The organism is Streptomyces sp. TM32, from assembly GCF_004122755.1.
Classification (GTDB): Bacteria; Actinomycetota; Actinomycetes; order Streptomycetales; family Streptomycetaceae; genus Streptomyces; species Streptomyces sioyaensis.
Window position 1 is genome coordinate 1 of the sequence record NZ_SDIG01000024.1, and the last position, 56,140, is coordinate 56,140.

Below are 56,140 nucleotides of genomic sequence, written 5' to 3' on the forward strand. Positions count from 1 at the left end.
GGGGAGGCCTGAGGGGCGGGGGGAGAGCCGCGCGGCCCTGGCGCCGTGCGGCGCGCCGGCTGCTGGGCCCGGCGCCTCCCGCGACCGGCGCTTCCCACGGCTGGCGCCGTACGCGGCGGCATCGCGTTGTCAGTGGCTCGTGCGAGCATGGCTGTGGATTGAGGAAGGACCACGGCGGGGGAGCCGATGAGACTGGTGTGGGCCGGTGCCAAGGGGCAGTTGACGGTGTGTGGGCGGGCGGTGCGATCGGTGCCGTCGCGGGTGGCCCGAGTGGTCCGAGTGGCCCGGGCGGTTGGTGGACGGGCCATCAGGTCAGGACGTTCTCGCTCAGTCCTCGGCCGGAGGGATCTCGCCCGAGCCACGGGCGATCAGACGGGTGGGGATCTCCGTACGGCGCGGCGGGTCCTCGATGCCGTCGAGGCGGCGGAAGAGCAGACCGGCGGCCGTCCGGCCCATGTGCGCCGGGTCCTGGGCGACGACCGTGATCGCGGGCCGGACGAGATCGGCCAGCTCGAAGTCGTCGAAGCCCACCAGCGCGACCGGGCGCGGGCGTTCACCGAGGACGCGTACGGCGGTGACGGTGACCCGGTTGTTGCCCGCGAAGAGCGCGGTCACCGGCTCCGGGGCATCCAGCATCGTGGTGGCGGCGGCGCGTACGCGGTCGGGTGCGGTGGAGCCGAGCGACACCCAGGAATCGTCGACGGGCAGTCCGGCCGCGGCCATCGCCGCGCGATAGCCGCGCAGCCGCTCCCGTGCGGTGTGGATCCGCGGCTGGTCGCCGATGAAGCCGATCCGGCGGTGACCGTGCGCGATGAGATGGGCCACCGCGTCCTGGGCGCCCCCGAAGTTGTCGGAGAGCACGGTATCCGCGTCGATCCGGCCTGCCGGGCGGTCCACGAACACCGTCGCTATCCCGGCCGTGATCTCCGGCTCCAGATAGCGGTGGTCGTCGGCGGCCGGGATGATGACCAGTCCGTCCACCCGTCGCGCGCACAGCGCCAGCACCAACTCCTGTTCGCGGGACGGGTCCTCGGCGCTGGAGCCATTGATCAGCAGCGCTCCGTGGCGGCGCGCGACTTCCTCGACGGCGCGGTTGAGCGGGCCGTAGAAGGGGTCGGCGAGATCCTCCAGCACCAGACCGATGCTGGCCGTGCGCCCCTTGCGCAGAATCCGGGCGGAGTCGTTGCGGCGAAATCCCAGGGCGGTGATGGCTTCCTGGACGCGTCGCTCGGTGTCCGGGGTCACGCCCGGTTCGCCGTTGACCACGCGGGAGACCGTCTTGAGTCCGACGCCGGCGCGTGCCGCGACATCCTTCATCGTGGGCCGGGTGCCATAGCGGCGGGACGTGCCCCGCGCGGTGTCGGTCACGGTGTGCGGTCCTGTTTCTCTCGGCGTCCAGGTGTGGCGTCGAGCATAGCCTCTAGACAACGTTGTCAATCAACGGAAGACTGGCGTTCTCACGCCGGGCCGATACCCCCGGTTCCCGGGCCCACCAGGAGATTCATCACCGATGCAGACGGACCTCAGCGCAGCGCTGGACATTGGCGGCACCAAGATCGCCGGCGCTCTGGTGGACACTCACGGCAGGCTGATCGTGCGGGCGGCCCGGCCCACCCCCGCCGACAAGGACGGGGCGACCGTGATGCGTGCGGTGGCCGAGGTGGTCGGTGAGCTGGCCGCGGGGCCGGAGTGGGCGCGGGTGGCGGCCGTCGGTATCGGCAGTGCGGGCCCGGTGAACGCGGCCTCCGGCACCGTCAGCCCGGTCAACATCCCCGGCTGGCGCGAGTTCCCGCTCGTCGCGGGGGTGCGGGCGCTCGTCGGGGAGCGTCCGGTCGTGCTGGTCGGTGACGGCGTCGCGATGACCGCGGCCGAGCACTGGCAGGGCGCCGCGCGCGGCCACGCGAACGCGCTGTGCATGGTGGTCTCCACCGGAGTCGGCGGCGGACTCGTGCTCAACGGCCGGCTGCATCCTGGCCCCACGGGGAACGCCGGGCACATCGGACACATCAGCGTCGACCTCGACGGTGACCCCTGTCCGTGCGGGGCGCGCGGCTGTGTGGAGCGGATTGCCAGCGGCCCCAACATCGCCCGCCGGGCGCTGGCCCACGGCTGGCAGCCGGGCCCCGATGGTGACGCCAGCGCGGCCGCCGTCGCGGCCGCCGCGCGTGCCGGGGACCCGGTCGCCCGCCGTTCCTTCGAGCGGGCCGCGCAGGCGCTGGCCGCCGGGATAGCCGCCACCGCCACGCTCGTCGAGATCGATATCGCGGTCATCGGCGGGGGAGTTGCGGGCGCGGGGGAGGTCCTCTTCGCTCCCTTGCGGGCGGCTCTGCGGGACTACGCGACGCTGTCGTTCACCTCGGGGCTGACGGTCGTCCCCGCCCAGATGGGTACGGACGCCGGGGTGGTGGGAGCCGCCGCGGCCGCCGCCCAGCAGTCCCGTCTCGAAGCCTTCGTTGCGGCACCCTGACCAGGCGCTCTGACCAGGCGTGCGGTCCGCATGGCGGGGTGCTGGGTGCATCTCGTCGAGTGGCGTCTGGAAACGGCGCCGGGCGGGCCGTTCGGCCCGCCCGGCAGCAACCCGGCTGTCAGCAGCTGAACTTGGCATCCGCCCAGTCGGCGTGGTCGTAGTCGATCCCGTCACCGCCGTCGGTCGCGACGAGCCGGACGGTCCGCGCTCCGGTGATGTCGGCACTGACCGCTGTGGCCGCGTCCGCGCCGGTCACCGTGGCGGTCCTGGCGACCCGCTTGCCGTCGGCCCACACCTCGAAGCCCACCGAGCCCCGGTCACCGGCCTCGTCGTCGACGCCGACCTGGGCACGGAACGCGGAGCACCGTCCGCCCGTGTAGAAGCTCACCGCGCTGGCGGCATGGGCACCCAGGCCCCGTGCGAAGCCCGTGCCGCCGATGCTGAGCGGTCTGCCGTCCCCCGCCGCACGCTCCCCGACGCTGGCGTTCTTCTCGACCGGGCCCCAGCCGTTGGTGGCGGTGAGCCAGGGCAGTTCGGCGGCGTACGAGGTCCCGGACGGCGGTGGCACCACGACATGAGCCGTGCCGGGCAGTGTCGTGGTGGCCCGTTCGCCGCTCGGTGAGCGATATCCGGCGGTGAGCGGCAGATCGTAGGCGCCGGGCGGGGTGCCGGCCGGCGCGGTGATCTTCCAGCGGGTGGTGAGTGTCTTCCCGCCGGGCAGGGCGCGGGCCGTCGCCGGCGAGGCCGCCTTGAGTTGCCAGCCACCCGGCGCCTTGAGCGTCACCTGGAGGTTCCTGGCGGGGGTGCCGCCCAGATTGCGGACGGTCGAGCGGAGGTCGGCGGCGGTGCCGGCCTCGGCCAGCGGGGTGTGATCGAGACCGGTCTCGACGGCCGGCGGGTAGCCGGCCCAGTGCGGGTCGGCGGAGATCCGGTAGACGACGGTGCCGTGCGCCGGAACGGTCGCGGAGACAGTGCCCGTGGTGTGGGTGTCCCGGTGCCGCCACAGATCACGCAGGCGGTAGCCGGCGGCCCGCGGAAGGCCCGCCTTCGCGGCTGTAGTGGAGATCCGCTGCGGCTCGTCGGTCTCGTTGAACAGCGCCACCGCGCGGTCGCCGCCCGCCAGTTGCCGGACCAGCGTCCAGCGGCCGGACTCGGACGCCAGCACCGTGGCCGGTTTGCCCAGTGCGTCCTGGTCGACGGCGATGATGTCCTTGTTGGCCAGGATCGTGAAGGTCTCCAGGGTGGCTTTGCGCAGGTCGGAGCCGATCAGCAGGGGGGCGGCCATCATCGACCACAGCGAGAAGTGGCTGCGGTACTCGGTGTCCGTCATCCCGCCGTTGCCGACCTCCAGCATGTCCGGGTCGTTCCAGTGCCCGGGGCCGGCGTGCGGTGCGAGCGGCAGATTCTGCTTCGCGATCCCGAGCATGCTCGCCCACGAGTCGCTGATGTCGCCGGTGGTGCGCCACAGATGCCCTACGTCGGACGCCCACTCCCAGGGCTTGTTCTCGCCCCATTCGCAGATGCTGTAGACGATGGGCCGTCCGGTGGCCTTGAGCGCGTCCCGCATGGTGCGGTACCGCTGCTTGGCGTCCACGCCGAGGTTATTGCAGTTGTCGTACTTCAGGTAGTCCACGCCCCAGTCGGCGAACTGCTGGGCATCGGACGTCTCGTGCCCCAGGCCGCCGGGAAATCCGGCCGGGTTGCAGGTTTTGATGCCGGCGCTCGTATAGATGCCGAACTTCAGGCCCTTGGCGTGCACGTAGTCGGCAACTGCCTTGATGCCGTGCGGGAAACGCCGGGGGTCGGGCACGAGCTTGCCCTCCCCGTCGCGGGTGGGCAGCGCCCAGCAGTCGTCGAGATTGACGTACTGGTAGCCGGCAGCCTTGAGGCCCTTGCTGACGAAGAGATCGGCGATGCCCTTGACCATCTCCTCGTTGAACTCCGCCCGGCACTCCGTGGAGTTCCAGTTGTTGAAGCCCATCGGGGGCGTCTTGGCGAGCCCGTCGGGAAGCCGGGGCGCGGGGGTGGTGCCGCTGCTGTGAACGGTGCCGGGGCCCGGGGTGTCGGGCGTACGGGCCGCGGCGGGCAGGGCGGTCACCCCTGCCGTACACAGCAGCGCGGCGGACAGCGCTCCGACGATTCTTCGGTGACCTCGCCGGTGGGTGGTGCGGATATGAACGCGCATGCTTCGCGTCCTCCGTCTTCACGAGAGGTGGGGTGGGGTCGCGACCGGTCGCTGGCGAGTGTTTACGGTAGAGCTTGTTGGAGTCTGTTGGAAGAGGGGCGGTGGGGCTTCCTCTGTCGCCCCAAAGTTCGTGACGTTCCCCGCCGTTCGGGACGAGATCCCGCCACGTGCGTTTGGTTATGTTTGGTTCCGCCCTGCTCGCCTGCTCGCCTCTGGCTCGGCCCCCTGCTTGCCCCGAGCGGACCCGTTCGCTCATCGTCGCCCCCCGCGCCGTTCCCCGGTTCTCCCGCTTTCTCCGCCTCTGCATCCGCCTCCACGCCCGTATCCGTATCCCTGTCCGCGTCCATATAGGTCTCCGCCACCGCCACCGCCTCCGTCTCCGACTCACCGCCTCCGTATCTGCATCCGCACCTGCGTCTGCATCCTGGAGAATTCCCTGCGGGCCCCGCCCCCGAATTCCTGATGGTCGCAAATCAGTGGCGGAGAAGGGCGTGCCCGATGCAGTACCGGCAGGTCACTCTCCCTCCGTACGTCTTCCGTTCACTCGCCGACGCGGCCGAGCAATTCCTTTGGAAGGGCAACAACTTCCGTCCAGGGCAGGGCCTTTCCCTTCAGCGGGGCAAGCTCCGGACCCCTTGGCCCCGAAAATCATGCGCGGCCGGTTCACCACCGATGGCGGATATCACCGGGCACGGCACACCGCGTACCGCGCAGCGGCCACCGCACCGCGCACCGCGTTCTCGACGCATGTGCCGCCCGCGAGCCCTGTATTCCACTCCTCATTCCGCTCCTCCCGCGGCATTTTCTCGCCGGCTCGGCCCTTGAGGCGGGCAAAGTGTGGTGGACCGTGCGGAACCGGCCGCGGGGCGTCCACGGGACGCCGTCATATGCGCGCCGCCTGGGTCGACGGGGCGGGAATCCGGTATGCGGGGGAGGGTTTCGGTTCTGGAGGGGCTGGGGAGCGCTTGTTTGCCGGGGGCTTCGTGGCGGGGATGCGGTGACCGGCATCCTCCGCGCGGTGCATTTCGCGATCGGCTCGTCCACGGGTGCGCGAAGTCTCCCTGGCCGCGCCGTTGGTCGAATGCGCAACGTTCCCGGTCCTGTGCGCGGCCCCTGGCCCGGACTTTCCGTGGCAGGGTGTGCCGGGCAACTCACCTGGGTCTAGGGAAGAGGGGAAACCGTGATCGTCTGGCTGAACGGCACGTTCGGTGCGGGCAAGACCACTGCGGCTCAAGAATTGCTCGACCTGCTTCCCGGAAGCACGCTCTACGACCCCGAACTCCTCGGCAGCGGACTGCGGTTGATGCTGCCGGCCAAGCGGTTCGAGGAGATCGACGACTATCAGGATCTGCCGGCCTGGCGGCGCTTGGTCGTGGACACCGCCGCGGCACTGCTCACCGAAGTGCCGGGCCCGCTGATCACGCCGATGACGCTGCTGCGGCAGGAGTACCGCGACGAGATCTTCGGGGCCCTCGCGGCCCGCCGGATTCCCGTACGGCATGTGCTGCTGCATGCGGAGGAAACGATCCTGCGGGCCCGAATAGCCCACCGTGCGGACGCCGCCGAGGACACCGAGGCCGCCGAGGACACCGAGGCCACCGAAGCCGCCGCGTCGACGCGCCGGTGGAGCCTGCAACACCTGGGCCCGTACGCCGATGCCCTGCCCTGGCTCCAGGGCGACGCCCATGTCGTCGACACCACCCGGCTCACGCCCCGGCAGACCGCCGAGCGGGTCGCCGAGGCCGTACGCACCGGCGCCGGCGCCTGCGACATCGTGCAGACCCCCGAACCGACCGCCGAGACGCTCGCGGCCGGGGTGCTGCTCTTCGACGACCAGGACCGGGTGCTGCTCGTCGACCCGACGTACAAGGCCGGCTGGGAATTCCCCGGCGGCATCGTGGAGCGCGGGGAGGCCCCCGTCCACGCCGGGGTACGGGAGGTCGCCGAGGAGCTCGGCATCGAACTGCCCCGTGCGCCCCGGCTGCTCGTCCTGGACTGGGAAGCCCCCAAACCGCCCGGCTTCGGCGGTATGCGGCTGCTCTACGACGGCGGCACCCTGACCGACGACCGGATCAGCAAGCTGCTGCTGCCCGGCTCCGAACTGCGCGAATGGCGCTTCGTCACCGAGACCGAGGCCGAGAAGATGCTGCCGCCGGTGCGCTGGAACCGGCTGCGCTGGGCGCTGCGCGCCCGCGAACAAGGCTGTCCGCTCCACCTGGAGGCGGGGGTTCCCGTCGGCTGACGTACCCGTCGGGGGATCGGGCGCCGCGCCCCGGCCCGGCCGCGGCGCCCGTCCCGGCGGGCCTCAGGACCTCAGGCGCGGCTCTTCGCGTACTCGCCCAGGAACAGCGCCTCCGCCAGCGAGAGCCGTTCCAGCTCCTGCGGCGAGACGCTCTCGTTGACCGCGTGGATCTGTGCCTCCGGCTCGCTCAGCCCGATCAGCAGGATCTCCGCGTCCGGGTAGAGCCCGGCCAGGGTGTTGCACAGCGGGATCGAGCCGCCCATGCCGGAGGTCTGCATCTCCTCGCCGTCGTACGCCTCCTGGAGCGCCGCCGCCATCGACGCATACGCCGGGCTGCTGGTGTCCGCGCGGAACGCCTGCCCCTGCCCGACCTGCTCGAGCGCGACCCGCGCACCCCACGGAGCGGCACCCTCCAGATGCGCGGCCAGCAGCTTCGTCGCCTCGGCCGCGTCCGTGCCCGGTGGCACCCGCAGGCTCACCAGCGCCCGCGCACCGGCCTGGACGGACGGGGTGGCGCCGACCACCGGCGGGCAGTCGATGCCGAGCACCGTGACGGCCGGCCGCGCCCAGATCCGGTCCGCGACCGTGCCGCTGCCGAGCAGCCCGACCCCGTCCAGGACCTTGGCGTCCTTGCGGAAGTCGGCTTCCGGGTAGGCAAGGCCGTCCCAGGTGGCGTCGGCGGCCAGGCCCTGTACCGTCGTCGAACCGTCCTCGGCGCGCAGCGAGTCCAGGATCCGGATCAGCGCCGCCAGTGCGTCGGGGGCCGCGCCGCCGAACTGGCCGGAGTGCAGATTGCCCTCCAGGGTGTCGACCTGGACCCGGACGAGCGTCATGCCGCGCAGCGTCGCGGTCACCGTCGGCAGCCCGGCCCGGAAGTTACCGGTGTCGCCGATGACGATGGCATCGGCGGCCAGCAGCTCGGGGTGTGCCTCGGCGTAGCGCTCCAGTCCGCCGGTGCCCTGCTCCTCCGAACCCTCCACGATCACCTTGACGTTGACCGGCACCCCGCCGTGCTCCTTCAGCGCGCGCAGCGCCGTCAGATGCATGATCAGGCCGCCCTTGCAGTCGGCGGCCCCGCGGCCGTACCAGCGGCCGTCGCGCTCGGTCAGCTCGAACGGCGGGGAGACCCAGGCGGCCTCGTCCAGCGGAGGCTGCACGTCGTAGTGCGCGTACAGCAGGACCGTCGGGGCACCGGCCGGGCCGGGCAGGTAGCCGTACACGGACTGGGTGCCGTCGGGGGTGTCCAGCAGCGCCACGTCCTGGAAGCCGTCCGCCCGCAGCGCCTCGACGACCCACCGGGCCGCCGCCTCGCACTCGCTCCGGGGGAACTGGGCCGGATCTGCCACCGACTTGAAGGCCACCAGCTCGGCCAGTTCGGTCCTGGCACGCGGCTGCAGCGCGGCGACGGTGTGTGCGAGCGGACTGTCAGTCATGGAACGCTCCTGGTGGGCGCGGCGTTGTGCGTACGGGCCGTCCGGACCTTGTGAGCCGGACGGGCCGGACGTACGGACATCAGTGCCCCCGATCTTCCCACAGGCCCCGCGTACAACAGCGGCCCGTAGGATGCGGGCGGGACGCGCAGCCAGCTATGGAACGGGAGCAGACGCACAGGTGAGCAGCGAGCGGGCAGCGGAGGACAACGAGCAGGTCTGGGACGTCGTGGTGGTGGGCGCGGGGCCTGCGGGCGCCTCGGCCGCGCATGCCGCGGCGTGTACGGGACGCCGGGTGTTGCTGCTGGAGAAAGCGGACCTCCCGCGCTACAAGACCTGTGGCGGCGGCATCATCGGCCCCTCGCGGGATTCCCTGCCGCCCGGCTTCGACCTGCCGTTGCGCGACCGGGTGCATGCGGTGACGTTCTCGCTGAACGGCCGGCTCACCCGCACCCGGCGCTCCAAGAACATGCTGTTCGGGCTGATCAACCGACCCGAGTTCGATGCCCGGCTGGTCGAGTCGGCCCAGGACGCGGGCGCCACGGTCCGCACCGGTGTCACGGTCGCGCGGGTGGAACAGCACGGTGCCGAGGTGCCGGACCGGCGGACCGTCGCGGTGGTGCTGGGCGACGGCGAGGTGGTGCTGGCGCGTGCCGTGGTCGGCGCGGACGGCAGCGCGGGCCGTATAGGGGGGCACGTCGGGGTCAAGGTCGACCAGGTCGACCTGGGCCTGGAGGCGGAGATTCCGGTGCCGGCGCCGGTCGCGGAGGACTGGGCGGGCCGGGTGCTCATCGACTGGGGGCCGATCCCCGGCAGCTACGGCTGGGTGTTCCCCAAGGGCGACACCCTCACCGTGGGCGTCATCTCCGCACGTGGTGAGGGCGCGGCGACCAAGCGCTATCTGGAGGACTTCATCGGCCGGCTGGGCCTGGCCGGTTTCGAACCGAGCATCTCCTCGGGGCATCTGACGCGTTGCCGCGCCGATGACTCGCCGCTGTCCCGCGGCCGGGTGCTGGTGTGCGGGGACGCGGCCGGGCTGCTGGAGCCGTGGACCCGGGAGGGCATCTCCTTCGCCCTGCGGTCCGGGCGGCTCGCGGGGGAGTGGGCGGTACGGGTCTCCGAGGCGCACGACGCGGTGGACGCCCGCCGCCAGGCCCTCAATTACGCCTTCGCCATCAAGGCCGGCCTCGGGGTGGAGATGGGCGTGGGGCGCCGGATGCTCCAGGTCTTCGCCCGCCGCCCCGGCCTGCTGCACGCCGCGATCACGGGCTTCCGTCCCGCCTGGCACGCCTTCGCGAAGATCACCCGTGGGACGACCACGCTGGCCGAGATCGTCCGCACCCGCCCGGTGGCGCGCCGGGCGCTGGAGGCGATGGACCGGGGGTGAGGGGCGGGCCGTGGCCCTGTGGCCGGCGTCGCCGGACGGGGTCGGGCGTACGGCCCTCGTCGCGCTCCTGGCAGCCGGGCGGCCGGACGGCCGGGCGGTGACGGTCCCCCCTGCCGTCCACCTCGTCCTCCCGGCGGTAGGCCGTACTACCTGGAGAGTACGGCCGGCCCCTGCGCCGGGCTGACGCCTGGAGGCCCCGTCGCGGTCTAGCGTGACCGTATGGAGAACGCACGGCCGACGTGGGCGCGGCGCTGCTTCGGGCCGTGGTGGGCGCGGTGGCCGGCGGTCACGCCCGGGGAGGGGTGGGGCCGGCCCGGCACCCGGCTGCCCTGGATCTCGACGCTGGTCGTGGCGGTCGCCGTGACGGTGGGCTCGGGCTTCGCCGGGCACAAACAGCCCGGCCGCGTCCCGGTGGACTCCCTCGCCCGGGCTCTCCTGATCGGCGGCGCGGCGCTGCTGCTCTACCGGCACCGTTACCCGCGCGCCGTCGCCCTCGGCACCGCCGCCGTCACCGCCGTCTACCTTGCGGCGGGCTATCCGTACGGGCCGGTCTTCCTCATCCTCGCGCTCGGCGCGTTCTCGGCAGTGGTCGCCGGGCACCGCACGGTCGCCTGGTGCGCGCTGGGCGGGGTGTGGGTCTCCCATGTGCTGGTCGCCCACTGGCTCTACCGCCTGCTGCCCCCGCACCAGGGGCCCGGCTCCTGGGACCAGGAACTGCTCGCCCTCGTCTGGGTGGTGGCCGTGCTGGCCCTCTCCGAGCTGGTACGGGTGCGCCGGGAACAGTTGGCCAAGGCAGGTGCGGAGCGGGCCGCCGCGGAGCGGCGCCGGGCGGACGAGGAGCGGCTGCGGATCGCCCGGGAGCTGCATGACGTACTCGCCCACAGCATCTCCGTCATCAACGTCCAGGCGGGCGTGGGCCTGGCGCTGCTCGACCAGGACCCGGAGCAGGCGCGGACCGCGCTGACCACCATCAAGGACGCCAGCAAGGAGGCGCTGGGTGAGGTGCGCCAGGTCCTCGGCACCCTGCGCACCCCGGGTGAGGCGCCGCGCTCCCCGGCCCCCGGACTCGACCGGCTGCCCGAACTCACCGAGCAGGCACGGCGCGCCGGTCTCGCCGTGGACATCGGCACCGAGGGCGCCCGGGTCGCCCTGGCGCCCGGGACCGAGCTGGCCGCCTTCCGCATCGTGCAGGAGGCACTCACCAACACCGTCCGGCACTCCGGCTCGCGCACCGCCCGGGTGCTGCTCCGCTACCTCCCCGGGGCGCTGGAGATCCGGGTCGACGACGACGGACCGGCGACCTCCGGTGCGGGCGAGCCGTCCGGTGGCGGCAACGGTCTGATCGGGATGCGGGAGCGGGCGGCAGCCCTGGGGGGCACCGTCGAGGCGGGGCCCCGCCCGGACGGCGGTTTCCGGGTCCGGGCGCGCATCCCGCTGGCCGGGACGCCGGGCGGCGGCCGGGCCGCGGACGCGGATACGGTGACCCCGGCCGCCACCGAGGAGGAGTCGTGATCCGGGTACTGCTCGCCGACGACCAGCTGCTGGTCCGGGCCGGTTTCAAGGCGCTGCTGGACGCCCAGCCCGATATCGGGGTGGTCGCCGAGGCCGCGGACGGAGAGCAGGCGCTGGCCGCCGTCCGCGAACACCGCCCGGACATCGTCCTGATGGACATCCGGATGCCGGTGGTGGACGGTCTGGCCGCCACCCGCCGGATCACCGGGGACCCGCGGCTGGCGGAGGTGAAGGTCGTCATGCTGACCACCTTCGAGCTGGACGAGTACGTCTTCGAGGCGCTCCGCTCCGGGGCCTCCGGCTTCCTGGTCAAGGACACCGAACCGGACGAGCTGCTGCGGGCCGTGCGTGCGGTCGTCGCCGGCGACGCGCTGCTCTCACCCGGTGTCACCCGCCGGCTGATCGCGGAGTTCGCGGCCCGCTCCAAGGAGCCGGCCGCGGCCGGTGCGCTGTCCGAACTGACCGAGCGGGAGCGGGAGGTGATGGCGCTGGTCGGCATCGGCCTCTCCAACGACGAGATCGCCCGCCGGCTGGTCGTCAGCCCGCTCACCGCCAAGACGCATGTCAGCCGCACGATGGTGAAACTGGGCGCCCGTGACCGTGCCCAACTGGTCGTCCTGGCCTATGAGTCGGGGTTGGTGCGGCCCGGCTGGCTGGGCTGACGGCGGGCAAGGGGGCGGCGGCGTTGCCGGCAAGTGCCTCCCTGGTCGGATGCCCCTGCGCCGGACCGCCCCCTTGCCTGAGACGTCCCCGCCCCGGGCCGCCCTCGTGGTCAGATGCCCCTGCTAGATGCCCCCGTGCTCCCGCCACAGTTCGGGCAGCGTCTCGTCGCCGGCGATCGTCAGGGTGTCCCACGGCAGACGGTTCCACAGGGCGAGGTACAGCTCCTCGGCCGGGCCCTCGATCGTGCAGTCCACCGGCTTTCCGGTCTCCGGGCCCTCGGCCTCCGGGGTCGTACGCACCGTGTGCGGCGGGGCGTCGGAGAGCTGGACGGTCCAGTCGGCGCCGGGCACATCCGTCGCGCGCAGCCGCAGCGTGCGGGGGCGGTCCGTACGGATCCTGCTGCGGTCGCGGGAGTGGAAGCCCGTCAGGATTTCCTCGATGCCGTCGGCGGCGAAGGCGGACGGGAGGGGAGTGAGGGAGGCGCCGGCCGCCTGCTGGGCATCGGCGCGGTGCACCGAGGTCTCGTGTGCCTGGCGGCGCGCCCAGAACGCCAGCGGGGACGGGGCGGGCAGAAATGTCCAGGCCGTCAGGTCCTGCGGGGCGGAGTGCAGGGCCAGGACGAGCTGGTGGTGGCCCTCGCGCAGCCAGCCGTCGAGTTCGTCGTCGGCCAGGTCGGGAGCCTCAGGGAAGGAGCCGGGCTGCTCCTTCCCCTGCGTCACGAACTCCGTCGCCCACCGGTGGACCCGCCCTGTGTGGGTGACCAGATCCCGCATCCGCCACTCGGGACAGGCCGGAATCCGGGCATCCGGCCCCGCCTCCTCGGCGGCATTGGCGAGCAGGCTGCCGTCCAGTCGCAGTGTTTCGACGAACTCGGTGATCTCCATGCCCCTGAGTGTGCCAGTCGGCACTGACAACGGACCCGCGCGGGTCCCGGCAGCGGCCGGCCCGCGCACGGTCCACCGGCACCGGAGTCACCGCGCTGACCTGCACCGCGATGGCCGTTGCCGACTCAACTACCCTCCGGACGCAGGGATGGAGTGCCCCCCGACCACGGCACGCGGCACGGGGCAGGGGGTGCCCTCATGCCTGACGCGTCACCGCCATGCCGTCCGGGTCACCGTCATACCTCCCGCGTCACCGGCGTCCGGTGTGATGCGCCCCGCGGGTGGCGTACGCGATGACCGCCGCGACCGCCGCGAGCAGGGCGACCGTGGTGAGCGCGAGGGGCAGGCCGGCCGCTTCGGCGAGGAAGCCGATGGCGGGCGGGCCGAGCAGCATGCCGCCATAGCCGACCGTGGAGGCCACGGCGACCCCGCCCGGCCCGCCGGTCTCGCCCGCCCGGGCGATGGCGATGGGAAAGATGTTGGCCAGCCCCAGGCCCGCGACGGCGAAACCGACACCGGCCGCCCAGACCGTCGGGGCGAGCGCTCCCAGCAGCATGCCCGCGGTCGCCGTCGTCCCGCCCGCGATCAGCGCCCGAGCCGCGCCGAAGCGCTGGACGACCGCGGTTCCGGACAGCCGCCCGAGCGTCATCGCCAGCGCGAAGACGGCATATCCGGCGGCGGCCGCCCCGGGGCCGGCGGCCAGGTCCTGGGTGAGGTGCAGCGCACCCCAGTCGGCCATCGCCCCCTCGCCGTAGGCGGTGCACAGCGCGATCAGGCCGAACACGACGACCAGGCGTCGCCCCCGCCCCTCGTGCCCGCCGCGCGGCCGGCTCTCCTCGGCCGCGGCCCGTTGCACGGGGACGACCGGTGCCGGGTGGGTGCGCAGCGAGCGCCCCGCGACGGCCGTCACCAGCAGTCCGAGCCCGGCGAGGAGCATGAGGTGGACGGTGGCGGACAGGCTGCCCGCGACCAGCCCGCCGAGCCCGGCGCCGAGCATCCCGCCGAGGCTGAAGGCGGCGTGGAAGCTCGGCATCACCGGGCGCCGCAGGGCGCTGATGAGATCGACGGCGGCGCTGTTCATGGCGACGTTGAGCGAACCGTAGGCGGCGCCGAAGACCAGCAGGACCAGGCCCAGCGCGGTGGCCGAGTGGGTCAGCGGCGGCAGCACGATGCTCAGGGCGAGGGCGGCCGCGGAGGCGGTGGTGACGGTGTGGCTGCCGAACCGCCGGCACAGCCGCCCGGTGATCATCATGAAGGCGACCGCGCCGGCCGACACGCCGAGCAGCGCGAGCCCCAGGGCGCCCGCGCCGGCGCCGGTCTGCGCCTTGATGGCCGGGATCCGGACGACCCAGCCGGCGAAGAGGAAGCCGTCCATGGCGAAGAAGGCGGTGACGGCGATGCGGAGACGGGTGAGGTGCGGATCGGCGGGGAGCGGGTCCCGGTGGGTCGTCAGGGCCGCCCGTATTTTGTTTAGTGTCGGCACAAAGCCAGAATAGAGGGGTGACCCAGACTCGGACAACCAGGTTGGAGCGGGGCCGTGGCGCCCTCGGCCCCGCACTGGAGCTCGTACACACCGGACGCGCGCCCACCCGCGCCGTCCTGACCTCCGAACTCGGCGTGACCCGCGCCACCGCGGGGGCGGTGGCCGCCGAGCTCGAAGCGCTCGGCCTGATCACCGTCGACTCCCGGCCGACCGCCTCGGCAGGCTCCCAAGGGCGCCCCTCCCACCGGCTGTTCGTCGCCGAGAACGGACCGGTCGTTCTCGCCGCGCAGATCCATGCCGACGGGTTCCGGGTCGCGCTGGTCGGCCTCGGCGGCCGGATCGTGGCGACCTCGACCGGCTGCGGCGCCATCCCCGCCGACCCGGCGCACGTCCTCGCCGACGCCGTCGGGGCCGGCGCGGAGCTGCTGCGCGAGACCGGCCGGCGCTGCCTGGGTGCCGGGCTCGCGGTCCCCTCCGCGGTCGCCGAACCGGACGGTGAGGCCCTCAACCCGCTGCACCTCGCCTGGCCCGCGGGCGCCCCCGTCCGCGAACTGTTCGTGCGTGCGCTCGCTGACGCAGGCATCCCGGGCGTCACCGACGCGATCGGTTTCACCGGCAACGACGTCAACCTCATGGCGCTCGCCGAACACCGCCACGGCGCCGGCCGGGGCGCCCGCGATCTGCTCTGTGTGGCCTCCGGCCACCGCGGCGTCGGCGGAGCGCTGGTGCTCGACGGCCGTCTGCACAGCGGCAGTTCGGGCCTGGCACTGGAGGTCGGCCATCTGACGGTCAACCCCGAGGGGGCGCCCTGCCACTGCGGCAGCCGCGGCTGTCTGGACGTCGAGGCGGACCCGCTCGCCTTCCTCGGCGCCGCCGGCCGCGAGCCGGGCCCCGAGGTCTCCCTGCTCCAGCAGGCCGCCGACCTGCTGCGGGACGACTACGCCGACCCGGGCGTCCGCGCCGCGGCCGATCTCCTCATCGACCGCCTCGGCCTCGGCATCGCCGGCCTCGTCAACATCCTCAACCCCGACCGCATCGTCCTCGGCGGGCTGCACCGCGATCTGCTGTCGGCCGACCCCGAGCGGCTGCGCGCGGTGGTCGCCGACCGCAGTCTGTGGGGCCGCAGCGGCGGCGTACCGATCCTGCCCTGCAGCCTCGACCACAACAGCCTGGTCGGCGCGGCGGAGCTGGCCTGGCAGCCGGTGCTGGACGATCCGCTGGTCGTCCTTGCACGGTAGGGCCCGGCTCCGGCCGGACGGCCCGGGCTGCGGTCATGTCTACGGGAGCCCTCGGCCCGGGTCCGTCACCCCGGGGCCGGGGCGGGGGTCTGCGACCACGCGGCGGCGAAGGCGCGCGCCGGGTTGGCGGTCAGAAAGTCCGTCACCAGGTCGGCGCGGACCCGTTCCAGCACTTCAGGGGCGTAGTGCACCGCCTGGTGCAGCCCGGTGGCGGCGACGATCCGTACCCCCGACTCCCGTGCCAGATCCGGGAGTTCGGCCGCGCGACGGCCCAGGCCGTACGGCGTCCATTGGATCACCGCCGCGCCGCCGGCCGCACGGAAGGCCCCGAGCTCGGCGGCCGCGGCCCCGGGGTCGTCCAGCTCCTGACCCGGCAACCGGGGGCTGCGCAGGAAGAGATGGTCGTGCGCGTTGCAGACGCCGAGGTCCTCGGGGGCGATGTCGCCGAGGACCGTACGGACGGCGGGAGCGGCCGCCCCGCGCGCGGTGCCCGGGGTCACCACTGCCGCCCCGTGCCCAGCCGCCCGGCCTCCGGGGCGGACAGATGCAGCACCTGGAAGCGCTCGCCCGCGGGCCCGGGGGAGGCGTCCGCCCACAGGGTGAAGTGGACCAGTTCCCAGCGGTGCGGATCGAGGGCCAGCGCCGTGGTGTGCACCCCGTCCGCCGTAGCCAGTTCCTCATGTGTGGCCGCCGCGGTGGCTACGGCGGTGGCCGTGTCGGCGTCGCCGGCGAGGGCTTCGGTCCGCCGGGTGAAGGCCCGGGGGAGGGCGCCGGCGGCCGGGCCGCGCCGGTGGAACAGCCCCTGCCAGTGCCGTACGTCCGGCCGCCCGAAGTCGCGGACCACGCCGCGGAATCCGTCACCGAGCAGGAAGCGGTTCATGGCCTCCGGAGCGGTCCACAGGTAGAACGGCGCGTACTGGTTGACCGGCGAACCGTCGACGCCGCGCGTGCGGATGCCGTACGCCTTGAGGCCGAGCCCGGCGTACTCGTCCAGGAGGTGGCCCCTGGACTTCACCCGGTCCCGGATGATCTGCATGTCGTAGTCGGCGGGCAGGGTGAGGGCGTACTGCATGGCGTGCATACGGACTCCGTAGGGGGCTCAGCCGGCGGTGGGTGTGACCTGCGAAGAGAGCAGCGCCAACACGCCCTGGACGGCGGCGTCGAAGGGGGCGGTGTCGTCGGCGGCGCGGGCCAGCACGTAGCCGCCCTGGACGACGGCCGCGACGGTCGCCGAGCCGGCCACCGGATCCAGTCCTGCGGCGAGTTCGCCCCGGCGCTGCCCCTCGGCGAGGACCTCGGCGATCCGGCCCCGCAGCCAGCCGAACATCTCGTCCAACGGCTGCCGCAGCACGGGGCTGTGCACCACATCGCGGTCCTGGGTCATCCGGCCGATCGGGCAGCCGCGCAGCACCTGCCGCTCGCGCAGCAGGTAGGCCGCGATCCGGTCGTACGCCGTACCGGGGGCGGTCAGGCACTCCTCGGCGGTTTCGGTCATGTCCTGGGCGGTCCGCCGGATCGCGGCGAGGGCGAGGTCGGACTTGCCGGTGAAGTGGTGGTACATGCTGCCCTGGCCGACGTCCGCACGCTCCAGGATCGCCTTCGGGCTGGTGCCCACGTACCCGCGCTCCCACAGGAGTTCCTGGGTGCTGCGGACCAGTCGTTCCCGCGTACCGGGCCGCTCCTGAGGGCCGGGCCGCTTCTGAGTGGTCATGGCCGGACTGTACATACCAGTAGTTACAGAGGGCAAGACCAGGGCGGGAGCAGGGAAGGGTCGGAGCAGGAGCGGGCGGAGGGGAGTGTGCCCGTGCGGCCGGAGCAGGCCGGTGTGCCCCGCGTACTTCCTGCGGCGTACGAGCGAAGCCGCTGGCTGTACGACGACCGGCGGTGCCCGGGGAGCGAGGCTCGAAGGAGGCCGGACGCACCGGTCTCGCGGGGACCGGCAGCACCGGCCCCGTCCCCATCCACCGAGGAGTTGAGGGTGATGTTCACGCTCGCCGCACCCTGGGCCGGCGGCGGCCCGGGCCCCTGGATCCTGTTCGTGCCCGTGCTCTGGGCGATGGTCATCTTCGGTATGGTGACGCTGCTGCGCCGCACCGTGTGGCGGCACGGCGGGCCCCGCGGGAACCTCCGCGGCCCGCAGCTCTCCGCCCGTACCGACGCCCCGTCGCCGATCGCCGTGCTCGGCCGGCGCTTCGCCGCGGGCGAGATCGACGAGGAGGAGTACTGGCGCCGGCTCTCCGTCCTGGAGGAGCACTTCGCCACCGGGCCCAAGGGGGGCGCGGCCTGACCGCCGTCGGCGCCCGGACGGGGCCGGTCCCGCCGTGACCGGGCGCATTCCAGGGGCCGGGTGACCGGCGGGCAGGAGCCGTGCGAGCGGCCGGGCCCGCGGTCCGCCCGTCAGCCGACCTTCGTGCCCCGCAGCCGGGCGCGCGGACCGGCGTCCGCCATGGGCAGGGGCTCCGGGTACGCGCGGTCCGTGCACGCTCCTTCGGGCGCAGTGGTCAGGGCCGGAAGGGTGAACCACACGACCTTGCCGGTGCCGTCCGGCCGCACGCCCCAGCTCTCGCTGAGCGCCGCGATCAGCGCCAGCCCGCGGCCGCAGGTCTCCCAGCTGCCGGCGGCCCGAAGCCGCGGCAGCCGGGGATCCTCGTCATGCACCGAGACCGTCAACTGATCGAGGAGCACCCGGAGTTCCACGGTGCACTGCTTGCTGGGGCGGGCATGCCGGTGGACATTGGCGAGAAGTTCGGTCACTCCGAGCGCCGCCGGGTCTATCAAGGCGTCGAGACGCCAGTGCCGCAGCTGCGCGGAGACAATTCTGCGCACATGTCCGATGCGAGCCGGAACGGCTTGGAGCTCCACCGTGCAGTGCCTGCTGGGCTGCCTGATCACGACCGCGACTCCCTGATGAGGCCGGGCGCCCCTCGTATCGGGCAGGGGCGAAGATCGGATCCAGCGATGCCGACTGCACCACAGCGTCACCGCTGGTGAACCCTCAGTGATACGAGTACAGGGTCATCCAGTCGGTGCGCTCCCGCAACCGCACGTCCCGGCCGGAAGGGGCCGTCAGGTGCGCGGTGGACGCGCCGCTTCCAGTGCCTTGAGGAAGAGCTCCGGTGCGCCGAGGGTGAGTGAGTAGCGATGCCCGTTGAGCGTGGCCAGCGCCCGGTCCCGCGCCGCGAACAGCGGCTTGTGGGCGTGGACGGCCTGGAGTGGAGCGCTGTCGATCTCTCTGCCGTAGCTGGTCAGCAGCGCCAGTCTGCCGTCTTGGATGACGACCTGTCCGGCGCGGGTCAAGGACCGCAGCCACCGCTCGATCCGTACGCCGGTCGCGTTGAACTCGGCCTCCGCCATGCCGGCACCTCCTCGGTGAACGGGCAGTTGCCCTCCACCGCCCCTTGGGGGAAGTCTGCCGGTACGGCGCCCGGTGCACCAGTCTGTCCGGTGCGCAGTGCGCCGGACGGCACCGTCCCAGGGCCTCCTTGGGGTATCTCAAAGTGATGTTTATGCAGGTGAGAAGGGTGTGGCGGGGGTTATAGTCGAAATCGGCCCGCCGTTGTGCGCGGGATTCCCCAGCCCCTTGAGGAGTGCGCCGGTGAGCACCGCACAGGAGCCGCAGAGCCGGCCCGACCACGAGGCCGCGGCCCCGGCCCCGATGCCGACCGTCGATGTCGACCGCACGGATCCGGACTACCGAAGCTGGCTGAAAGAAGCCGTTCGCAAGGTGCAGGCCGACGCCAACCGCACGGCCGACACCCACCTGCTGCGCTTCCCGCTGCCCGAGGCGTGGGGGATCGACCTCTACCTCAAGGACGAGTCGACGCACCCCACCGGCAGCCTCAAGCACCGGCTGGCCCGCTCGCTGTTCCTCTACGGGCTGTGCAACGGCTGGATCCGCCCCGGCCGGCCCGTCATCGAGTCCTCCAGCGGCTCCACGGCCGTGTCCGAGGCGTACTTCGCCTCGCTGATCGGGGTGCCGTTCATCGCGGTGATGCCGGCCACCACCAGCCAGGAGAAGACCCGGCTGATCGAGTTCCACGGCGGCACCTGCCATCTGGTGGACGACCCGCGGACCGTCTACGAGGTCTCCGCCCGGCTCGCCGCCGAATCCGGCGGCCACTACATGGACCAGTTCACCTACGCGGAACGGGCCACGGACTGGCGCGGCAACAACAACATCGCCGAGTCGATCTACCAGCAGCTGCGGCTGGAGCGTTACCCCGAGCCCGCCTGGATCGTGGCCACCGCGGGCACCGGCGGCACCTCCGCGACCATCGCCCGCTACGTCCACTACATGCAGTACGACACCCGCGTCTGCGTCCCCGATCCGGAGAACTCCTGTTTCTTCGACGGCTGGCTCACCGGGGACGCCAAGAGCGACTGCGCCACCGCCTCACGCATCGAGGGCATCGGGCGGCCGCGGATGGAGCCGAGCTTCGTCACCGGCGCGATCGACCGGATGATGAAGGTGCCGGACGCGGCCAGCATCGCCGCCGTACGCGCCCTGGAGACCGCGATAGGCCGCAAGGCGGGCGGCTCGACCGGCACCGGGCTGTGGAGTTCCCTGCGGATCGTCGCGGAGATGGTCGCCGAGGGCCGTACGGGATCCGTCGTCACCCTGCTGTGCGACCCCGGCGACCGTTACCTCGACAAGTACTACTCCGACGCATGGCTGGCCTCCCAGGGCCTGGACATCACGCCCTACGCGCGCACCATCGAGGAATTCCTCGCCACCGGCACCTGGTCCGCCTGAGCCTCTCCGTCGTGCCCGGGTGCGCGGGCGCAGACGCTTCAGGCCCGGGCGAGGCGGCGGTCCAGGGCTCGCGCCGACTCCCGGAAGGCGCGGCCCAGGCCGGGCCTGGCCAGCGTCAGCAGAAGGCGGAACGGTGCCGGGCCGTCCGCCGCGAACGTCCACCGCAGCCGGGTGCCGGCGCCCGCCGGTGTCAGCCGCCAGTCCTCCAGCAGCGCCCACAGGCCGGGGGCGTTGGTGGTGTCGACCCGGTAGGCGTACCGCGCACCGGGCTCGGCCGCCAGGACCGTTTCGGCGAAGCGGGTGCCGCCGGTCAGCCGCACCACCCGGCCCGTGCCGTCCAGCGTCGGCGCCGACCGGGACACCCCCGTGAACCAGCTCGACCAGCCCGCCACATCCTCGGCCAGCGCCGCATAGACCGCCTCCGGCGGGGCGTTGAGCTCCGCGGCGAACACCAGCCGCAGCGGGGCGGCGGCGGTGAAGTCGAGTCCGACGGGGCGGAGTTGGCGTGCCATGGGAGAGCTCCCTGGGAACGGTCGGCGGACCGGGGGCGCCCCGGCGCGGCACACCATAGATGGCGCACCGTCAGATGTCTGCGGCCGCCTGCTGTTCGCCCGCCACCACCAGCTCCGGCGGCAGCTCCGCGAACTCCGCACGCGCCTCGGCCGGCAGCCCGGAGTCGGTCACCAGCACCGCCACCTGATCCAGCGTCGCGAACGAACTCAGGCCGACCGTGCCCCATTTGGTGTGATCGGCGACCACCACCACCCGCCGCGCGGAGCGCACGAAATGCCGGTTGGTCTCCGCCTCCGCCAGATTCGGCGTGGACAGCCCCGCCTCCACCGATATGCCGTGCACGCCCAGGAAGAGCACATCGAAGTGCAGCGACCGGATCGCGGCGTCCGCCACCGGCCCCACCAGGGTGTCCGAGGGGGTACGCACCCCGCCGGTCAGCACCACCGTCGCGGCCCCCGCGCGCGGCCCGCCGCCGCTGGCCGCAGCCCGCTGCGCGGTGTAGAACACATCGGCCACCCGCACCGAATTCGTCACCACCGTCAGATCCGGCACCTCCAGCAGCTGCTGTGCCAGCGCGAACGCGGTGGTGCCGCCCGCCAGCGCGATCGCGCTGCCGGGCGCCGCCATCTCGGCCGCGGCCCGGGCGATGTCCTCCTTGGCGCTCAGCTCCAGCGCCGACTTCGCCTCGAAACCGGGCTCGTGCGCGCTCGGCTCACTGACCGGTACCGCGCCGCCGTGCACCTTCTCCACCATGCCCTGACGGGCCAATGCGTCCAGATCGCGGCGGACCGTCATGTCCGACACCTTCAGCCTGCGGGTGAGTTCATTGACCCGTACCCCGCCGCGCCGCCTGACCTCGTCGAGAATCAGGGCCCGCCGCTGCTCCGCGAGGAGGTTCTGGTTGTCACTCACCCCGGCCCGTCCCTTCCGCCCCGGCTCGCGCTCCCGGGTCTGCGCGCGGGCCGCCGCCCGCGATCACTGATGTCCTCATCCTCGCACGTGGTGCTGACAGTGACGCCGGTTGCCGGTGGGAAGCATGCGGGCGGCCGGTTCCGGTCGAGGGCCCGGCGCGGGTACTGGATGTGCCCCCGGAGGGAAGGGACAATCCTGGGGCGCCACACCGCACGGCGCCGTCCAGACATCGGGGGAGACTGTGGAGACCGCGGAACCGACACCGCACGCCCGGCCAAAGGACCGTGACACCCCGGCAGACGACCCACCGGACCCGGCACCACAGCTCTCCCTGGAGCTGCTGGTGCACGGCGTCGGCGGCACCTCGGCCCAGGAAATGCTCGGTGATCCCCGGGTGCAGCTGATCACCGGCGACGACACCGCGGCCTGCTACCGCCGCACGGACGACGTGGACGCCGAGCAGCGGCCCGGCGACTACCGGGGCGAGCCGGTCCGCGAGGCCTACTGCTGGTGCAACCTCACCTCGGGCAACGGCGCCCGCGCCCTGTGGCTGATCCTGCTGCCCTTCATGGTCGCCAACCTCGCCCACTGGATGCGCCCGGCCGCACCCGCCGAGCACCGCGCCCAGCGGATCTACGACGTGCTGGTGCGCCTCCTCGCCCTCACCCTCACCGTCCTGCTCGCCGCCGCGGCCTGTGAGGTCGCCCTCGACCTCACAGCCTGGCAGTGCGCCGGCACCACCGCCTGCAACGCAGACAAGTCCTGGATGGGCTTTCTCAGCCCCGACAACTCCGGCTGGTGGAGCGCCCCGGGCCGCCGCCTGGCTCTCGCGGCCACGGTGCCGCTGGCCGTGATCGGCTTCCTGTGGTGGCTCTCGCGCCGTACCTGGAGCGCCTACGAATCGGCCTCACCGCCGCCGCGGCAGCCCGGCACCTCCCGGGGCACCCCGGTCGCCGAACGCACCGCGCTCAGCCGTGAAGGCTTCTGGTACGGCCGCCGGGTGGTCGCCCGGCTGCGTGCCGCCCACACCACGGCCGGCGTGCTGACCGTCGCGACCGTGCTGCTCGCCGCCGGAGCGAAGGCCGACGGGCGCGCCGGCAGCACCGCCCTCGCGGTCACCGGCCGGGCCCTGACCGCCCTGGTCGCACTGCTCGCCCTCGCCACCCTGGTGGTCGTCTGGCGCACCGCCCGCAATGAGGCCGCGCCGGACGTCCGGTCCGACCGCCTGGTCGTGCGGGTGCTGCCGTTCGCCGCCCTCGCCGTGCTGGTGCTGATCGCCGTGCACACCGGCTGGGCGCGCCCCGGCGCCCGCAGCCACGGCGCGCTGCCCGGCACCGCCGCCTTCGGCGGGATCGCCGTCTTCCAGGGCCTGCTGGTCCTCGCGCTGGCGCTGACCGCCTGGGTCCTCCAGCGCGCCGCCCGGGACGACGCCCGCACCGCGCTGCGCGGCATGGGCGGGCCGGCCGTCGCCCTGCTGGCCTGCGCGGTCGGCGGGGTGCTGTCCGGGGGAGTGGCCCAGCGCTTCGCGGACTGGCTGGACGGCGACGCCACCCCCGGCCAGGAGCACGCCCCGATTCCCGGGCCGCCGGTCCTGCTGTCCTGGCAGGCCTCGGTCCTGCCCGTCCTCCTGGTGGTCGTCGCCGGCGTCGCGGTGCTCGCCGCCGTCCGGGTGGTGCTCGTCCGCCGCCGGGTGGCCCGGGACGTCCCCGGGCTCTACGACCCGCGCGAGCACCTCGACCGGCGCCGCATCAAGGGCATCGCCGGCGCCATCGCCCGTGCCGGACTCACCGACGCCGCCCCCGTCCTGGTCGCGGCCATCGCGGCGGTCACCCTCGTGCTCGGGGCCGGTGCGGTGGCCGGTGCCTGGCTCACCGACCTGGCGCCGGGCCGCGCCACCGACGGCGCGCCGCCCGTCGTGCACGCCGCCGCCGAGACCGCGGAGTCCCTGGGCTCCTGGCTGATGAGCGCCGGCGTCATACTGCTGATCACCATGGGCCGGCGCGCCTACCGGGACCACGCCGCCCGCCGCACCATCGGCATCCTCTGGGACGTCGGCACCTTCTGGCCGCGTGCTGCCCACCCCTTCGCCCCGCCCTGCTACGCCGAGCGCGCCGTCCCCGACCTCACCTGGCGGATGGCCACCTGGACCGAGCGGTTCGACGGCCGGCTGGTGCTCTCCGGCCACTCCCAGGGCAGCGTGCTGGCGGCCGCCGCCCTCTGGCAGCTGGACCCGGTCACCCGCAGCCGGGTCGCGCTGCTGACCTACGGCAGCCCCCTGGAGCGCCTTTACGGCCGCTGGTTCCCGGCCTTCTTCGGGCCGCCGGCGCTGACCGGACTGCACCGCGAGATGGACGACTGGCGCAATCTGTGGCGCTTCACCGACCCCATCGGCGGTCCGATCCGGCTCACCTGCGAGGACGGCGGGCGGATCGACGAGGGGCCGCTGCGCGACCCGCTCGCCTTCGGCCGCACCCTCTACCACCCGCTGCCCGCCCAGATCCTGGGCCACGGCGACTACCAGGCAGACCCGGTCTTCCGCAGGGTGCGCGGCGAACTCATCGCCCGGCTCGGCCCGGACCTGCCGGGCCAGCGGCCCGCTGACGCAGGCACGGACTCCCTGGCGGATCAGGGGAGTTCGGGCAGATCGTCGGCGTAGAGCAGGGTCAGGTCGTCGGTGCTCGGGTCGGTCAGCTGCGCCACCCGGCCCGCGTGCCGCTCGACCATGGCCTCGAACGTCTGCCGTGCGGTGCGGCCGTTGCCGAAGGACGGCCCCTTGGGCAGCGCCGTGAAGTACTTCAGCAGCGCCTCGCCGGCCCCGTCGGCGAGGTGGTACTCGTGCTCCTCGCCCTGCTGCTCGACGATCCGCAGCAGCTCTTCGGGCGCGTAGTCGCCAAAGGTGATGGTCCGTGAGAAACGGGAGGCCACGCCGGGGTTGACGGCCAGGAAGCGCGCCATCTCGGCGGTGTAGCCCGCCACGATCACCACCACCGAGTCCCGGTGGTCCTCCATCAGCTTCACCAGGGTGTCGATGGCTTCCTTGCCGAAGTCCCGTCCGGAGTCCTCGGGGGAGAGGGCGTACGCCTCATCGATGAACAGCACGCCGCCGCGCGCCCGGTCGAACGCCTCCTGGGTACGGATCGCCGTCGACCCGATGTGCTCGCCCACCAGGTCCACCCGGGACACCTCGACCAGGTGCCCGCGCTCCAACACCCCGAGGGCGGCGAGGATTTCGCCGTACAGGCGGGCCACCGTGGTCTTGCCGGTACCGGGGGAGCCGGTGAAGACGAGGTGGCGGCGGACGGACGCGGCCTTCAGCCCCGCCTCCTGCCGGCGGCGCCCCACCTCGATCATGTTGATCAGGCTGCGCACCTCACGCTTGACGCTTTCCAGGCCCACCAGGGTGTCCAGTTCGCCCAGCACCTCGTCGGAGGGGCGGCTGCTGACGGCCGGGGCCACGGCGGCGGCCGGGGCGGCCGGCGGCGGGGCCTGGGCCGGCACGTTGCCCAGCAGCCCGGCCGTCTGGGTCGCCTGCTGGACCGCGGGCGCCGTCACCGTACCGGCCGCCGGCGCCACGGCACGGCTCTCGTCGCTGGTGCAGTCCTGGACCGTCGGCCCGTCCCCCTGCCCCGCGCCGCCCTCGGCGAACTCGTAGCCGCCGCGCGCGCACCGCTCCGTACGGCACCGCGTCAGGGTCGTACGGCAGCCGTCGATCACATGGAAACCGAAGCCCGAACTCCCGGTGACCCGGCAGCCGTGGAAGGTGCCGCGGCCCTCTGCCGAGACGTAGAACCCGGCCTCGGCGGGGGAACTGACCGTGCAGCCCTCGATGGTGGGGTCCGCGCCCTTGGTGACGATCACGCCGGTCTGCGCACCGTCGATGGTGCAGTGCGCGAGGGTGCCGCCGCTGCCGTGGTCGCGGAACCACGCGCCGGTGGCGGCCTCCCGGATCCGGCAGTCGTCGAGCTGGACGGTGGCGCCGTCGCTGACCGACACCGCGGTGTTGCGGACCTGGGCGAGGTCGCAGTCCACCACATCGGCGCGCGAGCCCCGGTCCAGCACGAACAGCGCGTCCGGCACGTCGTGCACCCGGGTCGAGTCGAGCACGGCGGTGGCGCCGTCGCTGACCCACACCGCCGGATAGTCCCCCGTGCTGTCGTGGATCTCGCACTGGTTGGCGTCCACCCGGGTGCCCGGATCCCATACGGACAGGCCGTTGCGCCCGAAGTGCCGCACCGTGCTGCGGGTCAGTGTCAGTACCGAACGGGACCGCAGATCGACCGCGTTCTCCGGGATGTCGTGGATGTCGCAGTCGGCGAGGGTGAGCACCGCGTCGGTGTCCAGGGTGACCCCGTCGGCGGAGGTGCGGTGCACCGTGCAGTCGGTGAAGTGGCCGGTGGCCCGCGCGGCGATCTGGATCCCCGCGCCCTTGATCTCGTACAGCTCACAGCCGACCGCCTCGACCGCGCTGCCCTCGCCGTTGACCGACAGGCCGGCGCCCGAGGCATGGTGGACCCGGCACTTCTCCAGCCGCGGATGGGCCCCGTCACGCACCGCCACGCCGGCCTGCCCGGCGGCCACCACCTCGCACTCCTCGAAGAGGCCGCCGGCGCCGTCCAGGACGCTGATGCCGACCCCGCCCGGATTGTCGACCGTGCAGCGGCGCACCGTCGGGCGGGCGCCGCCGCGGACCTCGATGCCGGACGCGGACCGGGTCACCACCCGCAGGCCGGACAGCTCCGGGGCGCCGTCCTCCACCAGCAAGGCCGGCGAGGTCGAATCCGTCGCCTCCAGATGCAGGTCGTGGACGGTGGCCGAGGCCCGGACCGTCAGGGCCACCCCGTCGGCCGGGGCGATCCGCACCGCACCGCGCGCACCGTCCGGGCCGCGCAGCGTCACCGCGCGCCCCAGCACCAGATTCTCCCGGTACGTACCGGCCGGGACCGTCAGCACATCACCGTCCCCGGCGGCTTCCAGGGCGGCGGCGAGCGAGCTGTACTCCCCTGTACGGCGCCGCCACCGCGAGGTTCCGGAGTGCGTCACCTGGACCGAGGCCTGTGCCATGGTGCTGTCGTGTCCCCACTTCGTGCGGCTGTTGTCGGCTCGCCGGCATCCGTCCGCGGATGTCCGCTTTTCGGCCTGCGAGGCGCCGGCCGAGAAGCCGGCGCCACCACCGTAGCGCGCCCGGCGAGCGGTAGTTGACACGGTCAGCAGCCTGGTCAGCCGACCCTCAACTACCGGCGTCGGCCCGGCCCCAGTCCTGGCCCGCGCGCTCCCACTCCTGGTCCCAGCGGCGGAAGCGACGCACCATCAGCTGCCAGCCGACCAGCCGCCGCGCACCCTCGATCATCATGCCGACCCCGGCCGCGGTGCCCAGGCCGGCCAGCACCGCATGCGTACCGGCCGTGCTGACGTCCATCGGCCGCGGCATCACCCGGCCCCGGTCGTCCGTCCAGATCCGGAACCGCTCGCCGGGCTCGACGGGCCGTGGCGCGGCGAGTTCCCCGATGCGGGCGCTGCCGTCCGGCGCCGTCCAACTGGCGATGACCCGACGGTGCGCATCGCGCTGCGAAGCGGTTTCCGGATCGGGGTCGAGCGGGGCCCGCGACACCAGATGGTCGACCGTGACCCACACCAGATGCCGCTGCTGGTGCTGTATCCGTACCGTCTCCAGCAGCGCGCCGTGCGCGGACCGGCCGGCGAGCCAGCCCGCGGAGGTCGCGCCGAGGGCGATCAGCAGGGCGGCGGCGAGCGCCACCCAGGCCTCGATCCGGTCGGTGCGGCGCCACAGCGGACTGTGCCGCCAGCGCCATACCCCGCGCATCGCTCGCATGGTTGCCCCCTCTCGGTGTGTCCGTGAATACCTCATCGCGGGTGGTCCACGCGAGAGTTCTGCGAAGAGGGAGCAACTTCGGGACGTACAAAACGTGACATCAAGAGGGATAGGGCCGCCGCTCGTACGTCTGTCTCCCTGCCGGTGGGAGCGGCGCGGGACGGCAGTCGCCGGGGCGGGGAGCCGCCTTCGCCGCCGGCCACGGCGAAGGCGTCCGGGCCCGTCAGTGCGCGGGGCCGCGGCCGTCCAGGTCCGCGTCGGCGAGGGGCAGGGCGAGCGCGGACGGATGGTGCAGCGCGATCTCGGACGGCTGGAGGCGGGTGGCCGTCGTCAGCGGTTCACCGGTGCCGGTGTTGCGGGCGAAGCGCGGGTGGGCGCCGCCGCTGATCTGCAGGCGGATCCGGTGTCCGGCGGCGAAGCGGTGGGCGGTGGCGCTCATGTCCACCGTGACCTCGGCCGGGTCGTCCTCGGTGAGGTGGAGTCGCCGCAGCCCGTCGCAGACGTTGACCGAGCGGCCCCCGTCGTCGACGTCGCAGAGCCGCGCGAAGACATCGGCGTGGCCCGTGTCGGTCGTGACCCGCAGCTCCGCCCGGACCGGCCCGAGGACGTCCAGCGGCTCGGCCAGTGGCGCGGTGGTGAAGGTCAGTACGTCGTCACGGGCCTCCAAAGCGGTGTTGTCCCGGCTTCCGGCCTTGGGGGACAGCAGTGGACCGCCGACCGAGGGGGTCGGGTCGGCCGGGTCGTAGCGGAACGACAGCGGTGCGGAGGTGCCCTCGGGAGCGCGGTCGCGCAGCGTGCCCTCGCTGCCGAGGTACCAGCGTCGGTCCGTGCCGGGCGGGGGCCAGGCGGGGAGGTCGTGCCAGGTCCGCCGGCCGCCCACGTGCACCCGCACCCGCGACTCCCGCAGGCCGGAGGGGTCGTCGCACAGATGGGCCCGCAGCCACGCCAGGCTTGCGGTGAGCGCCTCGGGGTCGCGCAGTGCGGAGTTGTGCGTCCAGGGGCCGATGAGCAGGGAGGCGTCGCAGCCGGCCCGGCCGAGCCGCGCGTACTGCTGCAAGGTCTGGTCGAGCAGCGCGTCGTGCCAGCCGGTGATCAGGGCGGTCGGTACGGTCAGTCGCTCGGCCGCGACGCCCGCGTCCGCCCCGCGCCAGTGCGGGTCCTCGGGGTCGGGGTGCGCCATCGCCTCCTCCAGGTAGGGCACCCGGCCGCCCAGACCGGGTGCGTACACCTCGCCGAGGGGGAGGGTCCGGGTGATCTTTCCCAGGTGGCGCTGCAACCGCAGCGCGGCCCGCACGGACTCCTTGAGGCCCCGGTGCTGCGACAGCCGGCCCATCGTGGAGATCAGCGCGGTCTCCAGGGAGAACGCGCCCCCGGGGTGGAAGAAGGCGTGCTGGTCGTGCAGGCCGACCTGGACCACCATCGCCCGCAGCTCCGGCGGCGGTTCCAGGGCGAGCGCCCACTGGACGTAGCCGAGGTAGCTGGCGCCGATCGTCCCCAACACGCCGGTGAACCACGGCTGTTGACGCAGCCAGTCGACAGTGGCCCGGCCGTCGGCGGCCTCGTGGCGCCACAGGTCGGAGGTGCCGCCGGACCCGCCGGAGCCGCGGCAGCTCTGCAGGACGACATGGAAGCCCTGTTCCGCCAGGTGCACGCCGTACATCGTCGCCCAGGGGAAGCCCCGGCCGTACGGGGAGCGGACCAGGACGGTGGGGAAGTCGCCGTCGGCCAGCGGGAAGTAGTGGTCGGTCAGCAGGGCGCTGCCGTCGGCGGCGGGCACCACGAGGCCGGGCTCGTGGGCGACGTCATGGAGCGCCGGCGGCAGGTTCCCCATGGTGCGCCTCATGGCCCGGAGGCGCAGGGGCAGCTTCTGTGCGGACGAGTTCTTTGCGGACGAGTGGGGTGTCGCCGTCGTCACGGTGCCTCGATTCCTGGAGCGGGTCCGCCGGAATTTCCGTACGGCGTACTAGAATAAGCGATGAGAGGATGGCCGGCGGGAAGACCGGCATGACCGGCAGGAATGACCGGCAGGAGCGAGGAGAGGCCGCCGTGGCCCGAACAAGCGCAGCAGGCCGCAGTGCCGGTGTGGATCCCGAGGCGCTCTGGCCGACGACCGAACGTCCGCGGCGGGGGCGGCCGCCGGCGTACAGCCGCGCCGAGATCACCGCCGAGGCCGTCGCCCTCGCCGACACCGAAGGGCTCGGCGCCGTCACGATGCGCGCGGTCGCGGCCCGGATCGGGGCCGGCACGATGTCCCTCTACAGCTACGTCCCCAACAAGGAGACGCTGCTGGAGTTCATGATCGACCAGGTCAGCGGCGACCACCGGATGCCCCGCGAACCCTCCGGCGACTGGCGTGCGGACCTCCGCCAACTCGCCCGTGAACAGCGCGCGCTCATGCGGCGTCACCCCTGGCTGCCGGCCGCGCTGCCCGCCCGGCAGACGCTCGGCCCCAACGCCCTCACCGTCCTGGAGTACGCGCTGGCCGTCCTCGCCCCCGCCGGCCTGGACGCCCGGGCCCGACTGGAGACCTTCACCCTGCTCACCGGGTTCGTGGCCAGTCACGTGTCGTACGAACTCGCCCAGGAGCAGGCGACCGTGGCCGCCGGCCGCACCTCTCGCGAGCTCCTGGAGGCCCAGGCGCGCCAGCTCCGGTCCGTCGCCACCGGAGGTTCCTACCCCCACCTCGCCGAGGCCCTGACGGCGGCGAGCCAGGCCCCCGGCGACCAGGACGCCTTCGACCGCCTCCTCGACCGCATGATCGACGGGCTGACGGCGGCCGGCTGACGGCCGGGGCGCCCGCGGGTGGCCCGCCCGGTCAGTCGAGTACCTCGAACGGGTCGCCGATACGGATCGTGCCGACCCCGCGCGGTATCAGATTCTGGCCGAAGACCAGCTGGTCGCCGAAGCGGCGGTGACGGGCGAGGGTGCGCAGCGGCTCCTTGCCGCGCTCGGCGGTGCGCTGGTCGGTGGTCGTGACCACGCAGCGTGCGCAGGGCTTGACCACCTGGAAGACGACTTCGCCGATGCGGACCCGCCGCCAGTCGTCCTCCGCCCAGGGAGCAGTGCCGTCCACCACCACATTGGGCCGGAAGCGGTTCATGGGCAGCGGCCCCTCGTCGGCATGGTCGCCCTGCGCGATGAGGGAGTTGAGGGCGTCCAGCGACGAGCTGGTCGTCAGCAGCAGCGGGAAGCCGTCGGCGAAGCTGACCGTGTCACCGGGCGCGCTGAAATCCGGCGCCACCGGGCGGCGCTTCTCCGGGGCGTCGAGATACACCAGCCGGCACTCGACGCCCAGATACCCGCCGAACCACTCGGCCGCTTCCGGTGCCGCGGGCACCGCCTCGACCTCGTCCTTCCAGACCTCGACCGGGAGCGTCTCCCCTGAGGCGGGCACCTCGACCGTCAACGGCTGCCGCCCGGGCGCGGTGAGGCGCAGGGCGCCACCCGGCAGCTCCTGGGCATGCGCCAATGCCAGGGTCGGCTGCTGCCGTTGGGTGAGCTGCCTGCGCCGGGCATCGACCAGCAGCCAGCGCCGGTCCCCGGCGAGCCCCCAGGGCTCCACGACCGCCTCGCCGGGACCGGACCCCGCAATGGACTTGACCGGGTAGAGATGGATCGAACGGAGTGCAGGCTTCGGCATGCCATCCATCCTGCCAGCCGCCTCGGACAGTTGACCGATCGGCCAGGTCAGTACCCCCGCGGATACGGGCGGCCGTAGGGGTCGTCGTACGGCGAGGCGGGCCGCGGCGCCACCGGAGCGGCCGGCCGCATCGCCTCGTACCCCGTGCCCATGGGCGGGCGCTGGGGCTGCTGCTGTGGCGGGGACGGATGGCCGCGGACGCCCGCCTGCTGCGGGATGTACGGTGCCGGCGCCTGCTGCAGCGGGGCGACCGGCTGAGCGGCTGCGCCCGGGTAGCCCTGCAGGGGAGACGGCTGGGAGGGCGCGGCCGGCAGTGCCGGAAGTGCCGGCAGCGCCGGCACATACGACGAGCCCGTGTCGTAAGGGGACGGGTTCACCCGGATCGGGGCGATCTGCGGCGTGCCGCGCTCTGCGACGAGGCTGTCGTAGATCGGAGTGTCCGGGAAGGAAGGCGAAGCGTAGTAGCCGCCGCCGTAGGTAGAGCGGGGGGAGGTCATGCTTCATAAGTTAAGCCCACGATGTGCCGATTGGGGAGTCTGGAAAGGGGGTTGTTTTGCGTGTTCGGAGTGGCTGCGCAGCGCCAATGCGAGTGAACGTGTGGAAATCGGTCGCGATCGCCCGTAGGAATCGTGTAAAGACCCCGCTCCTCGCAGGTGAACAAGGGGCGTTCGGAACGGTTCGGGCCACGTAGGTTGGGGGGTGCCACCACCGACGGGTGCGGCGGACGAGAGGAAGGCGCGGCGATGTCGATGCTCAAGGGCAGCAATGTTCCGGTCCCGGCCGCGGCGGTCCGGGTGGAGCTGGGGTGGCAGGCCGCCCCGGGGACGCCGGACGTGGACGCCTCCGCGCTGCTGCTGGTGTCCGGAAAGGTCCGCGACGACGGCGACTTCGTCTTCTACAACCAGGCCACGCACCGCTCCGGTGCCGTACGCCACGAGGGCAAGCGTCCGGCCGGCGACGCGCTGACCGACAGCCTCACCGTGGAGCTGGCCGCCGTCGAACCCGCCGTGGACACCGTGGTGCTCGCCGCCTCCGCCGACGGCGGCACCTTCGGCAGCGTCCCCGGGCTGCACATCCGGGTGCTGGACGCCGCGGGCGGCGCCGAGCTCGCCCGCTTCGACAGCCGGGACGCCGGCCCGGAGACCGCCTTCGTGCTCGGCGAGCTCTACCGCCGCCAGGGCGCCTGGAAGTTCCGCGCGGTGGGGCAGGGCTACGACACCGGTCTCGCCGGCCTGGCCACCGACTTCGGCATCAGCGTCGAGGAGCCCGCGGCTCCGCAGCCCCTGCCCGCCCCGGCCGTTCCGTCGCCCGACTCTGTCGCGACGCCGCACGCCGCGCCCCCGGCCATGGCGCCCGCGCCCCCCGCGGCGCCGCCTCCCATGCCGCCCGCGCCTCCCGTGCCGACGGGCCAGCCGGTGACATCCGTTCCGCCGCCACCGGGGCAGCCTGCCCCCGCCCCGGTGCCCCCGCCCGTCCGGCTGACCAAGGTGACGCTCACGAAGGCGGCGCCCGCCGTCTCGCTGACCAAGCAGGGAGGCACCTCCGGGGCGATGCGGGTGAACCTCAACTGGAGCAGCGGCACGGCGGGCAAGCGGCTGGGCAAGACCCTCGGCCGCAAGGCCCTGCAGGCCATGGGCGCCCGCGGCGCACTGCTGCCCCCGTCCGGTGAGCTCGACCTGGACCTGTGCGCGCTGTACGAACTCACCGACGGCGCCGCCGGGGTGGTCCATCCGCTCGGCAACAACTTCGGTGCCCTGCACGCCCCGCCGTACATCCAGCTCGACGGCGACGACCGCACCGGCGCCGTCACCACCGGCGAGAACCTGACCATCAACCTCGACCACCAGGCCCGGATCAAGCGCATCCTGATCTTCGTCACCGTCTACGCGGGCGCCCGCAGCTTCGAGGGCCTGAGCGCGACGGTCACCCTCCAGCCTCAGTACGGCGCCCCGGTCGAGTTCTCGCTCGACGCCTGCACGGTGCCCTCCAACGTCTGCGCGCTGGCCCTCATCACGAACACCGGCAGCGAACTCGTCGTCCAGCGCGAGGCCCGCTACCTCGTGCCCGCGCCCGGCGTCAGCCCGCAGCGGACCGTCGACCAGGCCTACGGCTGGGGCCTGGACTGGTCACCGGCCAGGAAGTGACCGGCGCACCGGGGGCGGCGCTCAGGGCTTCGGGTACGTCCGGCCCTTCCATGCCGCGCCGCGCCCCCGGTGGTGCTGCACCGCCGAGTCCACCGTCATCAGCAGATACAGCAGCGCGGTGAAGGGCAGCAGCGGAGCCGTCCACCACGGCTGCCCGTAATGGCGCAGCATCGGCAGATACGTCCCGCACATCACCGCCCAGGCCGCCCCGCCCAGCGCAGCCGTCGCCGCATCGCCACCGGCCGCCCCGGCCACCAGCGCGACGGGCGGTACGAGGTACACCAGCGTCAGGCCGAGCACCGTGCCGAGCAACAGCAGCGGCCGGTGCCGCAGTTGGGCGTACGCGCTGCGCGAGACCATCCGCCACAGATCGGCCGGCTGCGGATACGGCCGCACGCTGGCCACCCGGTCCCCCAGCCCCAGCCAGATCCTCCCGCCAGCCGCCCGGCGGCGTCCCGGGCCGAATCTCCGCCGGATGCCGGCCGCGGGGGCCCCGCCCGTGACGCCGGTGCCCGAGCCGGACCGCTTGACCGCACGGGCCAGCGTCACATCGTCGATCACCGCATGCCGGATCGTCTCCGGGATGCCCGCCCGCTCCGCGGCCTCCCGTCGCAGCAGCACACAGCCGCCGGCCGCCGCCGCGGTCCGCGCCCCGGGGCGGTTGACCCACCGGAAGGGATACAGCTGCCCGAAGAAGTACACGAACGCCGGGACGATCAGCCGCTCCCAGTGCGTCACCACCCGCAGCCGCGCCATCTGTGACACCAGATCCAGCTCCGCCGACCGGGCCGCCGCCACCAACTCCCGCAAACTGTCCGGTTCGTGTGCGATGTCCGCGTCGGTCAGCAGCAGATACTCCGGCTCCACGCGCTCGCGCGCCAGCGCCATGCCGTGCCGCAGCGCCCACAGCTTCCCCGTCCACCCCGGTCCGGGCTCGCCGGGCGAGGACACCGTCAGCGGCAGCCCGCCCCGCGCCGCCGCCAGCTCCCGGGCGCGCGCGCCGGTCCCGTCCGTACTGCCGTCGTCGACCAGGAACACCTCGGCCCGGCCCGGGTACTTCTGCCCGAGCAGCGACGGCAGGCTGTCCGGCAGCACCGCGGCCTCGTCCCGCGCCGGGACCACCACCGCGACCGACGGCCAGCGCTCGGGATCCCGGCGGGCCGGCAGCCGGACGTCCGTCCGCCAGAAGAAGCCCTGCCCCAGCAGCAGCCACACCCAGGCCAGCAGCGACCCGGCACCGATCCACTCCATCGCTCCCACGGCATCGCAGTCTGCCGCACCACACCCCACGCACCGCGGCGATCGGCCCGGAGCCCCCGGCGTGGCGCCCCCGCGAGAACGGCCTGAACGCCATGGGTCGCCCGCGCCGGACAGCCTCCTGTCCCTGCCCGGTATGACAAGACGGACGTCCGGCTGAGTAAAGTGTCCGGGTGAAGATCGCGCTGATGGACTCCGGGAATGGGCTGCTTCCGACGGCCGCCGCCATGCGGCGACTGCGGCCGGACGCGGATCTGGTGCTCTCCTCCGACCCCGACGGAATGCCCTGGGGGCCCCGTACCCCCGACGACGTCGCCGCCCATGCGCTGGCGGTGGCCCGGGCCGCGGCCGCGCACCGGCCCGACGCCCTGATCGTCGCCTGCAACACCGCATCGGTGCACGCCCTGCCGGCCCTCCGTGCCGCGCTCGAACCCGGCATCCCGGTCATCGGCACCGTCCCGGCCATCAAGCCCGCCGCGGCCGGCGGCGGCCCGGTCGCCATCTGGGCCACCCCCGCCACCACCGGCAGCCCCTACCAGCGGGAGCTGATCGACCGGTTCGGGCAGGGCGTGGACGTCACCGGCGTGCCCTGCCCGGGGCTCGCCGACGCGGTCCAGGAGGCCGACGAGGCCGCCATCGACGCCGCCATCGCGGCCGCCGCGCAGCGCACCCCCCGGGACGTACGTGCCGTCGTCCTGGGCTGCACCCACTACGAGCTGGTCGGTGAGCGCATCCGTGCCGCCGTCCAGCAGGCCGGCGCCCCCGCACTCGTGCTGCACGGCTCCGCCGAGGCGGTCGCCGCCCAGGCGCTGCGCCGTATCGGAGCCGAGCCGGCGCCGGCCGCCGCCCCGACCGGCACGCTCGGCGTGATCCTCAGCGGCCGCCCCGCAGCCCTCCCGGCCACGGCGCTCGTCTACGCCGAGGGCCGGCTGCTCGCCCGGAGCCGTACGGACGACGCCGCGGGATCCCCGGCGGCCGACGGGGCCGCCGCCACCGCCCGCCGCTGACGCCGGGCGAGGTCGCGCGCACCGCAACCCGGTCCGCGAACGACGCGTCCGATGCGCTGCCCCTGGGTGCAAAGACGCGTACGCTGCGTCTCATGAGGGACCACCCCCACGAGGGGGCAGCCGCCCCCGACAGCCATGGCCCCACCGACGGCGCAGACGGCCCGGCGCGCCCCGTCGGCGGTTCCCACGCGGAGCTCCCGGAGGTCTGGCACGGCAGCGCCACCAATCGCATCCAGTGGCTGCTGGCCGCGATCGGCGCCGCCTGTCTGGCCCTGGGCATCGAACTCGCCGTCGACAGCAGCTGGACCTCCGGCCGGGCGCCGCTGGTGATGTCGGTGGTCGGCTGTGTCGCGGCCGGCCTGCTGGTGCTCTTCGGCACGCTCGCCTTCGTCCATGTCGCGGTGCGCGTCGACAAGGAGTGCCTGGAAGTGCGGTGCGGCCACATAGGGGTGCCGCGCCGCCGGATCCCCCTCGACACTGTCGTCGGCGCCGACTTCGCACCGCAGGTCACGCCCCGCCACTGGGGCGGCTGGGGTTACCGCTGGCGCCCCGAACAGGGCACGGCCGTGGTGGTCCGCCGCGGTGAGGGCGTGATCCTCCAGCTCGGCGACGGGCGCACGTTCACCATCACCGTCGACGACGCGGAGGTCGCCGTGCGCGTCATCCGTGGCCGGCTCCGTCCGCGCAAGGGGACCCCGGCGGGCGCCTGAGCGCGGCACGGGCGGGCGGATGCGGCAGGTGCACATCACCTCAGGAGCTCTCGGGGGATCTCCCGTAGGGTCGGAGGATGGCAACTCCCGATTTCATCCGTGACCTGCGGACCTCCATCGGCCGGCAGCTGCTGTGGCTGCCCGGGGTCAGCGCGGTGGTCTTTGACGAGCGGGGCCGTGTCCTGCTGGGCAAGCGGGCCGACACCGGTGGCTGGTCGGTGATCGGCGGCATCCCCGAGCCCGGCGAGCAGCCGGCCGAGACCGCGGTGCGCGAGGTCTACGAGGAGACCGCGGTGCGGGTCGTCCCCGAGGCCGTGGTGCTCATCGAGACCATGCCGCCCACCCACTACCCCAACGGGGACGTCTGCCAGTTCATGGACGTGACGCTGCGCTGCCGTGCGATCGGCGGCGAGGCGAGGGTGAACGACGACGAGTCGCTGGAGGTGGGCTGGTTCGCGGTGGACGCCCTCCCGGAACTCAAGGAGTACGCGTTGACCCGCATCAAGCGGGCGCTGGAGGCGGGGCCGACGTGGTTCCAGGGAATGGGGGAGGAGCCGCCGGCGGAGCAGCCCTGAGGACTCGCGGCCGGGCTTGCGCAGGGCACTACAGCTCCTCCGTCGACGGCTCGTCCATCGGGTCGGAGGGTTCCTCGGGGAGGGTGGGCAGTTGCGAGCCGTCCGGGGCGTCCGGCTCGCCGGGCTGCTCGGACGGGCCGCTGTGCCGGCCGGACGGCTCCTCCGTGTGCATCTCCCGCTTGTCCTTGCGGCAGGTCGTGACCCAGGTGCCCGTGGGTCCGCTCTCGTACTGACAGAGCCAGCCCCGTACGGCGAGGGTGCCCCGGTCGTCCTCGGCCTCCCGCGGCGCCCGCACGAAGAACTCGGACATCACCTTGCGGGCCTCCGCGCAGCCCACCGTGCCACCGGCCGCGGCATCCGCGAAGAGCGTGACATCGCCCTCCGGGCCCAGCGCGTCGGCGAGCTCGCCGCAGTCCACGGGCTGTCCGGGGACGGTCGGGGACGCCGAGCCCCGGCCGCCCGGCCCGCTGCCCGTGGCGGACGACGCCCCGGGCGTCGCCTCGCCGGCCTCGTCCCCGCAGCCCGCGGCGGCAAGGGCGAGCAGCACAGTCGGCACGGTGATGAGCCTCCGCATGTCGGACTCCCTCGGACTCCCTTGTGGCGGCGGTGCGCAGACGGCACGCCGCGTCGTACGACGCTAGGGGGCCGCGGGGAACAGGGCGAACCGGGACGGCCGTTCAGGTGACCCGCACGCGTCACGGCGCACGGCCCCGCCCCCATGTCGTGGCCCGGGACACCGACGCGTAGTGGGGCTACAGGACGGACCGCGCCCGCGGGACGGTTCCCACCAGCAGCCGACTCCGGGTGCGCCCCGCCACGACCTGCGGCAGCGTGGTGGCGAAGCTTTCCCCTCCCCGCACGAAGGAGTTCGACATGGGTGGCAAAGGTGCCATGAACAAGATGAAGGGCAAGGCCAAGCAGAAGGCCGGCAAGGCCATGGGCGACGAGCGCCTGAAGGGCGAAGGCCGCGCGGACGAGGCCAAGGGCAGGGCCCAGAGCGCGATGGGCGACGCCCGGGAGAACCTCCAGGGCATGAAGGACTCCCTGAAGGGCAAGGGCCGCTCCTGACGCCCGGCGGGGGCGTGGCGGACCCGCTGCCCCGTCTCCCGGAGGCCGTCCCCGGCCCGCCACGCCCCCGCCGCACATCAGGTTCCACATGGCTCCGTGCACGGTACGGCCGGCGATGCGTGCGACGTCCGTGTCGCCGATGCCGCTTCCTGACGCGCAGTTCGGCTCCTGCGAGGCCGGCTACTGTGCGCTTGCGGTGGGGCGGACCACGATTTCGTTCACGTCGACCTGCGGGGGCTGGGCGAGCGCGTACGCGATGGCGTCCGCGACGGCGGAGGCGGGCAGCGCCACGGCGCGGTAGGTCTTCATCGCCTCCCGGGCTTCCGGATCGGAGATGCTGTCGGCGAGTTCGGACTCCGTTACGCCCGGGGAGACGAGGGTGACGCGGATGTCTCCGGCGGATTCCTGGCGCAGTCCTTCCGAGAGGGCGCGGACAGCGAATTTGGTGGCGCAGTAGACGGCGGCGGTCGGCGAGACCTCGTAGGCGCCCACGGAGGCGAGGTGCACGAAATGGCCGCCGCCCTGTTCCCGCATCACCGGCAGCGCGGCGGCGATCCCGTGCAGGACGCCGCGCAGGTTCACGTCGATCATGCGGTCCCACTCGTCGGTCCGCGTCGCCGCCAGCGGAGACAGCGGCATCACCCCCGCGTTGCTCACCAGGACATCGATCCGGCCGAACTCGGCGTGAGCGACGTCGACGAAGGCCTGCATGTCCGCCCCGTCGGTGACGTCCAGCTGCCGGAAGGCCGCGGTGCCGCCCTCCTTCGTGATCTCTTCGGCCAGTTGCTCCAGGCGATCGGCGCGGCGCGCGCCCAGAAGGACCCGGTGCCCGTCGGCCGCCAGCCGGCGTGCGGTCGCCGCGCCGATACCGCTGCTCGCACCGGTGATCGCGACGACCTTGGTGTGCTGCGTCATGCCTGTTCCTCCCGGTGGAGAACGAGGTGCTCGTGGGGGAGCACGTCGTCCCTGATGTCGCCCGCGGCAGGGAAGCCCGGGTCGTGGATGCAGCCGAGTCTGGGCGGCGGCTGCGGGCACAGCCAGAACGGGCTGTGCCTGGGCACGGCACACCCAGGCATGACCAGGGGGGTGGCCCTTAGCCTGACGGGCATGAGCAACGACCTCGGGGACTTCCTGCGCGCGCACCGTGCCCGCCTGCTGCCGGGCGACGCGGGGCTGACCTCCTACGGCCGACGCCGGGTGGCGGGGCTGCGCCGCGAGGAGGTGGCCGTCCTGGCCGGGATGAACGCCGATTACTACGCCCGTCTGGAACAGGGACGCGAATCCAGCCCTTCTCCGCAGGTCCTCGACGCGATCAGCGGCGCACTGCGCATGGACGAGGAGGCCCGCGACCACCTGTACCGGCTCGCGGACACCATGCCGGCCGGCTTCCGGGCGCAGCCGCAGGAGACAGTCGGCCCGATGTTGCGACAACTCCTGGACGGCTCCGCGCACACCCCGGCGTTCGTCCTCAACCCGGCCCTGGACCTCCTGGCGGCCAACCCCCTGGCCGACGCGCTGTTCTCGCCGTTCGACACCGCGGACAACCTGGCTCGGATGATCTTCCTCGACCCCGCGGGCCGGGACTTCTACGCACACCGGCACCGCGCGGCCGAGGCGACCGTGGCCCACCTGCGCCAGTCCACCGGCCTCGTCCCGCACTATCCTCGCCTGCGCGCGCTCGTACGGACCCTCGCCGCGTCGAGTGAGGAATTCGCCGCGCTCTGGACGGCACAGACCGTCCACGGAAAGAACCACGGCACCAAGGAACTCCGCCACCCCGAGGTCGGACCCCTGTCACTCACCTACCAGTCCTTCGACGTTCGAGGAGCGCACGCCCAGCAGCTCGTGATGTACCACGCAGAGGCAGGAAGCCCCAGTGCCCAGGCGCTCACCCTGCTGGGCACCCTCGATGCCACCCGCCGCCAGGCGCATTCCACGGATCGGTAGCAAGCCGTGGCGCTCCCCGCGACTGCCGCGGCCTCCTTGTGCTTCTGATGCTCGTGCGGACCGTCGCATGCAAGGACGTCAGAACCGGCCACTGCCGCGGTTGAGTTGCTCTCAGGGCGGAAACCGCTGAGCTGCTGTCAGGGCGGAAATTGCGACGGCCGTGACTAGGGAAGGCCGTGGTGGGCACCCGCAGCACTGCGCGAAATACGCGCCACGGGTCCCGTACCCATGTGAGTCGCCACTGAGGAGGCGTCACTATGAGCATGGTGAAGGAGACGGTGAACGTCGACGTCCCGGTCCACACCGCCTACAACCAGTGGACGCAGTTCGAGGAGTTCCCGCAGTTCATGGAAGGCGTCGAGAAAATCACCCAGCTCGACGACCTGCGCAACCGCTGGACCACCAAGATTGGCGGCGTCCGGAGGGAGTTCGACACCGAAATCGTCGACCAGCTTCCCGACGACCGGATTGCCTGGCACACCACCAGCGGCGACACCCGGCAGAAGGGCCTCGTCCGCTTCCAGCGCCTGGACGACACGCACACCCGGGTGGAGCTCGTGATGGATGTCGAGCCCAGTGGCGTGGCGGAGACGACCGCGGACATGACGGGTGTCATCGCCCGGCGGGTCAAGGGCGATATGCAGCGCTTCAAGCACTACATCGAGCACAGGGGAACCGAGAGCGGCGCCTGGCGCGGACGCGTCACGCCCAGCTGACCCCTGCGCCGGCGCTCGGCGCTCCGGCAGCCGCGAGCGGCAGCACGGGTGGCGGCGGTCTGACGCCGCCACCCGTGCTGGCGAGGCATCCGCTGGAGGGGAGCCCGAACGCAGCCGGGCGCCCCGGGCTCTGTCTGCCGATATCGCAAGGGACAGCCATCGCGGGACGTTCCCCTCCCACCTGCCCGTAATGACCATTTACGCCCTAAGGTCACATATCCATTACAACTCCTGGATATTCCGGCCCGGCGGTATGTCACCGCGCCAAGCTCGGCTCTCCAACCGGAACCACCAGGGGGCATCTTGCTCAACACCCACCGTGCGGCACGCCGTATCCGAAGTGCCGTCGCCGCCGCCGCTCTTGCCACTGCGGTCGTCGCACCCGTCACCCTCGGCGCCGGCACCGCGCAGGCCGCCACCGTCCGCTGCGCGCACCACACCACCGGCACCTGTGGCACCCACGTCAGGCACCCCGCAGGCGTCATGGCCAAGTGCAAGGACGGCACCTGGTCCTACAGCCGCCACTTCTCCGGCACCTGCAGCCGCCACCACGGCGTCCGGTACTGGTTCAAGTAGGCCGAACCGGTTCATGTAGGCCGACCCGGGGCCCGTGTGGCCCCGGCATGCCGATGCCCCGTCCGTTCTCACCGGGCGGGGCATCGGGCTGTGCGTAGTGTTCGGCGCAAGGGGCGTGGCGGCGGACCGGACGCCGGCAGCCTGTCGGGTCGACCGCCCCTCAGAACATCGCCCAGAGCAGCCATGCGACCAGAAGGCACACGGCTACCACGAGGATGACCACGGCACCCACACCCGGGCGCACCATCCGCTCCTGCTCCGCACGTTTCTCCGTCAGGAAGGCCGCACGGTCTTCCTCGGTACGGGTACGTACCCAATGCCCGTTGCCGGGGCCGGGGGAGATCATGGCTCCACCGCCTCTCTTCGGTCCGACAGGGCGCCTCCCCGCTCCCCGTCCGCTCACACTCCGGCAGGTCGGCTTCCGGCTGGTCAGCGCCGACCGGGACCGCCCGCCGAACGCCGCTCGCCCGGGGCTCTCAGGCGGTCACCAGATTTTTTCCGCCCGCCACCAATCCGCCCGGGCGGCCGCTCCGAATAACGGCTGATGCCTCGCCGAGGTGTTGCTCCCGCCTCGCCGAGGTGGTGCTTCGAACCCGGACGACGTGCGGTCCCCCCTCCTCCGTGGAGGCCGCCGGAAAAGGAACGAACGTGATAGCCAAGCGCACCAGCCGACTTGCCGTACTCGTTGCTCTGCCCGCCGCACTGGCCCTCACCGCGGGTGCCTCGTCCCAGGCCGTCGCCGAGGGCAACGGCGCGTACCAGATCAACCTGTCGCAGCTGAACAACTCCGGCTCCAAGGGCACGGCGATGCTCAGCCTCAAGGGCCACCAGCTGACCGTGAAGATCGAGTCCGAGGGGCACGTGCCCGGCCAGCCCTCCGCCCAGCACCTCCACGGCTCCACCGACGGCCATGACTTCCACTGCCCGGACCCGAGCGCCGACACCAACGGCGACGGAGTCATCAACAACACCGAAGCCACGGTCGACTACGGCAACATCAACATCTCGCTCACGACCAAGGGGCCCACCGATGCCATGGGCAGTGGCCTCGCCGTCGACCGCATGCCGGTGGCCGACGCGCAGGGGAAGCTGTCCTACGAGCGCACGATCCCCGTCTCCCAGGCGGTGGTCGACCACATCAAGGACCTGCACATCGTGCAGCACGGCATCGACCGCAACAACAACAACAAGTACGACTTCGACGGCGCGGGCAAGAGCGAACTCGATCCCAAGCTCCCCCAGGAGGCCACCGCCCCGACCAACTGCGGTGAGGTCCGGGGCGCCGCGGTGGGATCCATCCCCGTCGGCGGCGTCGAGACCGGCACCGGGCCCGTCGCGGAGAAGGGGACGCCGGCCGCGATGATCGGTGTCGGGGGAGCGGCCGTCGCGGTCGTGACCGGCGCGTTGACCCTCGTACGGCGGCGGCGGAGCGGGCTCTTCGAGGGGCGCGACTCGCGGAGCAACGGGGGTGCCGCGTGAAGCGCCCGGGTCACGACACCGTGGGCACCGCAGGCCGCCGGGGGCGCCGTGCCACCGCAGGTGTGCTCGCCGCGGCAGTGGCGTCCGTGCTCCTTGCCGGGTGCGGGGGGCAGGATGCGCCGCCGGACCGGTCGGCCCCCGCGGAGCAGCAGCCGGCTCAGGGCGGCGGTCAGTCGTCCCAGGACGGGGCGCCCGGGGGAGACGCCGGGGCGAAGGCCGCCGCCGCGATGCCGAAGTCGGCCCCGGAGCGGCTCTCCATCCCCGCGCTCAAGGTCTCCTCGCCGCTGGAGCCGCTGGGCCAGCACAAGAACGGATCCATGCAGACACCCCGGGACCCCGACAAGGCGGGCTGGTACGAGCCGGGGCCGACGCCCGGCTCGCAGGGACCGGCCGTGATCGCGGGGCATGTCACCTGGAACGGCAGGCCGGCGGTGTTCCACGCGCTGTCGAAGATGAAGGCCGGTGACACCATCGACGTCACCCGGCAGGACGGGAGCACGGCGAAGTTCACGGTCGACCGCGTGGCCCAGTACCCGAAGAACAAGTTCCCCACGCTGGAGGTGTACAAGAACCTCGACCACGCCGGCCTCCGCCTGATCACCTGCAGCGGCGAGTACGACCAGGGCAAGCACTACTACCCCGACAACCTGGTGGTGTTCGCCAGCCTCACGGGCCGTGCGTAGCCCCGACCCATGAGGAAACGGCCGACGGTTCGGTCGCCGCTGCCCCCCCGCAGCGGCGACCGAGCAGGTCGGCTCCGCTTCGCAGCCCGCCCCCTCAGAGGGTATGACGCGGCATCAGGACGGTCGTCCCGAGTACCAGTCGATCATGGCTCGGTACTCGGGAGCGGGCGCGTTGTCGGGGGACAGCCAGTCCTCCGGGCCGCGCCGGTGCTCCCAGGCCAGGTGTCGTTCGCCGAGGGCGGCGACGAAATCGGCGGCCAGCTGCCCCGCTTCGTGGAGGTCCTGGTCCGGGGACTGTGAGCTGGCGCCGACGATCTGGCCGCGCACCTCCGCTGAGTGGCCGTACCGGAAACTGCCGGAGCCGAGGCGGTGCGGATCGACGTGCACCGCCTCACCGTTGTTGCGGCCCAGGCGGCGGTGGCAGCCGGCCTTCGCCGCCGCGTTCGGCAGGTACTCGTGGCCGCGGTCGCCGATGACGACCACGCCCAGCACCGCGCTGTCGTTCGGTATCCACGGCCCCGCGGTGGCGTCCATCAGGACGAAGCCCATCATCGGCCGGGGGTAGGCGCCGCGGGGCGCGCGCTCGCCCGCGGTGTGGTTCCGCCAGATGGCAGCCGCCCGCTTGAGTCCCAACTCAAGGAGCAGCGCGTCGAGTTCATCGTCGGTGAGCAGGTACGCGTACGGGTTCCGGCGGTGTGCCACATGGACGTTCAGCCCGTCGGGCGAGACGGTCTCGGCGCCTGTCATGCCTTCTCCTTGTGGACGGACAGGGCCGTGCACCGAGCTTCGCGCGAGGCGAGGGGTGATGCTCGGCGACCGGCCCGCGGGGGTGGCTCGTGGCTCCGATGTCATGACGAACTCGTCACTGTGGGAAAGAGCCGGGGGAGTGGGGGCGTGCGGAGGGAGCCGTCCACGCTGGGTACTTGTGTTCTCCCAGGCATGGCGTGGTGCGGGTGTTGCCCATGGTGCGAGTGCGGGGGCGGAGTGTCATCCGTGCTCAGGGTCACGTTTGGGGGGTGGCCGGAGCGCGCGGGCAGGGGGCGGCAGGGAAGGTCGCTGATAGCGGGGCGCCTTTCCGTGTATCTAAAACCGGAAAAGGTCCTTCCGGTGCTTGATGAAGGCGACCGGACGGCCGAAACCCGGCTCTTCGGTGAGCACTATCCAGCCAAACCCGGATGCGTGGCCAGGGCGGCTCCGGGCGGTCGAGGGCGTTGGGAAGCCGTCGTCCAGGCGTAAAGGGAGAAACCTTGAGCCGGGCCAGTGGATTGGTTTTTTCCAATCGGGCGAATCGCCCATCAGGCACCACAGTTGAGAGAATTACCCATCTCGTTCTCCGGGAATGGGCGCGGGTGGGGGCCGCTTGACTGCCACGAAATCCGTATGCAAAAATTTTCGACGTTGTGAAGATCAACTTGCCAACGGGGGGCCTATTGGGCTGGATGGGGTTCGTTGGGGAATGGCCAAGCCTTCCCGTTGTTGTCAGGTTCTTGGAACATTAAATTCCGTTTTTTGCTCACACTTGCCGGGTGCCCTGTGCCATATGCGTGGCAGGCCCCTGGATTGTTCCGTATTCTTGCCCCTCGATGGGGCTCGCCCACCCTTCGATTGCGGCCGTCCGGCCCCAGTTGATGTCCTCCGTAGTTGATGTCTTCCGTCCATCAAGATCATCGAAATAGTGATGGACGCTGTTCTTCTCATGCGCACGACCCCTGGTCGGGTACGTCGGCACGGCCGGGGGAAGCAACTGCCGAGAAAGGGTCTCGCAATGGCGCTGAGTACTGATCTCGAACGGACGCAGGTATTCCAGCAGGACGGGTTCGCCTTGACCGGAGAGCTGCTCTCCATGGCCGAGGTGGAAACCTACCGAAATATCTATGACCGCCTCTTGAGCGGTGAGATAGAAAGCGGCGACAAGCGCTCCGACCTCGCTTCCCATGTTCCGCGGCGGGAGGGGGTCCGGGAGAACATCACCCAGATCATGTGGCCCTCGGCGCTCTACGCACCGCTGAAGGATCTGCCGCTGCACTCCCGGGCGTTGACGATGGCACGCGAACTGATCGGCGACGATGCCGTGCTGGACTTCGACATGCTGATTCACAAGGCGCCGCACACCGGGGTGGCGACCCCATGGCATCAGGACGCGGCCTACTGGATCGATCTGCCCGATACCCGGGCGGTCTCGATCTGGGTTGCGCTCGACGACGCCACGGTGGACAACGGCTGCATGTGGTACATCCGGGGTTCGCACCAGAAGCCCATTCGCCCCCACCGGCCGACCAGCGACGGCCGCAACATCGAATGCGACTGCTCCGAGGACGAACCGGGCGCGACCGCGGTGCCGTTGTCACTCGGCGAGGGAGTCGCCCATGCCGGCGGTACGCTGCATTACTCCCGCGGCAACATCTCGGACCGGACCCGGCGCGCATGGATCCTCAATTACCGCCCCGCCGACATGATTCGGCTGGAGCGGGAACAGGGCATGGATCACGGCCTTGAGAACAATGAACGCATGGTGCGCAATGCCGATGCCGCAGATGCCGCAGATGCCGCCGATGTCGTCGAGGGAGTCGATGCGTTCGCTTCCGGCGGCTGAGGCGTCGGCTTCCCCGTGCATAAAGCTGTGGCCCCAGTCCACGGTGAGTTCCGACCTCTGTAGGTGAGGGTCGCTCTTCCTTTCCCGTGGTCTTGCAGTTTCCCGGACTGCGACCCGGCGGCCACTTACGCGCTGCTGCGGGTCTGTGTGGTCTCTCCTGCGCCGGTTCGGGAGATCTCCGATGTCGTCGCCGACTGTCGGCCTCTGACTGCTGTCTACGGCCGAGGTCTCAGACTGTTGTCGGCTGCCGGCATCGCTGGCCGGTATCGCTGACGTGGGATCAAGAAAGCCGTCGTTCCGAACTCTGCGACGTCGACAGATCCTCCCCGCTCTCCCTTCCCTTTCCCCCCTTTCGCCGCCCCAGTTACTCTTGCGAGGTAGTGCAATGGATCCCCTGAGCCATCCGTCCGCGTCGAATCCGGCCACCTCGACGGCGCTCACGCACGGGCCGGTCAAGCTGAGTGGTGCGGTGATGGCGCATCCCCGGCGGGCCGAGGCGGCCCGGTTACTCGCGGGCCGGGACGCGCAGGGCCGGGTGGCCGTGGTGCTGGACCCCGACCCCGAGGGGCCCCCGACGGCGCTGCGCACCGCCGATCCGGCGTGGAGCTGCGTGGCACAGGACGCCACGCACCATCTGGTGCTGCAGGACGACGTGGTCCTCGCCGAGGGATTCTTCGCGCATGCGGAGCGCGTCGCGGCGGCGGTGCCGCACGAGGCCGTGGCCTTCTACGCCGGCTGGGAAGGGCGCAACGGTGCCGTGGTGCGCCTGGCGGCCCTGACGGGCGCGCAGTGGGCCTACGCGCTCCAGGAACACGTGCCCTGCCTGGCGTTGCTGCTCCCGGCCCACGTCGCCCGGGGATACGCGCAGTTCGCGGCCGAGCACGGCGCCGGCTGGCCCTACGACGTGGTGATGCAGCGCTACCTCAACGTATGCGGCGTCCCCGTGCGCCTGTCCGTACCGAGCACGGTGGACCACACAGAGGTGCCCAGCATCGCCGGCAACAGCACCCACGGGTGGCGGCGGGCGGCCCACTGCACCAGTGAGGCGGCCGGACCCACGACGTACGACTGCGCCGATTTTCCGGTCGTCCCCTTCTACCAGTACGGCGAGGCCCGGTGCGCGGTCCAATACGGGACGGAGCGGGAGTACGTCGAGACCGAGCGGTACCTCCAGCGCATCGGCCTGCTGGAGCACAGCCATGCGGCCTTCGCCGCGGCCGGGCCGTCTCGGCTGTCCGAGCAGGTGGCGAGGGCGGTGTGGATGACGGGGTTCGCCCTCGGCACCGTCGTGGCCGGCCTCACGACCGAGGCACCGGACCCGTCGGTGGCGCGGGCGGTGATGGAATCGCTGGGACCCGGCGGTCTGTGTGAGGACTTCACCGCCGAGGAGCTGAACGAACTCGTCCCTCCTGTAAGGGACTTGGGACTGGCCGCGTTGGAGGAGGGACGCCGGGCCGGGAGCCGCGGCGCGGGTCCTGCGGCGGAGGCGCCCGCCGCCCGGGTCGCCGTCACCGGGGGCGAGGGCGGCTTCGGCCCGCAACTGGCCCGGCTGCTGGGTGACGTGGGGCGGCACGCCGGGCATTTTCCGCACCCCGTGACCGGCAAGGACCTGGACGGCGTCGCGCACCTGGTGCACCTGGGCTCCCCGGCCACGGCTCCGGGCCGCCTGGCGGACGTGCTGGCGGCCGCGGAGGAGGCAGGGGTGGAGCGGCTCGTCTACGCCGGTTCCGCGGCGGTCTACCGCGGCAGCGGGGAGCAGGTCGTGACGGAGGAGACGTTGACGGGACCGCCGCACGACCCTGTCGCCCTGGCGTGGTGGCGCGAGGAGGAGCAGTGCCGCCAGTGGGGCGAGCGGAGCGGAATCCCGGTGCAGGTCCTGCGGCCGGCCCAGCCGGTGGGGCCGCACGCCCCCACCGACACCACGCCCGCGCAGTGGATCCATCGGGTGTGGACGCGTAAGCCGCTGTACCTGTGCCCGCAGCGGCAGCACCAGGTCGTGGACTACCGGGACTTGGCGGGCGCGGTCGGCGCCGTCCTGGCGGCACGGCCGCAGCACCCGGTGTTCCACGTCGCCTCAGGGACGTACGAAGAGGAGGAGCTGGCCGAGCTGATCTCGGTCGTGGCCCGCCGCACCCCCTGGGAACGGCTCTCCGACCCCGGGGCCCGGCAGCCGGTCATGGCGACGGATCTGATCGGCACCGCGCTGCACTGGCAGGGCTCGGCCTCGCTGTTCGACGGTATGCGGGCGCTGGCCCAGTGGCTCGCCTGCGACACCCACGGCACGGCCACCGGCGGCCCGCGGCGGGCTGACGGCGATGGCTGAGCAGGCGCCGGCCCGGGCCGAGGCCGCGGCGGACGGGCTGTTCTCCCGGACGTACGCGGCCGCCACGGCCAGCTTCGCCGGGGTGATGTTCCTGACCGGGTTCGCCGCGCTGGCGGTGGTGCCCACCCTGCCGGTGGCCGCACAGGACCTGGACGGGGTGTCGCTCTATCCGATGGTGGCGGGCTGCTTCGTGGCCGCGAGCCTGCTCGGTGGGGTGCTCGGCGGCGGCTGGGCGGACCGGGCGGGGGCGCGCCGCCCGCTGGCCGCGGGCCTGGTCCTGGCGGTGGTCACCCTGCTGGTCTCGGCCACCAGCACCTCCATCTGGCAGCTGGCGGCCGGGCGTTTCCTGGACGGGGTGGCGGGCGGGATGGTCGCGGTGTCGATCAACACCGCCATCGGCCAGGCCTACCCGGACCGCCTGCGGCCCCGCGCCCTGGCGCTGATGAGCACCTGCTGGATCGTCCCGTCGCTCGCCGGCCCTCCGCTGGCGGGACTGGTGGCCGCCTGGTGGTCCTGGCGCGCGGTGTTCTTCGGCCTGGCCGCGCTGACCCTGCTGCCGGCGCCGGCCGTCGTGGCGATGCTGCGCAGCCGCTCCGGGCAGGCCGCGCCCGAGCCGCCGGACGCGCGGACGCCGCGCCCCGCCCTGCTCGTCGCGGCGGCGGTGAGCGGAGGCGCGGCGCTGGCGCAGTACGGCATTTCGGGCTGGGACCTGCGCCATCTGGTGTGCACGGCGGCGGGGCTCGCCCTGCTCGCGGTGTTCGCCACCCGGCTGCTGCCGCCGGGCACCTGGCGTGCGGCGCGCGGCCTGCCCGCCACGGTGCTGCTGCGCGGGCTGGCGTCAGGTGTGTACTTCACCCTGGAGGCCTTCGTTCCGCTGTTGCTCGACACGGTCCGGCGGGTGCCCGCCGCGGTGACCGGCCTGGCCTTCACGGGCGCGGCCATCGCCTGGGCCGGTGCCTCGTGGGTGCAGGGCCGCCTGCACGAGCGCTGCCCCCGCCACCGCCTGGTCGCGGCCGGTGCGCTGCTGCTGGCGGCGGCGGTCGCGCTCGCCACGGCCGGCACGCTGCCCGCGCTGCCCGCCCTCACCGCCGCCTCGGCCATGCTCCTCGCCGCCGTCGGTATGGGCCTGCTCGTCCCCTCGCTCACCCTCCTCTCCCTCTCGCACAGCCCGCCCGGCCGGCAGGGCTACGCCAGCAGCGCGATGCAGACCACCCAGAACCTGGGCCAGATCACGGTCATGGGCCTGGCCTCCGCGCTGTTCCACGCCGGACTGGGCGCGGGCGCCACCGGTCTGGCCGGCTATGTCGCCGCCTTCGGGCTGCTGCTCGTGCCGAGCGTGCTGGCTGCCCTGCTCGCCGCCCGTGCCCGCACGGTGTGAGCCGAGCGCCCTCCCCGTAGACCTGCTTCTCCGTCGATAAGCATCAGAAAGGGACAACCGTGCGCAGTGACTTGGTCGTCATCGGCCTGGGGTACGTCGGACTGCCGCTCGCGCTGGAGGCGTGCAGATCCGGGCTCACCGTCACCGGCCTGGACCGTGACGCGGAAACGGTGGCGCGGCTCACCGCGGGCACCTCCCACATCGGTGACGTCGCCGACGACGAGGTCGCCGCCATGCGCGCGGCCGGCTTCACCGCCACGGCCGACGAGGGGGTGCTCGCGGACGCCGCCGCGGTGGTGGTGTGCGTGCCGACCCCGCTGAGCGCCCACAGCGGCCCCGATCTGGCGATGGTCGAGGCCGCCTGCGCCGCGGTGAGCCGGCAGTTACGGCCCGGCACGCTGGTGGTCCTGGAGTCGACCACCTACCCGGGCACCACCGACGAAGTGGTGCGCCCGATCCTGGAGCGCTCGGGGCTGCGGGCGGGGACCGACTTCCACCTGGCCTTCTCCCCGGAACGCGTCGATCCGGGCAACAAGCACTTCGGGATCAAGAACACCCCGAAGATCGTCGGGGGGTACACCCCGGACTGCACGGCCGCCGCCTGCGCCCTCTACGGCAAGTTCGTCGACACCGTGGTCCAGGCCGGCGGCACCCGTGAGGCCGAGATGGCCAAGCTCATCGAGAACACCTACCGGCACGTCAACATCGCCCTGGTCAACGAGATGGCGGTGTTCTGCCACGAGCTGGGGATCGACCTGTGGGACGCGATCGCGTGCGCGTCCACCAAGCCCTTCGGCTTCCAGGCGTTCCGCCCCGGCCCGGGCGTCGGCGGCCACTGCATCCCCATCGACCCCAACTACCTGGCCCACAAGGTCCGCACCCTGGGCTATCCGTTCAGAATGGTGGAACTCGCCCAGGAGATCAACACACGGATGCCGCGCTACGTCGTCGAGCGGGCGCAGCAACTGCTCGACCGGGCGGGCAAGACCCTCAGCGGGGCCCGCGTGCTGCTGCTCGGCGTCACCTACAAGGCCGACGTCGCCGACCAGCGCGAAACCAGCGCCCGCCCCGTGGCACGGCGCCTGCGCGCGCTGGGCGCCCACGTCGCCTTCCATGACCCCTATGTGTCCCAGTGGGAGGTCGACGGTGCCCCCGTGTCCGCCGCCCCCGATCTGCCGCAGGCGCTGATGGAGGCCGACCTGGTGATCCTGCTGCAACAGCACCGCTGCTACGACCTCGACGAGATCGCGCACCACGCCCCTCTGCTGCTCGACACCCGCGGCAGCGCCCCCGCCCGCGCCCACGTCGAACTCCTGTAGAGGGAGGCGGAGTTGTCTGCGCACGCGGTACAGGCCGCCTGCTACGGAATCGGAGCGATCTACCCCGTGGTGATCCTCGACGAGGTCCACCGATGGGCCCGGCCGACCCACCCCGGCCTTCCCGAGCGGCAGCCCGGAGAGGGCCACGGCATGCTCGTGCTGCGCTGGACCGGGCCGCAGGGCGAACACGTCGCGGCCCCCGGGCTGCTCGCGGCCGCGGCGGCCCGGGCGCCCGCCCTGCCGGCCTCCGGCGGCGAACTCCTCGCCTATCAGCAGTCGTTGCCGCACGGTCTCTACCTGACCACGCTGCCCGCCGAGTTCGTTCTCGGGCCCTGGGAGCAGCGGCCGGGTGCCGCCTGCGCCCCCGGCTTCCTGCACCGCTCCGCATGAGCCTCCTGTCCGCCCGCACCCGCCCCGTCCCTTGCCGCGAGGAAGTTCCTGCCGTGCCCCTTACGCCTGCCGACGTCGCCGTCATCACGCCCACCCGTCTGCGGCCCGAGCGACGCCCCTACCTGATGGAGCTGTACGAGAGCCTGTGCCGGCAGGACACCTCGTGGGAGTGGCTCGTCTCCCTGGACGGCGTTCCGTTGGCCGAGGTGCCCGCCCGGCTCCGGGAGGACCCCCGGGTCCGCGTGGTCGACCTCCCCCGGGCGGTCGGCGCCGGCGCGGCGCGGAACTTCGCACTGAACGAGGTCTCCGCCCCGTGGTGCACCACGGCGGACGACGACGATCTGCTCCCCGAGGGGTCGCTGTCGGTGCGCCTGGCACACGCCCGCGCGCACGCCCTCGGCTGGGCCGCGGGCTGGTCGGCCGACCTGCATCCGGACGGCTCGACGGTCACCTGGCACTGCCCGACGCCGCCTGGCTTCCACGCCCCCGGTGAGGTGTGGGGGTACTGGAGGTCGCCGGAGGCCACCATCCCCCTCGGACCGACGACGCTGCTCGCACGGACGGACCTCATCCGCGGCTGCGGTGGCTACGCCGCGCTCCCGCAGGGCGAGGACTACGCCTATCTGGTCGGCGTCACGGGTGCCGCCCGTGGTGCCCTGGTGCCCACCGTCGTCTACCACTACAGAAAGCACCCCGAACAGATGACGGCTCAGCCCGGCTATCCGCTGCTGGAGTCCCGCGCCCGGCAGTTCGCCTACCGCCAGGGCGAGCACCTGGCCGCGCGGTACGAAGCGGCGCGCGAGCGCAGCCGTGTGGCCTCGTGACGGGCGCCGTGGGGGAGTCGTGCCGTACGACCGCCGGCGCTGCGTGCGGGCCAGACGTCGGGCGTCAGGCGTCGCGGGTCAGGCCTTGTCGGGCCGGGCGGGACTTTGCGGACAGGCCCGGGAGGCTTTCCTATGAGAAAGGAGGGAAATGGCCCGCGGCACCCTGAATGGACAGCATCCGCGACGCGTCCGGAATCATTCGTTCACCTCTGTGTCGGCATGGCATTCGGCAGAGGGATTCGGCCAATTGAGAGGACTCTCTTGGTCAACATGGGGGTGGGGTTTCGGCCGCTGGCGGAAAGTCAGCTGTGAACAGAAGATGAATCCCAGGTCAGGGCAATGGCCGGAGCCGCTGGATCACGATTCCTTGATGACCGCTTGGTGCGGTGAATCCTCCAGCGGTACCTGTCATGCCCGGCCACCCCGCAATCCGTGCAGTTCACAGGGGTGTGGTCGGTCCCGGAATGATCCGCGCCGGTCAGCTCAACCGGCTTTTGGCAGTTGACAGTTGGGCGTGCCCGGACCCAAGATCCATCCGTCGATTCACACCGCGGACATCAACTCGATGAGTGGAGAGTTCGGCGGTCGCGGTATGACGCACACATTCGTGAACGGAAGAGTTTGGTGCCACTGATTCCACTCGAACCATGTCGTTGCTCTTTCAGATCCCCAAAGGAGAACTTATGTCAACGGCTGCCGTAAGTGCTGCTGTTACCACTGATCCCTGGCTCTCCCTCCGTGGCCGCGAATTCCGGTCCCGGCTCATCCTTGGCATTGAGCAGTACACCGACCCCACGCTCGTCAGCGAGGTCCTGCGCAGCGCGGCGTGCGATGTCTTCATCACCACCTTCGACCTGGAACAGACCAAGCCCAGCCTGCTGATGTCGGACCTGGACGACGCCGTCGGGCTCGACGACTACGTGTGGATCGGGACCACGTCCTTCGCCCGCTCCCAGCAGGACGCTCTGCTCACCGCGCGCCGGCTGCGGGACTCCTACGGCATCGACATCATGAAGCTCGATGTCCGCCCCTCGGACAACCTGCCGCACAACGCCCAGACCGTCACGGCGGCAGCGGAGCTGATCGCGGAGGGCTTCGACGTCCTGCCGTTCATCCTGCCCGACCCCGCCACGGCCGTCGCCCTGGAGCAGGCCGGCTGTGCCGCCGTCCGCATCATGTGTTCGCCGGTCGCCAGCGCCCGGGGCGTGGTCGACGAGCGCGCGGTGCGGGAGACGATGGCTGCCGTCTCCATACCGGTGGTGCTGGAAGGCGGCCTGGGCACTCCCGCCCAGGTGGTCCGTGCGATGGAGCTCGGTGCCGACGCAGTACTCGTCAACACCGCCGTCGCGCAGGCTCCTTCACCCACCAAGCTCGCGGAGTCCATGCGGTTGGCGGTGGAGGCCGGCCGTCTGGCAGCCGATCAGGACCTCGTCGGTCCGCTCGACAAGTAAGGCAATACCGGAGGTATCACTGTGCAGTTTTCTGGCGTGCTGTTCGACATGGACGGCGTCCTGGTCGATACGGACCAAGCCGTCGCCGACCTGTGGAACGGGCTGGCCTCGGAGTACGGACTGACCATCAGCGAGGGGGAGTTCGCGGCCCACGTGTACGGCTGCGTCCCCGAGCACACCGTCGAGACGGTGTTCGCCCCGCTCGCCGAACAGGACCGGGCGAAGGTCTTGACCCGGGTGCGTGAGTCCGAGCCCGACCTTGCCTTCACGCCGGTGCCCCATGCCTCCGCACTCGTGCACGACCTGGCCGGCGCGGGCGTACCGCTGGCCCTCGTCACCGGTGCCTCGGCAGCCCGAGCGGACCGCGCGCTGCGGACGCTCGGGCTGACGGGCCTCTTCGGCACCACCGTGACCTGGGGCGAATCGGCCCGTGGCAAGCCCGCGCCGGACTGCTACCTGCTGGCCGCCCGCCGGCTGGGCATCCCGCCCGTCGAGTGCCTGGTCTTCGAGGACACCTCGGGCGGGGTGCGTGCGGCCACCGCGGCCGGCGCCACCTGCGTCGCGGTGAGCCCTCTCGACCCGGCGCCCCTGCGGGCCGGCGGGGCGCGCCACATCGTCCCGGGTTTCGAGGCGGTGTCGTTCCGCCGGCACGCGGCCGGGGCGGTGCTCGACGTGGCGGGCCAGGAGGACATGCAGTTCGCTCCACTGCGGGGCACCACCCGGTGACCCCGACCACGGCAACCCACACAGAAGGGGGCTCACCATGCCGGTGACAGTCCGGATTCCCACGGTCCTGCGCTCCTACACCGCCGGCGCGGCAGAAGTGTCGCTGAACACGGGCACCGTCGGCGAGGCATTCACCGCCCTTGAGGGCGATTTCCCGGGCATTTGCTCACGCATCCTGGACGACGACGGGAAGTTGCGCCGCTTCATCAACGTCTACGTCGAGGACGAGGACATCCGCGGGGCCGACAGCCTGGGGACCGTCACCCCGGACGGGTCGAAGATCTCCGTCATCCCCGCGGTCGCCGGAGGCTGTTGACCTATGACCGTCCCGCGACGACGCGGCCCCACCGCCCCTCGCGGGACGGTCGAGGCCGACTCGTGCGACTTCTCCGCCCGCCGCGACGGGCCGGTCTTCCGGCGTGATCGCCTCACCGCCCTGGGGTACACCAGCCTGGCGGCATACGCCTACTGCCTGTACGCCCTCGCCCCCTTCCTCACCCTTCTCCGGCGTGACCTGGGCTTCAGCTACCTGGTCATGAGCCTGCACTCCACCACGTTCGCCGCCGGCAGTGTGCTGTCCGGGCTCTTCTTCACCCAGGCGCTGCGCCGCCTGGGCCGGCACCGGCTGTTCTGGCTGTCCGTGATCGGCACCGCAGGTGGCGTCGTCCTGCTCGCCGTCGGCCACACGGTCGCGTTCACCCTCGCCGCCACGGCCCTGCTGGGCCTCACCGGACCGATGCTCCAGACGTCCAGCCTCGCCCTGCTCTCCGTCCACCACTCCGCGCACCGGGACCGGGCGCTGGTGGAGGCCAACGCGACCGCCAGTCTGGCCGCGGTGCTCGCCCCCGCCGTGATCGGCTCCTTGGGCGGCAGCGACAGCGGCTGGCGGGCGGGGCTGGTGCTGCCGGTCGTCGCCCTCGCTCTCCTCTACGCGCTGGGCCGGGGCAGGCCCTTGCCCGACCAGGAGGGCCCCGCCGCGGGCACCGTGCGCCCAGGCCGCTTGCCCGGCCGCTTCTGGCTGCGTTCCGCCGCTCTGGGCGCCGCGGCCGGCATCGAGTTCGGGACGGTCTTCTACGGAGCGCCCCTGCTGGTGAGCCGCCTGGACCTCAGCATCAGCCATGCCGCCACCCTCATGACCCTCTTCGCCGTGGGCATCCTGATCGGGCGTACGGCGGGGAGCCGGCTGGTCAACGACCAGGGCAGGGCGCCCCGGTTGCTGGCCGGCTCCCTCCTGCTCACCGCGGCGGGGCTCGGCGTCTTCTGGTCCTCGCACGAGCTCGTGCTGTCCAGCGCCGCGCTGCTGATCGCGGGAGCGGGAGTGGCCAACCTCTTCCCGCTCAGCTTCTCGCACGCCATTGCCGCCGCGCCGGACCGTTCCGACCTCGCGGCCGCCCGCAACCAACTCGTGGTGAACTCCGCGATCATGGCCGCACCGCTGGCGCTGGGGGCACTGTCCGACCGGGTCGGGGTGTCGTCCGCGTTCGCCGTGCAGGCCGTGCTGATCGTCGCAGCGCTGCTCCTGGTCACCGTGGACCGACCGGACTCGTCCGGCGGTGCGGGCCGTAATCCGCTTCCGGCGGACGAGGGGTGAGCGGACAGGGGTTGAGTGGACAGGGGTTGAGTGGACAGGGGTTGAGTGGACGGGTGTTGAGCGGACGGGGTTGATCCGCGCCGGGGCCCGCTACGCCGGGGCGCCGGGTGGTGCGGCGATCGCGATCGCGGCCGCGTCGTCGCCCAGGGTGCCGCCGGCGTACCGGAGCAGATCGTGGTGGAGCCGGCGCACCAGGGCCGTGGGGTCGGTCTCGTTCCAGGACGTGAGCCGGTCGATCAGCGGA

54 protein-coding genes and 1 pseudogene (1 of these 55 cut by a window edge) are annotated in these 56,140 nt (G+C 72.6%); 30 read left to right on the plus strand and 25 right to left on the minus strand.

Translation table 11 applies throughout. The features are described from left to right. Positions 1-327: 327 nt before the first annotated feature. The gene (locus tag EST92_RS08510; protein ID WP_129280330.1) at positions 328-1,368 is read right to left on the minus strand and encodes a LacI family DNA-binding transcriptional regulator; all 1,041 of its coding nucleotides are present in this window, start codon (positions 1,366-1,368) and stop codon (positions 328-330) included. A gap of 142 nt (positions 1,369-1,510) precedes the next feature. Here EST92_RS08510 and EST92_RS08515 point away from each other — a divergent pair, with 142 nt between their 5' ends. After that, complete coding sequence (locus tag EST92_RS08515; RefSeq protein ID WP_129280331.1) at positions 1,511-2,467, plus strand: ROK family protein; 957 nt, start codon at positions 1,511-1,513, stop codon at positions 2,465-2,467. 118 nt (positions 2,468-2,585) lie between these two features. Here EST92_RS08515 and EST92_RS08520 read toward each other — a convergent pair whose 3' ends face one another. Beyond that, positions 2,586-4,652, minus strand: coding sequence for an NPCBM/NEW2 domain-containing protein (locus EST92_RS08520; RefSeq protein WP_174243963.1), 2,067 nt, complete (start codon positions 4,650-4,652; stop codon positions 2,586-2,588). 1,180 nt (positions 4,653-5,832) lie between these two features. Between EST92_RS08520 and EST92_RS08525 the strand changes: the two genes are divergently transcribed. Continuing rightward, the gene (locus EST92_RS08525; RefSeq protein ID WP_129280332.1) at positions 5,833-6,894 is read left to right on the plus strand and encodes an NUDIX hydrolase; all 1,062 of its coding nucleotides are present in this window, start codon (positions 5,833-5,835) and stop codon (positions 6,892-6,894) included. Positions 6,895-6,965: 71 nt separating this feature from the next. On the opposite strand, the gene EST92_RS08530 is transcribed toward EST92_RS08525, so the two are convergent. After that, entirely contained in the window at positions 6,966-8,327 is a 1,362-nt protein-coding gene (locus EST92_RS08530; protein WP_129280333.1) for a dipeptidase, read from the minus strand. 178 nt (positions 8,328-8,505) lie between these two features. Between EST92_RS08530 and EST92_RS08535 the strand changes: the two genes are divergently transcribed. From EST92_RS08535 to EST92_RS08545, 3 genes are all read left to right on the plus strand, one after another. After that, positions 8,506-9,711 (plus strand): geranylgeranyl reductase family protein, encoded by a 1,206-nt coding sequence (locus EST92_RS08535; RefSeq protein WP_129280334.1) that lies wholly within the window; start codon positions 8,506-8,508, stop codon positions 9,709-9,711. A 219-nt stretch (positions 9,712-9,930) separates the two neighbouring features. Continuing rightward, on the plus strand, positions 9,931-11,223 hold the full coding sequence (locus EST92_RS08540) for a sensor histidine kinase (protein WP_129280335.1): 1,293 nt from the start codon (positions 9,931-9,933) through the stop codon (positions 11,221-11,223). Continuing rightward, the gene (locus EST92_RS08545) at positions 11,220-11,885 is read left to right on the plus strand and encodes a response regulator transcription factor (RefSeq protein ID WP_129249302.1); all 666 of its coding nucleotides are present in this window, start codon (positions 11,220-11,222) and stop codon (positions 11,883-11,885) included. Before EST92_RS08540 ends, EST92_RS08545 begins: the two co-directional genes overlap by 4 nt. A 123-nt stretch (positions 11,886-12,008) precedes the next feature. On the opposite strand, the gene EST92_RS08550 is transcribed toward EST92_RS08545, so the two are convergent. Together EST92_RS08550 and EST92_RS08555 are read right to left on the minus strand one after the other, a co-directional pair. Next, a complete protein-coding gene (locus EST92_RS08550) occupies positions 12,009-12,770 on the minus strand; it encodes a maleylpyruvate isomerase family mycothiol-dependent enzyme (protein WP_129280336.1) in 762 nt (253 codons plus the stop codon). 250 nt (positions 12,771-13,020) lie between these two features. Continuing rightward, positions 13,021-14,253, minus strand: coding sequence for an MFS transporter (locus tag EST92_RS08555; protein ID WP_129280337.1), 1,233 nt, complete (start codon positions 14,251-14,253; stop codon positions 13,021-13,023). Positions 14,254-14,270: 17 nt separating this feature from the next. Between EST92_RS08555 and EST92_RS08560 the strand changes: the two genes are divergently transcribed. Beyond that, positions 14,271-15,491, plus strand: coding sequence for an ROK family protein (locus tag EST92_RS08560; RefSeq protein WP_129280338.1), 1,221 nt, complete (start codon positions 14,271-14,273; stop codon positions 15,489-15,491). 155 nt (positions 15,492-15,646) lie between these two features. Here the strand turns inward: EST92_RS08560 and EST92_RS08565 are convergent. The 3 genes and pseudogenes from EST92_RS08565 to EST92_RS08575 form a co-directional block, all read right to left on the minus strand. Further along, positions 15,647-15,994, minus strand: a pseudogene (locus tag EST92_RS08565) (phosphotriesterase); the annotation flags it as partial. Continuing rightward, entirely contained in the window at positions 15,988-16,572 is a 585-nt protein-coding gene (locus EST92_RS08570) for a DUF4865 family protein (RefSeq protein ID WP_129280339.1), read from the minus strand. The gene EST92_RS08570 and the pseudogene EST92_RS08565, both read right to left, overlap by 7 nt. 18 nt (positions 16,573-16,590) lie before the next feature. Further along, positions 16,591-17,202, minus strand: a complete 612-nt coding sequence (locus tag EST92_RS08575) for a TetR/AcrR family transcriptional regulator (protein WP_129280340.1) — start codon at positions 17,200-17,202, stop codon at positions 16,591-16,593. Positions 17,203-17,472: 270 nt separating this feature from the next. Between EST92_RS08575 and EST92_RS08580 the strand changes: the two genes are divergently transcribed. Continuing rightward, positions 17,473-17,778 (plus strand): SHOCT domain-containing protein, encoded by a 306-nt coding sequence (locus EST92_RS08580; protein ID WP_129280341.1) that lies wholly within the window; start codon positions 17,473-17,475, stop codon positions 17,776-17,778. Between the two features lie 110 nt (positions 17,779-17,888). Here the strand turns inward: EST92_RS08580 and EST92_RS08585 are convergent, their stop codons facing one another. Both EST92_RS08585 and EST92_RS08590 read right to left on the minus strand, forming a co-directional pair. Next, positions 17,889-18,383, minus strand: coding sequence for an ATP-binding protein (locus EST92_RS08585; protein ID WP_129280342.1), 495 nt, complete (start codon positions 18,381-18,383; stop codon positions 17,889-17,891). 174 nt (positions 18,384-18,557) lie between these two features. After that, a complete protein-coding gene (locus tag EST92_RS08590) occupies positions 18,558-18,845 on the minus strand; it encodes a hypothetical protein (RefSeq protein ID WP_129249282.1) in 288 nt (95 codons plus the stop codon). 301 nt (positions 18,846-19,146) lie between these two features. Here EST92_RS08590 and EST92_RS08595 point away from each other — a divergent pair, with 301 nt between their 5' ends. Then, entirely contained in the window at positions 19,147-20,244 is a 1,098-nt protein-coding gene (locus EST92_RS08595; RefSeq protein WP_129280375.1) for a PLP-dependent cysteine synthase family protein, read from the plus strand. Positions 20,245-20,282: 38 nt separating this feature from the next. Here the strand turns inward: EST92_RS08595 and EST92_RS08600 are convergent, their stop codons facing one another. After that, positions 20,283-20,756: an SRPBCC family protein gene (locus EST92_RS08600; protein WP_129280343.1), complete on the minus strand. Its 474-nt coding sequence runs from the start codon at positions 20,754-20,756 to the stop codon at positions 20,283-20,285. A 70-nt stretch (positions 20,757-20,826) separates the two neighbouring features. Continuing rightward, complete coding sequence (locus tag EST92_RS08605) at positions 20,827-21,669, minus strand: DeoR/GlpR family DNA-binding transcription regulator (protein WP_129249278.1); 843 nt, start codon at positions 21,667-21,669, stop codon at positions 20,827-20,829. A 376-nt stretch (positions 21,670-22,045) separates the two neighbouring features. On the opposite strand from EST92_RS08605, the gene EST92_RS08610 reads away from it, so the two are divergent. Next, entirely contained in the window at positions 22,046-24,325 is a 2,280-nt protein-coding gene (locus tag EST92_RS08610; RefSeq protein WP_254068649.1) for a lipase family protein, read from the plus strand. Here EST92_RS08610 and EST92_RS08615 read toward each other — a convergent pair. The 3 genes from EST92_RS08615 to EST92_RS08625 form a co-directional block, all read right to left on the minus strand. After that, positions 24,295-26,730, minus strand: a complete 2,436-nt coding sequence (locus tag EST92_RS08615; protein WP_129280376.1) for a right-handed parallel beta-helix repeat-containing protein — start codon at positions 26,728-26,730, stop codon at positions 24,295-24,297. The genes EST92_RS08610 and EST92_RS08615 overlap by 31 nt on opposite strands. A 166-nt stretch (positions 26,731-26,896) precedes the next feature. After that, the gene (locus tag EST92_RS08620) at positions 26,897-27,490 is read right to left on the minus strand and encodes a hypothetical protein (protein WP_129280378.1); all 594 of its coding nucleotides are present in this window, start codon (positions 27,488-27,490) and stop codon (positions 26,897-26,899) included. Positions 27,491-27,722: 232 nt separating this feature from the next. Next, entirely contained in the window at positions 27,723-29,330 is a 1,608-nt protein-coding gene (locus EST92_RS08625; RefSeq protein ID WP_129280344.1) for a CocE/NonD family hydrolase, read from the minus strand. A 251-nt stretch (positions 29,331-29,581) separates the two neighbouring features. On the opposite strand from EST92_RS08625, the gene EST92_RS08630 reads away from it, so the two are divergent. After that, complete coding sequence (locus EST92_RS08630) at positions 29,582-30,283, plus strand: TetR/AcrR family transcriptional regulator (RefSeq protein ID WP_129280379.1); 702 nt, start codon at positions 29,582-29,584, stop codon at positions 30,281-30,283. A gap of 31 nt (positions 30,284-30,314) precedes the next feature. Here EST92_RS08630 and EST92_RS08635 read toward each other — a convergent pair whose 3' ends face one another. Both EST92_RS08635 and EST92_RS08640 read right to left on the minus strand, forming a co-directional pair. Further along, positions 30,315-31,139: an MOSC N-terminal beta barrel domain-containing protein gene (locus EST92_RS08635; RefSeq protein ID WP_129280345.1), complete on the minus strand. Its 825-nt coding sequence runs from the start codon at positions 31,137-31,139 to the stop codon at positions 30,315-30,317. Between the two features lie 47 nt (positions 31,140-31,186). Then, a complete protein-coding gene (locus EST92_RS08640) occupies positions 31,187-31,636 on the minus strand; it encodes a DUF6643 family protein (RefSeq protein ID WP_129280346.1) in 450 nt (149 codons plus the stop codon). A gap of 246 nt (positions 31,637-31,882) precedes the next feature. Between EST92_RS08640 and EST92_RS08645 the strand changes: the two genes are divergently transcribed. Next, positions 31,883-33,283, plus strand: a complete 1,401-nt coding sequence (locus EST92_RS08645) for a TerD family protein (protein ID WP_129280347.1) — start codon at positions 31,883-31,885, stop codon at positions 33,281-33,283. A gap of 21 nt (positions 33,284-33,304) precedes the next feature. Here the strand turns inward: EST92_RS08645 and EST92_RS08650 are convergent, their stop codons facing one another. Then, positions 33,305-34,534 (minus strand): glycosyltransferase, encoded by a 1,230-nt coding sequence (locus tag EST92_RS08650; RefSeq protein WP_129280380.1) that lies wholly within the window; start codon positions 34,532-34,534, stop codon positions 33,305-33,307. 179 nt (positions 34,535-34,713) lie between these two features. On the opposite strand from EST92_RS08650, the gene EST92_RS08655 reads away from it, so the two are divergent. From EST92_RS08655 to EST92_RS08665, 3 genes are all read left to right on the plus strand, one after another. Beyond that, complete coding sequence (locus EST92_RS08655; protein ID WP_129280348.1) at positions 34,714-35,547, plus strand: aspartate/glutamate racemase family protein; 834 nt, start codon at positions 34,714-34,716, stop codon at positions 35,545-35,547. A gap of 92 nt (positions 35,548-35,639) precedes the next feature. Then, a complete protein-coding gene (locus EST92_RS08660; RefSeq protein ID WP_129280349.1) occupies positions 35,640-36,257 on the plus strand; it encodes a hypothetical protein in 618 nt (205 codons plus the stop codon). Positions 36,258-36,334: 77 nt separating this feature from the next. Next, positions 36,335-36,832 carry an NUDIX domain-containing protein gene (locus EST92_RS08665; protein WP_129280350.1) on the plus strand — a complete coding sequence of 166 codons (498 nt, stop codon included), beginning with the start codon at positions 36,335-36,337 and terminating at the stop codon, positions 36,830-36,832. 28 nt (positions 36,833-36,860) lie between these two features. On the opposite strand, the gene EST92_RS08670 is transcribed toward EST92_RS08665, so the two are convergent. Together EST92_RS08670 and EST92_RS32550 are read right to left on the minus strand one after the other, a co-directional pair. Beyond that, the gene (locus EST92_RS08670) at positions 36,861-37,406 is read right to left on the minus strand and encodes a hypothetical protein (protein ID WP_129280351.1); all 546 of its coding nucleotides are present in this window, start codon (positions 37,404-37,406) and stop codon (positions 36,861-36,863) included. 178 nt (positions 37,407-37,584) lie between these two features. Next, positions 37,585-37,707, minus strand: a complete 123-nt coding sequence (locus EST92_RS32550) for a hypothetical protein (RefSeq protein WP_275540854.1) — start codon at positions 37,705-37,707, stop codon at positions 37,585-37,587. Here EST92_RS32550 and EST92_RS08675 point away from each other — a divergent pair. Next, entirely contained in the window at positions 37,706-37,900 is a 195-nt protein-coding gene (locus tag EST92_RS08675; RefSeq protein ID WP_129280352.1) for a CsbD family protein, read from the plus strand. The genes EST92_RS32550 and EST92_RS08675 overlap by 2 nt on opposite strands. Positions 37,901-38,080: 180 nt before the next feature. Here the strand turns inward: EST92_RS08675 and EST92_RS08680 are convergent, their stop codons facing one another. Further along, entirely contained in the window at positions 38,081-38,815 is a 735-nt protein-coding gene (locus EST92_RS08680; RefSeq protein WP_129280353.1) for an SDR family oxidoreductase, read from the minus strand. Next, positions 38,812-38,961, minus strand: a complete 150-nt coding sequence (locus tag EST92_RS32680; RefSeq protein WP_343283782.1) for an Atu4866 domain-containing protein — start codon at positions 38,959-38,961, stop codon at positions 38,812-38,814. The genes EST92_RS08680 and EST92_RS32680 overlap by 4 nt, the downstream gene beginning before the upstream one ends. 46 nt (positions 38,962-39,007) lie before the next feature. Between EST92_RS32680 and EST92_RS08685 the strand changes: the two genes are divergently transcribed. From EST92_RS08685 to EST92_RS32555, 3 genes are all read left to right on the plus strand, one after another. Then, positions 39,008-39,847: a helix-turn-helix transcriptional regulator gene (locus EST92_RS08685; RefSeq protein WP_129280354.1), complete on the plus strand. Its 840-nt coding sequence runs from the start codon at positions 39,008-39,010 to the stop codon at positions 39,845-39,847. Positions 39,848-40,104: 257 nt separating this feature from the next. Beyond that, on the plus strand, positions 40,105-40,563 hold the full coding sequence (locus EST92_RS08690) for an SRPBCC family protein (RefSeq protein WP_129280355.1): 459 nt from the start codon (positions 40,105-40,107) through the stop codon (positions 40,561-40,563). Between the two features lie 303 nt (positions 40,564-40,866). Then, on the plus strand, positions 40,867-41,139 hold the full coding sequence (locus EST92_RS32555; protein ID WP_129280356.1) for a DUF3761 domain-containing protein: 273 nt from the start codon (positions 40,867-40,869) through the stop codon (positions 41,137-41,139). Positions 41,140-41,299: 160 nt separating this feature from the next. Here EST92_RS32555 and EST92_RS08700 read toward each other — a convergent pair whose 3' ends face one another. After that, a complete protein-coding gene (locus tag EST92_RS08700; RefSeq protein ID WP_129280357.1) occupies positions 41,300-41,485 on the minus strand; it encodes a hypothetical protein in 186 nt (61 codons plus the stop codon). A gap of 302 nt (positions 41,486-41,787) precedes the next feature. On the opposite strand from EST92_RS08700, the gene EST92_RS08705 reads away from it, so the two are divergent. Together EST92_RS08705 and EST92_RS08710 are read left to right on the plus strand one after the other, a co-directional pair. Continuing rightward, positions 41,788-42,618: a hypothetical protein gene (locus EST92_RS08705; protein WP_129280358.1), complete on the plus strand. Its 831-nt coding sequence runs from the start codon at positions 41,788-41,790 to the stop codon at positions 42,616-42,618. Further along, positions 42,615-43,301 carry a class F sortase gene (locus tag EST92_RS08710; protein WP_254068647.1) on the plus strand — a complete coding sequence of 229 codons (687 nt, stop codon included), beginning with the start codon at positions 42,615-42,617 and terminating at the stop codon, positions 43,299-43,301. Before EST92_RS08705 ends, EST92_RS08710 begins: the two co-directional genes overlap by 4 nt. Before the next feature lie 114 nt (positions 43,302-43,415). On the opposite strand, the gene EST92_RS08715 is transcribed toward EST92_RS08710, so the two are convergent. Next, complete coding sequence (locus tag EST92_RS08715) at positions 43,416-44,048, minus strand: hypothetical protein (protein WP_129280359.1); 633 nt, start codon at positions 44,046-44,048, stop codon at positions 43,416-43,418. Positions 44,049-45,066: 1,018 nt separating this feature from the next. Between EST92_RS08715 and EST92_RS08720 the strand changes: the two genes are divergently transcribed. The 10 genes from EST92_RS08720 (at position 45,067) to EST92_RS08765 (ending at position 55,896) form a co-directional block, all read left to right on the plus strand. After that, the gene (locus tag EST92_RS08720; RefSeq protein WP_129280360.1) at positions 45,067-45,894 is read left to right on the plus strand and encodes a phytanoyl-CoA dioxygenase family protein; all 828 of its coding nucleotides are present in this window, start codon (positions 45,067-45,069) and stop codon (positions 45,892-45,894) included. Between the two features lie 385 nt (positions 45,895-46,279). Beyond that, positions 46,280-48,217 (plus strand): NAD-dependent epimerase/dehydratase family protein, encoded by a 1,938-nt coding sequence (locus tag EST92_RS08725; RefSeq protein ID WP_129280361.1) that lies wholly within the window; start codon positions 46,280-46,282, stop codon positions 48,215-48,217. Then, the gene (locus EST92_RS08730; protein ID WP_129280362.1) at positions 48,210-49,595 is read left to right on the plus strand and encodes an MFS transporter; all 1,386 of its coding nucleotides are present in this window, start codon (positions 48,210-48,212) and stop codon (positions 49,593-49,595) included. The genes EST92_RS08725 and EST92_RS08730 overlap by 8 nt, the downstream gene beginning before the upstream one ends. A 59-nt stretch (positions 49,596-49,654) precedes the next feature. Continuing rightward, complete coding sequence (locus EST92_RS08735) at positions 49,655-50,914, plus strand: nucleotide sugar dehydrogenase (protein ID WP_129280363.1); 1,260 nt, start codon at positions 49,655-49,657, stop codon at positions 50,912-50,914. A gap of 12 nt (positions 50,915-50,926) precedes the next feature. Next, entirely contained in the window at positions 50,927-51,304 is a 378-nt protein-coding gene (locus EST92_RS08740; RefSeq protein ID WP_129280364.1) for a hypothetical protein, read from the plus strand. Positions 51,305-51,357: 53 nt separating this feature from the next. Continuing rightward, complete coding sequence (locus EST92_RS08745; RefSeq protein WP_129280365.1) at positions 51,358-52,128, plus strand: glycosyltransferase; 771 nt, start codon at positions 51,358-51,360, stop codon at positions 52,126-52,128. Positions 52,129-52,811: 683 nt separating this feature from the next. Continuing rightward, positions 52,812-53,579 carry a HisA/HisF-related TIM barrel protein gene (locus EST92_RS08750; protein WP_129280366.1) on the plus strand — a complete coding sequence of 256 codons (768 nt, stop codon included), beginning with the start codon at positions 52,812-52,814 and terminating at the stop codon, positions 53,577-53,579. 21 nt (positions 53,580-53,600) lie between these two features. Next, positions 53,601-54,305 carry an HAD family phosphatase gene (locus EST92_RS08755; protein WP_129280367.1) on the plus strand — a complete coding sequence of 235 codons (705 nt, stop codon included), beginning with the start codon at positions 53,601-53,603 and terminating at the stop codon, positions 54,303-54,305. 37 nt (positions 54,306-54,342) lie between these two features. Beyond that, positions 54,343-54,621 carry a MoaD/ThiS family protein gene (locus tag EST92_RS08760; RefSeq protein ID WP_129249526.1) on the plus strand — a complete coding sequence of 93 codons (279 nt, stop codon included), beginning with the start codon at positions 54,343-54,345 and terminating at the stop codon, positions 54,619-54,621. A gap of 3 nt (positions 54,622-54,624) precedes the next feature. Continuing rightward, positions 54,625-55,896, plus strand: coding sequence for an MFS transporter (locus tag EST92_RS08765; RefSeq protein WP_129280368.1), 1,272 nt, complete (start codon positions 54,625-54,627; stop codon positions 55,894-55,896). Positions 55,897-55,986: 90 nt separating this feature from the next. Here EST92_RS08765 and EST92_RS08770 read toward each other — a convergent pair whose 3' ends face one another. Continuing rightward, positions 55,987-56,140, minus strand: partial view of a PP2C family protein-serine/threonine phosphatase gene (locus EST92_RS08770; RefSeq protein ID WP_129280369.1) — the final stretch only. Its footprint extends 965 nt past the window's final position; 154 of the gene's 1,119 nt are visible here — the last part of the coding sequence; the start codon falls outside the window, past its right edge; its stop codon occupies positions 55,987-55,989.

Excerpts from the sequence above, each read along its gene's own strand:
- EST92_RS08515 (WP_129280331.1), top strand. The coding sequence starts at position 1,511 with ATGCAGACGGACCTCAGCGCAGCGCTGGACATTGGCGGCACCAAGATC.
- EST92_RS08520 (WP_174243963.1), bottom strand. The coding sequence starts at position 4,652 with ATGCGCGTTCATATCCGCACCACCCACCGGCGAGGTCACCGAAGAATC.
- EST92_RS08530 (WP_129280333.1), bottom strand. The coding sequence starts at position 8,327 with ATGACTGACAGTCCGCTCGCACACACCGTCGCCGCGCTGCAGCCGCGT.
- EST92_RS08540 (WP_129280335.1), top strand. The coding sequence starts at position 9,931 with ATGGAGAACGCACGGCCGACGTGGGCGCGGCGCTGCTTCGGGCCGTGG.
- EST92_RS08550 (WP_129280336.1), bottom strand. The coding sequence starts at position 12,770 with ATGGAGATCACCGAGTTCGTCGAAACACTGCGACTGGACGGCAGCCTG.
- EST92_RS08570 (WP_129280339.1), bottom strand. The coding sequence starts at position 16,572 with ATGCACGCCATGCAGTACGCCCTCACCCTGCCCGCCGACTACGACATG.
- EST92_RS08575 (WP_129280340.1), bottom strand. The coding sequence starts at position 17,202 with ATGACCACTCAGAAGCGGCCCGGCCCTCAGGAGCGGCCCGGTACGCGG.
- EST92_RS08580 (WP_129280341.1), top strand. The coding sequence starts at position 17,473 with ATGTTCACGCTCGCCGCACCCTGGGCCGGCGGCGGCCCGGGCCCCTGG.
- EST92_RS08590 (WP_129249282.1), bottom strand. The coding sequence starts at position 18,845 with ATGGCGGAGGCCGAGTTCAACGCGACCGGCGTACGGATCGAGCGGTGG.
- EST92_RS08595 (WP_129280375.1), top strand. The coding sequence starts at position 19,147 with ATGCCGACCGTCGATGTCGACCGCACGGATCCGGACTACCGAAGCTGG.
- EST92_RS08600 (WP_129280343.1), bottom strand. The coding sequence starts at position 20,756 with ATGGCACGCCAACTCCGCCCCGTCGGACTCGACTTCACCGCCGCCGCC.
- EST92_RS08610 (WP_254068649.1), top strand. The coding sequence starts at position 22,046 with ATGCTCGGTGATCCCCGGGTGCAGCTGATCACCGGCGACGACACCGCG.
- EST92_RS08615 (WP_129280376.1), bottom strand. The coding sequence starts at position 26,730 with ATGGCACAGGCCTCGGTCCAGGTGACGCACTCCGGAACCTCGCGGTGG.
- EST92_RS08620 (WP_129280378.1), bottom strand. The coding sequence starts at position 27,490 with ATGCGCGGGGTATGGCGCTGGCGGCACAGTCCGCTGTGGCGCCGCACC.
- EST92_RS08625 (WP_129280344.1), bottom strand. The coding sequence starts at position 29,330 with ATGGGGAACCTGCCGCCGGCGCTCCATGACGTCGCCCACGAGCCCGGC.
- EST92_RS08635 (WP_129280345.1), bottom strand. The coding sequence starts at position 31,139 with ATGCCGAAGCCTGCACTCCGTTCGATCCATCTCTACCCGGTCAAGTCC.
- EST92_RS08640 (WP_129280346.1), bottom strand. The coding sequence starts at position 31,636 with ATGACCTCCCCCCGCTCTACCTACGGCGGCGGCTACTACGCTTCGCCT.
- EST92_RS08645 (WP_129280347.1), top strand. The coding sequence starts at position 31,883 with ATGTCGATGCTCAAGGGCAGCAATGTTCCGGTCCCGGCCGCGGCGGTC.
- EST92_RS08650 (WP_129280380.1), bottom strand. The coding sequence starts at position 34,534 with ATGGAGTGGATCGGTGCCGGGTCGCTGCTGGCCTGGGTGTGGCTGCTG.
- EST92_RS08660 (WP_129280349.1), top strand. The coding sequence starts at position 35,640 with ATGAGGGACCACCCCCACGAGGGGGCAGCCGCCCCCGACAGCCATGGC.
- EST92_RS08665 (WP_129280350.1), top strand. The coding sequence starts at position 36,335 with ATGGCAACTCCCGATTTCATCCGTGACCTGCGGACCTCCATCGGCCGG.
- EST92_RS08670 (WP_129280351.1), bottom strand. The coding sequence starts at position 37,406 with ATGCGGAGGCTCATCACCGTGCCGACTGTGCTGCTCGCCCTTGCCGCC.
- EST92_RS08675 (WP_129280352.1), top strand. The coding sequence starts at position 37,706 with ATGGGTGGCAAAGGTGCCATGAACAAGATGAAGGGCAAGGCCAAGCAG.
- EST92_RS32550 (WP_275540854.1), bottom strand. The coding sequence starts at position 37,707 with ATGTCGAACTCCTTCGTGCGGGGAGGGGAAAGCTTCGCCACCACGCTG.
- EST92_RS08680 (WP_129280353.1), bottom strand. The coding sequence starts at position 38,815 with ATGACGCAGCACACCAAGGTCGTCGCGATCACCGGTGCGAGCAGCGGT.
- EST92_RS08685 (WP_129280354.1), top strand. The coding sequence starts at position 39,008 with ATGAGCAACGACCTCGGGGACTTCCTGCGCGCGCACCGTGCCCGCCTG.
- EST92_RS08690 (WP_129280355.1), top strand. The coding sequence starts at position 40,105 with ATGAGCATGGTGAAGGAGACGGTGAACGTCGACGTCCCGGTCCACACC.
- EST92_RS08700 (WP_129280357.1), bottom strand. The coding sequence starts at position 41,485 with ATGATCTCCCCCGGCCCCGGCAACGGGCATTGGGTACGTACCCGTACC.
- EST92_RS08715 (WP_129280359.1), bottom strand. The coding sequence starts at position 44,048 with ATGACAGGCGCCGAGACCGTCTCGCCCGACGGGCTGAACGTCCATGTG.
- EST92_RS08720 (WP_129280360.1), top strand. The coding sequence starts at position 45,067 with ATGGCGCTGAGTACTGATCTCGAACGGACGCAGGTATTCCAGCAGGAC.
- EST92_RS08725 (WP_129280361.1), top strand. The coding sequence starts at position 46,280 with ATGGATCCCCTGAGCCATCCGTCCGCGTCGAATCCGGCCACCTCGACG.
- EST92_RS08730 (WP_129280362.1), top strand. The coding sequence starts at position 48,210 with ATGGCTGAGCAGGCGCCGGCCCGGGCCGAGGCCGCGGCGGACGGGCTG.
- EST92_RS08750 (WP_129280366.1), top strand. The coding sequence starts at position 52,812 with ATGTCAACGGCTGCCGTAAGTGCTGCTGTTACCACTGATCCCTGGCTC.
- EST92_RS08760 (WP_129249526.1), top strand. The coding sequence starts at position 54,343 with ATGCCGGTGACAGTCCGGATTCCCACGGTCCTGCGCTCCTACACCGCC.
- EST92_RS08765 (WP_129280368.1), top strand. The coding sequence starts at position 54,625 with ATGACCGTCCCGCGACGACGCGGCCCCACCGCCCCTCGCGGGACGGTC.